The organism is Lysobacter oryzae DSM 21044 (genome assembly GCF_059568595.1).
In genome coordinates this window covers 114,056-170,621 of the sequence record NZ_JCANTQ010000008.1, presented here as the reverse complement: position 1 = coordinate 170,621, position 56,566 = coordinate 114,056, and the positions used below count along the sequence as shown (strand labels likewise).

General features: G+C 66.8%; 51 protein-coding genes and 3 tRNA genes (1 of these 54 only partly in view). 22 read left to right on the top strand and 32 right to left on the bottom strand.

Going from position 1 to position 56,566, the window contains the following annotated elements:
* Positions 1–117 precede the first annotated feature (117 nt).
* From BP05_RS00905 to rnfB, 6 genes are all read left to right on the top strand, one after another.
* Positions 118–3,108 carry a TonB-dependent receptor plug domain-containing protein gene (locus BP05_RS00905; RefSeq protein ID WP_496359518.1) on the top strand — a complete coding sequence of 997 codons (2,991 nt, stop codon included), beginning with the start codon at positions 118–120 and terminating at the stop codon, positions 3,106–3,108.
* A gap of 107 nt (positions 3,109–3,215) precedes the next feature.
* Positions 3,216–5,246, top strand: coding sequence for an alpha/beta hydrolase family protein (locus BP05_RS00900; RefSeq protein ID WP_496359516.1), 2,031 nt, complete (start codon positions 3,216–3,218; stop codon positions 5,244–5,246).
* A gap of 161 nt (positions 5,247–5,407) precedes the next feature.
* Complete coding sequence (locus BP05_RS00895; protein ID WP_496359514.1) at positions 5,408–5,851, top strand: DUF2147 domain-containing protein; 444 nt, start codon at positions 5,408–5,410, stop codon at positions 5,849–5,851.
* Positions 5,852–5,923: 72 nt separating this feature from the next.
* Positions 5,924–6,364, top strand: a complete 441-nt coding sequence (locus BP05_RS00890; RefSeq protein WP_496359512.1) for a DUF2147 domain-containing protein — start codon at positions 5,924–5,926, stop codon at positions 6,362–6,364.
* Positions 6,365–6,451: 87 nt separating this feature from the next.
* Positions 6,452–8,515 (top strand): methionine--tRNA ligase, encoded by a 2,064-nt coding sequence (gene metG / locus BP05_RS00885; protein ID WP_496359510.1) that lies wholly within the window; start codon positions 6,452–6,454, stop codon positions 8,513–8,515.
* A 41-nt stretch (positions 8,516–8,556) separates the two neighbouring features.
* Positions 8,557–8,967: an Rnf electron transport complex subunit RnfB gene (gene rnfB, locus BP05_RS00880; protein WP_496359508.1), complete on the top strand. Its 411-nt coding sequence runs from the start codon at positions 8,557–8,559 to the stop codon at positions 8,965–8,967.
* 52 nt (positions 8,968–9,019) lie between these two features.
* On the opposite strand, the gene BP05_RS00875 is transcribed toward rnfB, so the two are convergent.
* From BP05_RS00875 to BP05_RS00850, 6 genes are all read right to left on the bottom strand, one after another.
* Positions 9,020–9,982, bottom strand: a complete 963-nt coding sequence (locus tag BP05_RS00875) for a TraB/GumN family protein (protein ID WP_496359506.1) — start codon at positions 9,980–9,982, stop codon at positions 9,020–9,022.
* Positions 9,979–10,926, bottom strand: coding sequence for a DUF1684 domain-containing protein (locus BP05_RS00870; RefSeq protein ID WP_496359504.1), 948 nt, complete (start codon positions 10,924–10,926; stop codon positions 9,979–9,981). Before BP05_RS00870 ends, BP05_RS00875 begins: the two co-directional genes overlap by 4 nt.
* Positions 10,926–12,716, bottom strand: a complete 1,791-nt coding sequence (gene mutL / locus BP05_RS00865) for a DNA mismatch repair endonuclease MutL (RefSeq protein WP_496359502.1) — start codon at positions 12,714–12,716, stop codon at positions 10,926–10,928. The genes BP05_RS00870 and mutL overlap by 1 nt, the downstream gene beginning before the upstream one ends.
* 86 nt (positions 12,717–12,802) lie before the next feature.
* The gene (locus tag BP05_RS00860; protein WP_496360592.1) at positions 12,803–14,293 is read right to left on the bottom strand and encodes an N-acetylmuramoyl-L-alanine amidase; all 1,491 of its coding nucleotides are present in this window, start codon (positions 14,291–14,293) and stop codon (positions 12,803–12,805) included.
* A gap of 129 nt (positions 14,294–14,422) precedes the next feature.
* Positions 14,423–14,905 (bottom strand): tRNA (adenosine(37)-N6)-threonylcarbamoyltransferase complex ATPase subunit type 1 TsaE, encoded by a 483-nt coding sequence (tsaE, locus tag BP05_RS00855; RefSeq protein WP_496360590.1) that lies wholly within the window; start codon positions 14,903–14,905, stop codon positions 14,423–14,425.
* On the bottom strand, positions 14,902–16,386 hold the full coding sequence (locus BP05_RS00850; RefSeq protein ID WP_496359500.1) for an NAD(P)H-hydrate dehydratase: 1,485 nt from the start codon (positions 16,384–16,386) through the stop codon (positions 14,902–14,904). Before BP05_RS00850 ends, tsaE begins: the two co-directional genes overlap by 4 nt.
* 24 nt (positions 16,387–16,410) lie before the next feature.
* Here BP05_RS00850 and queG point away from each other — a divergent pair, with 24 nt between their 5' ends.
* A complete protein-coding gene (queG, locus tag BP05_RS00845; RefSeq protein WP_496359498.1) occupies positions 16,411–17,487 on the top strand; it encodes a tRNA epoxyqueuosine(34) reductase QueG in 1,077 nt (358 codons plus the stop codon).
* Positions 17,488–17,499: 12 nt separating this feature from the next.
* Here queG and pgi read toward each other — a convergent pair whose 3' ends face one another.
* From pgi to pcnB, 6 genes are all read right to left on the bottom strand, one after another.
* Positions 17,500–19,011 carry a glucose-6-phosphate isomerase gene (pgi, locus tag BP05_RS00840; protein ID WP_496359496.1) on the bottom strand — a complete coding sequence of 504 codons (1,512 nt, stop codon included), beginning with the start codon at positions 19,009–19,011 and terminating at the stop codon, positions 17,500–17,502.
* Positions 19,012–19,021: 10 nt separating this feature from the next.
* Entirely contained in the window at positions 19,022–19,405 is a 384-nt protein-coding gene (gene panD / locus BP05_RS00835) for an aspartate 1-decarboxylase (RefSeq protein WP_056130033.1), read from the bottom strand.
* A 120-nt stretch (positions 19,406–19,525) separates the two neighbouring features.
* Positions 19,526–20,371: a pantoate--beta-alanine ligase gene (gene panC, locus BP05_RS00830; protein ID WP_496359494.1), complete on the bottom strand. Its 846-nt coding sequence runs from the start codon at positions 20,369–20,371 to the stop codon at positions 19,526–19,528.
* 10 nt (positions 20,372–20,381) lie between these two features.
* Positions 20,382–21,200 (bottom strand): 3-methyl-2-oxobutanoate hydroxymethyltransferase, encoded by an 819-nt coding sequence (gene panB / locus BP05_RS00825; RefSeq protein WP_496359492.1) that lies wholly within the window; start codon positions 21,198–21,200, stop codon positions 20,382–20,384.
* 4 nt (positions 21,201–21,204) lie between these two features.
* Positions 21,205–21,699 carry a 2-amino-4-hydroxy-6-hydroxymethyldihydropteridine diphosphokinase gene (gene folK, locus BP05_RS00820; RefSeq protein ID WP_496359490.1) on the bottom strand — a complete coding sequence of 165 codons (495 nt, stop codon included), beginning with the start codon at positions 21,697–21,699 and terminating at the stop codon, positions 21,205–21,207.
* Entirely contained in the window at positions 21,696–23,027 is a 1,332-nt protein-coding gene (pcnB, locus tag BP05_RS00815) for a polynucleotide adenylyltransferase PcnB (RefSeq protein ID WP_496359488.1), read from the bottom strand. Before pcnB ends, folK begins: the two co-directional genes overlap by 4 nt.
* A 132-nt stretch (positions 23,028–23,159) precedes the next feature.
* Here pcnB and BP05_RS00810 point away from each other — a divergent pair.
* Both BP05_RS00810 and fdxA read left to right on the top strand, forming a co-directional pair.
* Positions 23,160–23,235: transfer RNA gene (locus BP05_RS00810), tRNA-Glu, on the top strand.
* Positions 23,236–23,382: 147 nt separating this feature from the next.
* The gene (gene fdxA, locus BP05_RS00805; RefSeq protein WP_386752132.1) at positions 23,383–23,706 is read left to right on the top strand and encodes a ferredoxin FdxA; all 324 of its coding nucleotides are present in this window, start codon (positions 23,383–23,385) and stop codon (positions 23,704–23,706) included.
* A 71-nt stretch (positions 23,707–23,777) separates the two neighbouring features.
* Here fdxA and BP05_RS00800 read toward each other — a convergent pair whose 3' ends face one another.
* Positions 23,778–24,275, bottom strand: a complete 498-nt coding sequence (locus BP05_RS00800; protein ID WP_496359485.1) for a hypothetical protein — start codon at positions 24,273–24,275, stop codon at positions 23,778–23,780.
* A gap of 29 nt (positions 24,276–24,304) precedes the next feature.
* Positions 24,305–25,204: a 4-hydroxy-tetrahydrodipicolinate synthase gene (gene dapA, locus BP05_RS00795; protein WP_496360588.1), complete on the bottom strand. Its 900-nt coding sequence runs from the start codon at positions 25,202–25,204 to the stop codon at positions 24,305–24,307.
* Between the two features lie 199 nt (positions 25,205–25,403).
* On the opposite strand from dapA, the gene BP05_RS00790 reads away from it, so the two are divergent.
* From BP05_RS00790 to BP05_RS00770, 5 genes are all read left to right on the top strand, one after another.
* The gene (locus BP05_RS00790; protein ID WP_496360586.1) at positions 25,404–25,991 is read left to right on the top strand and encodes a glycine cleavage system transcriptional repressor; all 588 of its coding nucleotides are present in this window, start codon (positions 25,404–25,406) and stop codon (positions 25,989–25,991) included.
* Positions 25,992–26,079: 88 nt separating this feature from the next.
* Positions 26,080–26,550 carry a peroxiredoxin gene (locus BP05_RS00785; protein WP_496359483.1) on the top strand — a complete coding sequence of 157 codons (471 nt, stop codon included), beginning with the start codon at positions 26,080–26,082 and terminating at the stop codon, positions 26,548–26,550.
* Between the two features lie 97 nt (positions 26,551–26,647).
* Positions 26,648–28,045, top strand: coding sequence for a PhoH family protein (locus BP05_RS00780; protein ID WP_496359481.1), 1,398 nt, complete (start codon positions 26,648–26,650; stop codon positions 28,043–28,045).
* Between the two features lie 101 nt (positions 28,046–28,146).
* Positions 28,147–28,944, top strand: coding sequence for a bifunctional hydroxymethylpyrimidine kinase/phosphomethylpyrimidine kinase (thiD, locus tag BP05_RS00775; protein ID WP_496359479.1), 798 nt, complete (start codon positions 28,147–28,149; stop codon positions 28,942–28,944).
* A complete protein-coding gene (locus BP05_RS00770) occupies positions 28,944–29,786 on the top strand; it encodes an alpha/beta hydrolase family protein (RefSeq protein WP_496359478.1) in 843 nt (280 codons plus the stop codon). The genes thiD and BP05_RS00770 overlap by 1 nt, the downstream gene beginning before the upstream one ends.
* Before the next feature lie 9 nt (positions 29,787–29,795).
* Here BP05_RS00770 and BP05_RS00765 read toward each other — a convergent pair whose 3' ends face one another.
* The 10 genes from BP05_RS00765 to BP05_RS00720 all read right to left on the bottom strand — a co-directional run bounded on the left by BP05_RS00765 (position 29,796) and on the right by BP05_RS00720 (position 39,964).
* A complete protein-coding gene (locus tag BP05_RS00765) occupies positions 29,796–30,737 on the bottom strand; it encodes a ribokinase (RefSeq protein ID WP_496359476.1) in 942 nt (313 codons plus the stop codon).
* 136 nt (positions 30,738–30,873) lie between these two features.
* Positions 30,874–30,950 (bottom strand) — tRNA-Arg (locus BP05_RS00760).
* Between the two features lie 65 nt (positions 30,951–31,015).
* Positions 31,016–31,108, bottom strand: a tRNA-Ser gene (locus tag BP05_RS00755).
* Between the two features lie 56 nt (positions 31,109–31,164).
* The gene (gene csrA / locus BP05_RS00750) at positions 31,165–31,368 is read right to left on the bottom strand and encodes a carbon storage regulator CsrA (RefSeq protein WP_496359474.1); all 204 of its coding nucleotides are present in this window, start codon (positions 31,366–31,368) and stop codon (positions 31,165–31,167) included.
* A gap of 149 nt (positions 31,369–31,517) precedes the next feature.
* Positions 31,518–34,166: an alanine--tRNA ligase gene (gene alaS / locus BP05_RS00745; RefSeq protein WP_496359472.1), complete on the bottom strand. Its 2,649-nt coding sequence runs from the start codon at positions 34,164–34,166 to the stop codon at positions 31,518–31,520.
* Positions 34,167–34,311: 145 nt separating this feature from the next.
* Positions 34,312–34,812: a recombination regulator RecX gene (recX, locus tag BP05_RS00740; RefSeq protein WP_496359470.1), complete on the bottom strand. Its 501-nt coding sequence runs from the start codon at positions 34,810–34,812 to the stop codon at positions 34,312–34,314.
* Between the two features lie 21 nt (positions 34,813–34,833).
* Complete coding sequence (recA, locus tag BP05_RS00735; protein ID WP_496359469.1) at positions 34,834–35,871, bottom strand: recombinase RecA; 1,038 nt, start codon at positions 35,869–35,871, stop codon at positions 34,834–34,836.
* A 174-nt stretch (positions 35,872–36,045) separates the two neighbouring features.
* On the bottom strand, positions 36,046–36,672 hold the full coding sequence (gene lexA, locus BP05_RS00730; protein WP_496359467.1) for a transcriptional repressor LexA: 627 nt from the start codon (positions 36,670–36,672) through the stop codon (positions 36,046–36,048).
* A gap of 55 nt (positions 36,673–36,727) precedes the next feature.
* Complete coding sequence (locus BP05_RS00725; protein ID WP_496359465.1) at positions 36,728–37,228, bottom strand: CinA family protein; 501 nt, start codon at positions 37,226–37,228, stop codon at positions 36,728–36,730.
* 93 nt (positions 37,229–37,321) lie between these two features.
* Positions 37,322–39,964 (bottom strand): TonB-dependent receptor, encoded by a 2,643-nt coding sequence (locus BP05_RS00720; protein ID WP_496359463.1) that lies wholly within the window; start codon positions 39,962–39,964, stop codon positions 37,322–37,324.
* A gap of 240 nt (positions 39,965–40,204) precedes the next feature.
* Between BP05_RS00720 and mutS the strand changes: the two genes are divergently transcribed.
* The 3 genes from mutS (at position 40,205) to BP05_RS00705 (ending at position 45,994) form a co-directional block, all read left to right on the top strand.
* On the top strand, positions 40,205–42,805 hold the full coding sequence (gene mutS / locus BP05_RS00715) for a DNA mismatch repair protein MutS (RefSeq protein ID WP_496359461.1): 2,601 nt from the start codon (positions 40,205–40,207) through the stop codon (positions 42,803–42,805).
* Positions 42,806–43,092: 287 nt separating this feature from the next.
* Positions 43,093–45,279, top strand: a complete 2,187-nt coding sequence (gene katG, locus BP05_RS00710) for a catalase/peroxidase HPI (RefSeq protein WP_496359459.1) — start codon at positions 43,093–43,095, stop codon at positions 45,277–45,279.
* A 118-nt stretch (positions 45,280–45,397) separates the two neighbouring features.
* Positions 45,398–45,994, top strand: a complete 597-nt coding sequence (locus BP05_RS00705) for a DUF937 domain-containing protein (protein WP_496359457.1) — start codon at positions 45,398–45,400, stop codon at positions 45,992–45,994.
* 36 nt (positions 45,995–46,030) lie between these two features.
* Here BP05_RS00705 and BP05_RS00700 read toward each other — a convergent pair whose 3' ends face one another.
* From BP05_RS00700 to ffh, 8 genes are all read right to left on the bottom strand, one after another.
* Positions 46,031–46,450: an RNA-binding S4 domain-containing protein gene (locus BP05_RS00700; protein ID WP_496359455.1), complete on the bottom strand. Its 420-nt coding sequence runs from the start codon at positions 46,448–46,450 to the stop codon at positions 46,031–46,033.
* A 30-nt stretch (positions 46,451–46,480) separates the two neighbouring features.
* On the bottom strand, positions 46,481–47,212 hold the full coding sequence (locus BP05_RS00695) for a Mut7-C RNAse domain-containing protein (protein ID WP_496359453.1): 732 nt from the start codon (positions 47,210–47,212) through the stop codon (positions 46,481–46,483).
* Between the two features lie 150 nt (positions 47,213–47,362).
* Positions 47,363–47,749, bottom strand: coding sequence for a 50S ribosomal protein L19 (gene rplS / locus BP05_RS00690; RefSeq protein ID WP_496359451.1), 387 nt, complete (start codon positions 47,747–47,749; stop codon positions 47,363–47,365).
* A gap of 220 nt (positions 47,750–47,969) precedes the next feature.
* Positions 47,970–48,731 (bottom strand): tRNA (guanosine(37)-N1)-methyltransferase TrmD, encoded by a 762-nt coding sequence (gene trmD, locus BP05_RS00685; RefSeq protein WP_496359449.1) that lies wholly within the window; start codon positions 48,729–48,731, stop codon positions 47,970–47,972.
* Positions 48,732–48,808: 77 nt separating this feature from the next.
* Positions 48,809–49,327: a ribosome maturation factor RimM gene (gene rimM, locus BP05_RS00680; protein ID WP_496359447.1), complete on the bottom strand. Its 519-nt coding sequence runs from the start codon at positions 49,325–49,327 to the stop codon at positions 48,809–48,811.
* A 43-nt stretch (positions 49,328–49,370) separates the two neighbouring features.
* Positions 49,371–49,622, bottom strand: coding sequence for a 30S ribosomal protein S16 (gene rpsP / locus BP05_RS00675; protein ID WP_496359445.1), 252 nt, complete (start codon positions 49,620–49,622; stop codon positions 49,371–49,373).
* A gap of 203 nt (positions 49,623–49,825) precedes the next feature.
* Complete coding sequence (locus BP05_RS00670) at positions 49,826–50,383, bottom strand: NAD(P)H-dependent oxidoreductase (RefSeq protein ID WP_496359443.1); 558 nt, start codon at positions 50,381–50,383, stop codon at positions 49,826–49,828.
* Positions 50,384–50,485: 102 nt separating this feature from the next.
* Entirely contained in the window at positions 50,486–51,853 is a 1,368-nt protein-coding gene (gene ffh / locus BP05_RS00665; protein WP_496359441.1) for a signal recognition particle protein, read from the bottom strand.
* A 122-nt stretch (positions 51,854–51,975) separates the two neighbouring features.
* Between ffh and BP05_RS00660 the strand changes: the two genes are divergently transcribed.
* The 5 genes from BP05_RS00660 to BP05_RS00640 all read left to right on the top strand — a co-directional run.
* On the top strand, positions 51,976–52,761 hold the full coding sequence (locus BP05_RS00660) for a cytochrome C assembly family protein (RefSeq protein WP_496359439.1): 786 nt from the start codon (positions 51,976–51,978) through the stop codon (positions 52,759–52,761).
* Positions 52,762–52,906: 145 nt separating this feature from the next.
* On the top strand, positions 52,907–53,323 hold the full coding sequence (locus BP05_RS00655) for a MarR family winged helix-turn-helix transcriptional regulator (RefSeq protein WP_496359437.1): 417 nt from the start codon (positions 52,907–52,909) through the stop codon (positions 53,321–53,323).
* A gap of 1 nt (position 53,324) precedes the next feature.
* Positions 53,325–54,809 carry an efflux transporter outer membrane subunit gene (locus BP05_RS00650; protein ID WP_496359435.1) on the top strand — a complete coding sequence of 495 codons (1,485 nt, stop codon included), beginning with the start codon at positions 53,325–53,327 and terminating at the stop codon, positions 54,807–54,809.
* Positions 54,806–55,987 (top strand): HlyD family secretion protein, encoded by a 1,182-nt coding sequence (locus tag BP05_RS00645; RefSeq protein ID WP_496359433.1) that lies wholly within the window; start codon positions 54,806–54,808, stop codon positions 55,985–55,987. Before BP05_RS00650 ends, BP05_RS00645 begins: the two co-directional genes overlap by 4 nt.
* Before the next feature lie 80 nt (positions 55,988–56,067).
* On the top strand, positions 56,068–56,566 hold the 5' portion of the coding sequence (locus BP05_RS00640) for a DHA2 family efflux MFS transporter permease subunit (protein ID WP_496359431.1). It continues 1,046 nt past the right edge of the window; 499 of the gene's 1,545 nt are visible here — the first part of the coding sequence; the start codon lies at positions 56,068–56,070; its stop codon lies beyond the right edge, outside the window.

Below are 56,566 nucleotides of genomic sequence, written 5' to 3'. Positions count from 1 at the left end.
TGCTAAGGCCCCATGACAGTCGTGTTAACAGCATGTTAAGTTCGACCTGTCGGTCAAGCACCGGCCGCGCCGGGGGATTGGCGCAACCAAGAAAACCATCATCAACAGGGGAAACAGATGTCTGCCAGCAATACCCACCGCCTGCAGCGCAATGCGCTGTCGGTGGCGCTGATGAGCGCCCTGCTCTTTAGCGCGAACATCGCCATGGCCCAGGAAACCCAGGCCACTTCGGACGACCAGGCCACCACCGAGGCCGAAAAGAAGGACGCGACCGAACTCGAAGCGATCACCGTGACCGGTTCGCGCATCGCGCGCGACACGTTCAACTCGGTCTCGCCCGTCCAGGTGATCACCCGCGAGGAAACCACGCTCGCCGGTTTCGCCTCGACCGCGAACATCCTGCAGGGCAACTCCGTAACCGGCGGCACCGCCCAGATCAACAACGCGTTCGGCGGCTTCGTCGTCGACGGCGGCCCGGGCGTCAACACCCTGTCGCTGCGCGGCCTGGGTGCTTCGCGCACCCTGATCCTGCTCAACGGCCGCCGCGTTTCGCCGGCCGGCTCGCGCGGCTCGGTCGGCTCGGCCGACCTCAACGTGCTGCCGAACGCAATGATCGACCACATCGAAGTCCTGAAGGACGGCGCGTCGTCGATCTACGGCTCCGACGCGGTCGCCGGCGTGGTCAACATCATCACCCGCAAGAAGGTCGATGGCCTCACGGCCGAAGCCCAGTACAACGTGACTGAAGACGGCGGCGGCGACCAGACCCGCTACTCGCTGGTCTGGGGCAAGGGCGGCGATCGTTACGACCTGTCGGCCTCGTTCGAAGCCTACGACCGCAACGAACTGACGCTCGGCGATCGCGACTGGACCCGTTGCAACACGGACCTGCGCCGAAACCTCGCCATCGGCGACTTCTGGGGCAGCGGCGACACCATCGATCCGCTGACCGGCAAGCCCAAGTGCTATCCGATCACCGGCACCGGCTCCAACGGCGTCACGATCAACACCATCGGCACCAACAGCCTCACCGGCGTCGGCGCGCGTGGCGCGACCGGCACCACGTTCAACCGCTGGCGCCCGAACTCGGCCGTGACCACCGGTCTGGTCGGCTTCGAAGGCGTGGGCGGTGGCCAGACCACCAACACCAACATCCGCGACACGTTCGATCCGCGCATGCTGAACCGCTCGCTGATCTCGCCCGCCAAGATCCGTACCGGCTTCCTCCAGGGCAGCTTCGATGTTGAAGCCCTCGGTAACGCCGAGGTGTATTTCGAACTGCTCGGCAACCAGCGCAAGTCGTCGCAGACCGGCTATCGCCAGCTGTCGCTGGACTACTGGAAGGGCAGCCCGCTGATCCCGGCCAACCTGCAGGCCAGCACGTTCCAGAATGCTCCCACCGCGATCACCAATGGTCCGGTCGGTGTCCGCGCCTTCATCGGCTACGGCAACGACCACAGCCGCCAGGAACTGAACTACTGGAAGGGACTGGGCGGCATCAAGGGTGACTTCATCTTCTCCGACTGGAGCTATGACCTCACCCTGAGCCATGCGCGCTCGGATGCCGACTACACCTTCGAATCCTGGCTGACCGATCGCGTCAAGCAGAGCCTCGACGTGGTCGCCGGGCCCGGTGGTACGTTCGTTTGCCGCAACCCGGCCAACGGTTGCGTCGCTGCTCCGGCCCTGACCACCGCAGTCATCGGCGGCGTGCTGCCGCAGGCCTGGAAGGACTGGACCTTCGTCCCGGTCACCGGCAACACCGAATACACCGAAAGCGCCGCGACCTTCGGCGTCAACGGGCCGCTGTTCGCCATGCCGTACGGCGAAGTGCGCGGCGCGTTCGGCGTCGAGTACCGCAAGGGCAAGATCGACGATACGCCGCCGGTCGATTCGCAGAACGGCAACCTGTACAACCTGACCTCGGCCGCCATCACCCGTGGCACCGACTCGGTGTGGGAAGCGTACGGCGAACTCGAATTCCCGCTGCTGTCCGGCCTGCCGTGGGCGGAAGAACTGACGATGAACGCGTCGGCTCGAATCACCGACTACAAGTCGTACGGTTCGGACACCACCTACAAGCTCGGTGGCCTGTGGACGCCGTTCAACTGGGTGTCGCTGCGTGGTTCGTACGGCACGTCGTACCGCGCTCCGGCGCTGTTCGAACAGTTCCTGGGCGCGACCAGCGGCTTCCTGAGCAACCAGAACGACCCGTGCAACAACTACGGTGCCGATCCGGGTTCGATCCGCGCCGCCAACTGCGCCAGCGAAGGCCTCGCCCCGAACTTCCAGGCGACCAGTTCGGTCCAGGTCCTCACCGCCGGCGGCGCCGAAGCCGGCCTGAAGGCCGAAACCTCCAAGGCGCTGACGGTTGGCCTGATCCTGCAGCCCGACTTCTCGGACAGCGTGGGCGACATCTCGTTCGCGGTTGACTACTTCGACATCCAGGTCGACAACGGCGTCTCGCGCGCGGGTGCAGGCAACATCCTGCAACTGTGCTACGACGACCCGCAGTTCCGTTCCGGCGGAGGCTTCTGCCGCCTGGTCGATCCGCGCACCGCTGGCAGCAATGCCCTCACGGTGCATGACAGCTACGTCAACCTGGCCACCGACCACGTCCGCGGCTACGACTTCACCCTGCGCTACGTGCGCGACCTCGGCCCGGGCACCCTGCGTGCGACGACCGAAGTCACGCATTACCTGGAGCAGTCGAGCAAGCTGTTCGCGGACGATCCGATCGACGATGTCAACGGCACGATCAACAACCCCGAGTACGCGGGCTCGTTCGACGTCGCCTACAGCATGAAGAACTGGAAGATCCGTTACGGCACCGAGTGGGTCGGCGCAATGCAGAGCTACGACTACTTCGGCCTCAACGGCGAAACCGACGCGCGCAAGCTGTACGTGAAGGATTACTTCACCCACAACCTGTCGGGCCAGTACACCTTCGACACCTGGTCGCTGACCGCAGGCGTGCGCAACTTCACCAACGCGATCCCGCCGAGCATCTCGTCGGGCGTCTATAACCGCGTCGGCAATGCCCCGCTGTACAGCGGCTACGACTACGTCGGTCGCACGTTCTTCGTGAACGTCTCCAAGTCGTTCTGATGTAGCACTTCGTGGCAACCCCGCCCGCCGCCGTAACAGGCGGCGGGCTTTTTTTTGGTGGGCGACGACCGGTCGCCCTACCTCGTGGATGGAGCTGCAAACCAATGATGATCCGTTCGTGCTTTCTTGCGCTTGCGGCGTTGATCGCAACGCCAGCCTCGGCCAAGCCCGTGGCGCCGACGATCGCCCAACTGGCGGCGTTCCCCAAGATCAGCAGCGTTTCCCTTTCCCCGGATGGCAAACACCTGGCCGCGCTCGAAGCGCGTGGCGAGGAGCGCGTCATCCTGGTGTGGAAGACCGACGCCCTGGGCGAAGCGCCCACGGTGATCGCGACCAAGAAGATGAAGTTCGCGTCGGTGTCGTTCGTCAAGAACGATGCGCTGGCCGTGACGTTATGGCAGCCGTACGACCTTCGCTTCGACCAGGTGACCAAGACTTTCGTCAGCAAGCTGTTCATTACCGACCTCGAAGGCAGCCAATGGCACGAACCGATGCCGCTGGAGCGCCCCCGCGGCCGCGCCGAGCAGTTCGCCCAGGCGCTGAGCAACCCAGGGGTGCTGGATACGCTGCCTAACGATCCCGACCACATCCTCCTCGTCAACAGCGTCGGCACCGACGCCGGCGACGTCTACAAGGTCAACCTCCGCACCTTCAAGGCCGATCGGATCCAGCGCAGCGAGGAAAGCGTCGCCAGCTACGTCACCGACCTGGAAGGCCGCCTGCGCGCAAGGACGCGCTACGGCCTCGACGCCAATGGTGCTTTCATCGCCGCCGAGTTCCGCGACCCGCAGACCGGCAAGTGGGATGAGCACTTCCGCTCGCACGTGAAGGAGCGCGATGCCGTGCGCATCATCGGCTTCGCGGAGGACCCCAATGTCGCCTTCGTCCTGAGCAACAAGGGCAAGGACAAGCAGGTCATCCACGAGTACGACATAGCCGCGCGCAAGCAGAAGGAAGTGCTATTCGAGCATCGCTACTTCAATGCGAGCGACGTCTTGCTCAACCGTTACAAGACCGCCGGCGGCGCGCGTCCGGGTGAAATCCTGGGCCTCGTCTATGCGGGACCGCGCGGCTCCGACGTCCAATGGGTGGCGCCGCAATTCCAGGCCCTCGACAAGGGCCTGCGCTCGGCCTTGGGCATCAATGCGGAGCCGACCCGGTTCGTGGATCCGGCGACCGGAGCCGATGCAACGGCCAAGTACGACGCCAAGGTCGGCTATACGCTGCTGGACTACACGCCGGACATGAAGACGTTCGTCGTCAAGGTCGATGGTGCCTCGCGTCCGCCGGAGTACTACCTGCTCAAGGACGGCCGCTTGTCGCTGCTCGCCAAGCAGTATCCCGAGATCGATTCCCAGGCGCTGGGGGATACCAGGCTGATCTACTACAAGGCGCGCGACGGTCTGGACATCCCGGCATTCCTGACCACACCCAACGCCGAACTGTGCGGCCCGGGCCCGTGGCCGGCAGTCGTCCATCCGCATGGCGGCCCTTGGGGGCGCGATCAGATGTCGTTCGACGATTCGATGTGGACACCGCTCCTGGCTTCACGCTGCTTCTCGGTGCTGCGGCCGCAGTACCGCGGCTCCGATGGCTGGGGCCGCAAGCTGTGGATGGCCGGCGACGCCGAGTGGGGCCAGAAGATGCAGGACGACAAGGATGATGGCGCGAAGTGGATGATCGAACAGAAGATCGCCCAGCCCGGCCGCATCGCCATGTTCGGCTTCTCGTACGGCGGGTATGCGGCGTTTGCCGCGGCGGTGCGTCCGAACGGCCTCTACAAGTGCTCCATCGCCGGCGCAGGCGTGTCGGACATCCACCGGATCTGGTCGAAGTTCTACACCAACCCGTTCTTCCGCCAGGCGCAGGCACCGACGGTCGACGGGCTCAATCCGCTGGACCAGGCGGACAAGATCCAGATCCCGATCATGATCTACCACGGCGACCGCGATCAGACGGTGCCGATCGAGCAGTCGGACTGGTTCGCCGCGAAGGCGAAGGCTTCCGGTCAGCGCGTCGACTACCACCGGCTCGAGGACTACGCGCATGGTCCCGCGTGGACCCGCCAGATCATGGGCGACCAGTTGCAGCTGATCGAGGATTACCTGCTCAAGGGATGCGGCGGCAACGGGCTATAAGCCGCGCCTCCACACCGAAGCCCGGCGAAAGCCGGGCTTCTTTTTTGGCGGCTGAATGAACGGCGGCCCACGCGTCCGTACGCCGCCGGATGCGGTATAAAGGCCGCACTCCCGCGCCGCCGGCGCGGATCGATCAACAAAGTCCGGAGGGGGACTGCTCGATGCGTACCAAACTGATTTGCGCGCTGCTTGCCCTGCCGCTGCTGGCGGCAACCACGATGGCCTTCGCCCAATCCGCGACCTCGCCGATCGGTCGCTGGAAGACCTGGGACGACCAGACCGGCAAGGCCATGACGATCACCGAAGTGTACGAGGCGAAGAACGGCAAGCTCGCCGCCAAGGTCGTCGAGACCCTCTACGCCCCCAACGCGCTGTGCAGCAAGTGCGACGGCGACAAGAAGAACAAGCCCATCATCGGCATGCCGGTGCTGTGGAACCTGGAGAAGACACCGGAAGGCTGGGGCAATGGCCAGGGCTTCAAGCCCTCCGCCGGCGAAAGCTTCAAGGTCAAGAGCGTCAAGCTGGTCGACGGCGGCAACAAGCTGGAGATCACCGGCTGCAAGTTCGTGTTCTGCCGCTCGGCGCACTGGACCCGCGAGCACTGACGGCCACTGGCAAGCCATACCCGCACGGCCCGGCAACGGGCCGTTGCGTTTTTCAGAGAAGGGGAATTCGCCATGCGCTTCCAGTTCGCGGCACTGCTGGCCGCTTTGCTCTGCATCCCCGGAATGGCCGCCCCCGCACAGGGCGTGCCCACGGGGCGTTGGCAAACCATCGATGACGACACCGGCAAGGCCAAGTCCGTGGTCGAGATCTATCGCGCGACGGATGGAAGCTATGCCGGCAAGGTCGTCGAAATCCTCGACACCCACAACGGCACCGATCCGGCGTGCGACAAATGTCGCGGCAGCAACCGCGACAAGCCGATCAAGGGCATGGTCATCCTGTGGGGCCTGAAGGCCGACGGCCCCGGCAAGTGGAAAGGCGGCACCGTGCTCGATCCGGAGAACGGCAAGACCTACAAGTCGAAGATCGAACTCCTCGCAGGAGGCGCGAAGCTCGGGATGTCCGGCTGCATCGCCTTCATCTGCCGGCAGCAGGTCTGGGTGCGGCAATAGGCCGCGTTCCTCCGACAAAGCCCCGGCATGCCCGGGGCTTTTTGCTGCGCATGCGATAATCGCCGCCCCCTCGAACCTGTCGTCCCCATGTCCCGCGACCTGCTCGTCACCTTCGCCCTCCCCTACGCCAACGGTGCGCTGCACCTCGGCCACCTGGTGGGCTACATCCAGGCCGATATCTGGGTGCGGGCACGGCGCATGTCCGGCGACACGGTGCGCTTCGTCAGCGCGGACGACACGCATGGCACGCCGATCATGCTGGCGGCCGAGAAGGCCGGGGTAACGCCGGAAGATTTCATCGCCGGCATGCAGGAATCGCACGAGCGCGACCTCAAGGCATTCGACGTCGTCGTCGACCACTACGACTCGACCAACTCGGCGCACAACCGCGCCCTCACCGAGAGCTTCTACCGCGAGCTCGAAGCCAACGGCCACATCCAGCGCCGCGCCGTGTCGCAACTGTACGATCCGGTCAAGGGCATGTTCCTGCCCGATCGCTACGTGAAGGGCATCTGCCCCAACTGCGGCACCGCCGACCAGTACGGCGACAACTGCGAGAACTGCGGCGCGACGTATTCGCCGACCGAACTCAAGGAACCTCGCTCGGTAATCAGCGGCGCAACGCCCGAGATCCGCGAGTCGGAACACTTCTTCTTCGAAGTCGGGCACTTCAGCGACTTTCTGCGCCAATGGCTGGCTGGCGACGTCGCCACGCCCGGCGTCAAGGCCAAGCTCCTGGAATGGCTGGACGCGGAAGGCGGCCTGCGTGCGTGGGACATCTCGCGCGATGCGCCCTACTTCGGTTTCGAGATCCCCGGGCATCCGGGCAAGTTCCTGTACGTCTGGCTGGACGCGCCGATCGGCTACCTCGCCAGCTTCAAGGCGCTCAGCGAGCGCGAGGGCATCGACTTCGACCGCTATCTCGCGCCGGGCACGCCGACCGAGATGCACCACTTCATCGGCAAGGACATCGTCAATTTCCACGGCCTGTTCTGGCCGGCGGTGCTGCACGGTTCCGGCCATCGCGCGCCCACGCGGCTGCACGTCAACGGCTACCTGATGGTGAACGGCGAGAAGATGTCGAAGTCGCGCGGCACGTTCGTCATGGCGCGCACGTTCCTGGAGCATGGCTTGGCGCCCGAGGCGCTGCGCTACTACTTCGCGACCAAGACCTCGGGCGGCGTCGACGACGTCGACCTCAACTTCGCCGACTTCACTGCGCGCGTGAACTCCGACCTGGTCGGCAAATTCGTCAACCTCGCTAGCCGCTGCGCCGGCTTCATCGAGAAGCGCTTCGACGGCATGCTGGCGTCGCAACTGCCGGATGCGGCGATGTATGCGCACTTCGCCGCGCAGCTCGCGCCGATCGCCGACGCCTATGGCCGCAACGAAGCGGCCACCGCGCTGCGCCTGGCCATGGCGCTGGCCGACGAAGCCAACAAGTACATCGACGAACACAAGCCATGGGTGCTGGCCAAGCAGGAAGGCAGCGATGCGCAGCTGCAGGCCGTATGCACCCAGGGCCTCAACCTGTTCCGCGTGCTCGCGGCCGCGCTCAAGCCGGTGCTGCCGCGCGTGGCCGCGCAGGCCGAAACCTTCCTGCAGGCGCCGGTGGCCCATTGGCGCGACCTCGAGACCCCGTTGCTGGCCCGACGCATCGCCGCCTACACGCCGCTGTTCACCCGCATTGATCCGAAACAGATCGAGACCATGATCGAAGCTTCCAAGGAAAACCTGCAGGCCGCCCCGGCGAACACCGCCAGGCCCGCCGCTGCCCCCACCCCGCCGGCTGCCGCGGCAGCACCTGCCACCACCAGCGCGACCATCGCCATCGACGACTTCGCCAAGCTCGACTTGCGCGTCGGCAAGGTGCTGGCGTGCGAGTTCGTGGAAGGTTCGGACAAGCTGCTGCGCTTCGAGCTCGACGCGGGCGACCTGGGCAAGCGCCAGATCTTCTCGGGTATCCGCGGCTCCTACGCCGAACCGGAGAAGCTGGTGGGCCGCAATGTCGTGTTCATCGCCAACCTTGCACCGCGCAAGATGCGCTTCGGCCTGAGCGAAGGCATGATCCTCTCCGCCGGCTTCGATGGCGGCGCGTTGCACCTGCTGGATGCCGACAGCGGCGCTGAGCCGGGCATGCCGGTGCGCTGAGCCGGCCAATCCCGGCCATGCCAACGCATGGCTTGTCCCGCATGACGACCGAACTGACCGAGCGTTTGGACCGCATCCTGCCGCAGACCCAATGCGGCCAATGCGGTTATGCCGGGTGTCGTCCGTACGCCGAAGCCATGGCGCGTGGCGAGGCGGACGTCGACCATTGCCCGCCCGGTGGCGACGCCGGCGCGCGGGCGCTGGCCAAGGTGCTGGGTGTCGCGCCCAAGCCCTACGACCGTTCGCGCGGCGAGCACAAACCGGCGCAGGTCGCGCTCATCGTCGAAGCCGACTGCATCGGCTGCACCAAGTGCATCCAGGCCTGCCCGGTGGACGCGATCATCGGCGGCTCCAAGCACATGCACACGGTGATCGAGCCGCTCTGCACCGGCTGCGAACTATGCGTGCCCGCATGCCCGGTGGACTGCATCGAGCTGGTCGCGATCGACTGATTCCCGGCGCGGCTGCCGCGCTTGACGGCGGCCGCCGCCCAAGTCGGCGGAATTACTCCGCCTTGCTGCAGGCCGTGCAGATGCGTTCGACCTTGTAACCCTTGGCGCGCAGCTTCTCGACCACGCCATCCTGGCCGAGCAGGTGCATCGCACCCACGACGACGAGGATGTCGCCCTTGGACGCGTCATCGAGCAGCTTGCGCAGTTGCGGTACCCAGGCATCGTTGCGCTCGGTGTTGAGCACGCGGTAGCTCGTCGGCGTTTCCTTGCGCATTTCGTCGATGACCAGGTTGCCCAGGCGCCGCGCATCACCATCGCGCCATGCCGCATGCGATTCGTTCAACAGCTTGGGCAATTCTTCCGGATTGGCGAAATAGTCCTGCAGACCCCGGACCTGCTCATCCATCGGCGTGGCGTCGAGGATGGCCAGCTGCTGTTCCGCGGTCTCCAGGCCAGCCACCGGCTTGCCAGCCGCGGCGGCGCGACGTGCCAGGTACATGTCGAGCCCTTGTTCGGGACTGAAGCCCATGCGCATCGATACCCCGATCATCAGGCTCAGGTTGATGTACCAAGGCTCGACCGGATCAAGCTCATCGACGTGCTGCTTGCCGAGAACCTGCGTCATCTTCTCGCGCACGGCGGGCGGCAGGACCTGGCTGAGGGTGCGGCCATCACCGTAACCGGCCAGTTGCTGCAGCTTCTGCGCCAGCGCCGGATCGGTCAATTGCGCCGGCGGCACTTCGAAAACGACCTTGCCTGCCTTGTCGAAGGCGCTGTCGACGTCGGACGACAGCGGGTAGTCGTCCGCCTTCAGCAGGTGGAATGAGCCCAGCAGGTAGATGGAGTTGTCCTTGTCCGACACCTTCCACAGCAGCGGCTTCGGCGGCACCTTGGCGGCGGCCGTTGCGGGCGCGGCATTCGCCGCCGGGGCTCCCGCGCAGGCGAGCGGCAGGGCCAGCGCGCACGCCAGCAGTGGCAGTACGAGGAAATTGCGGCGACGCGCGGCCAGGCTCATGACTGCTTGCTCTTCTCGAAGTGGTAGGTCTTTTCGCCGGCGACGATTTCCAGGTCGAGGCGGTTTTCCGGAGGCGGCAACGGGCACGTGGCGAATGCGGTGAACGCGCACGGCGGGTTGTAGCTCTTGTTGAAGTCGAGCAGCACGGTGCCGCCCGCATCGGGCTTGGCGGCATCGAGGAAGCGGCCGGCGGGATAGCTGCCGTGGCCGCTGGTGCGATCCGCGAAGATCAGCGACAGGACGCCATCGCCCTCGTCGAGCGTTTCGATGCGGTAGCTCTTGCCGTCGCGTTGGAATTCGACCGCGCCCGGGTTGGAGACGTTTTCGGTGGTGCCGACGATGTTCGCGATCGGCAGGGTCTTGCCCGGCGCATTGGGCACGAACTTCGCGCGAATGATCCAGTCGTTGCCGCCCGGCCAGTACTCGATGGACTTGAAGCCGGTGCGCGTCGGCGCATCGGCATGCTTGACCCGGAAGGCGTAGCGATCAGCGCGCTTGATGATCGTGATCACGCCCTTGCCGTCGTCGAAGCCGAGCTTGCTGGGGCCGTTGGCGTCCGCGTCGCTCAGCAGGGTGGTCGCGCCCTTCAGCGGCTCGCCGTCCAGCGTGAACGCCGCGCCCTTCTCGGGGACGAAGCGGATGCGGTCACCTTCGAGCGAGATCATCCCGGCGTGCGCCGGTCCCGCAGCCAGGCGGATGCCGTTGTCCGGATCGCTGCCGAAATAGTGCTCGCCCTTCTCGATCCAGTGCAGCCCGACCAGGCTGGTCCACCCGTCCGGTTGCAGGAGCTTCGCCCTGCGTTCGTCGCGCCATTCCTTCTGGGTGGCGGCGAACGCCTGGACCTTGGCCTCGGCGGCCTTTCGCGCGGCTTCCTTGTCCTCGCAGGCGGTAGCTGCCAATGCCAGCAGCAACAACGGCAGCAGTTTGTTCGTGAGTCGCGACATCAACGTCCTCGCAGGAACCAGCGGTCGATTTCGGCCAGGGAAAAGCGCGCCCAGGTCGGACGGCCATGATTGCATTGCCCGGAACGCTCGGTCACTTCCATTTCCCGCAGCAGCGCGTTCATTTCCGGCAAAGTGAGACGCCGGTTCGCCCGCACGGCGCCGTGGCAGGCCATGGTCGCCAGCAACTCGTCGCGCGCGGCATCCACCCGGCGGCTCTCGCCGTGCTCGCGCAGGTCGGCAAGCACGTCGCGCAACAGGGCCTCGACGTCGCCGTGGGCAAGCAGCGCCGGAACCGCACGCAACACCAGCGATTGCGGGCCGCTGCGGTTGAGTTCGAAACCCAGGGTTGCCAGCGTTTCGGCTTCGCGCTCGGCGACGTCGGCCTCGCGTTCCGACACGGCGACGGTCATCGGTACCAGCAGCGGCTGGGTGCGCAGGCCTTCACCGTCATGCGCGCACTTGAGCTTCTCGTAACCGATGCGCTCGTGTGCGGCATGCATGTCGACGACGATGAGGCCGTCGGCGTTCTCCGCCAGGATGTAGATGCCGTGCAACTGGGCGACGGCGTAGCCCAACGGCGGCATCGTCGCGTCCGGGCCGTCCTGCAACGGCATCGGTGAGGCCGGCTCGGGCATGGCCGCGGCCGCGCTGCCGTACAAGGTGGCGTAGCCGGCGCGGGCTTCGGCCACCTGCTGCAGCCCCAGCGGCGATTGCGGTGCGGCGGCGTTCCACCGGTACGCGAGTTGCGCCGCGCTGCCGGCGTCGTGCATCGCGGCCGGGGTCGGCGCGCTGCCGGCGCGCGTTTCCGCCAGTGCCTCGTTGAGCGTGCGGTAGACGAAGTCGTGGATCAGGCGTGCGTCGCGGAAGCGGACCTCGTGCTTGGCCGGATGCACGTTGACGTCGACGCGGCGCGGGTCCAGTTCCAGGAACAGGACATAGGCAGGTTGGCGTCCGTGGAACAACACGTCGGCGTAGGCCTGCTTGACCGCGTGCGCCACGCTGCGATCGCGGACCGCGCGACCATTGACGTAGAGGTACTGCTGGTCCGCGCTGGCCCGGTTGTATACCGGCTGTGCAATCCAGCCATGCAGGCGCAATCCGGCGGCACTGTGGTCGATGCGCAGCGCGTGGTTGGCGAATTCCTCGCCCAGCGCCTCGTGCAGGCGTACTTCGGACAGCAGGTCGCCCTCGCCTTTCCAGCGCCGCGACGGCTTCCCATTGTGGGAAACACGCAACTCCACATCGGGACGCGCCAGCGCGAGCTGCCGCAGCCATTCCTCGATGTGGCCGAGTTCGGTGCGCTCGGCCTTGAGGAACTTGCGCCGTGCAGGCACGTTGAAGAACAGGTCGCGCACCTCGACGGTGGTGCCTTGCGGGTGCGACTTGGGCACGACCTCGCCGAGACGGCCGCCGTCGATCTCAAGCGCGGCGCCGTGTGGCGAACCGTTATGGCGCGAGACCAGGGCGAAGCGGCTGACCGAGGCGATTGACGGCAGGGCCTCGCCCCGGAAGCCCAGGGTCGCCACGCCCTCGAGGTCGTCGAGCGAGGCAATCTTGCTGGTGGCATGGCGCGACACCGCCAGCGGCAGGTCGTGCGCGGGGATGCCGCCACCGTCGTCGCGGATCCGGATCAGGCGGACTCCGCCCTCCTCCAGGTCGATATCGATGCGACGCGCGCCGGCATCAAGTGCGTTCTCGACCAGTTCCTTGACCACGGACGCGGGGCGTTCGACGACTTCGCCGGCGGCAATCTGGTTGATGAGGGTGTCGGGAAGCTGTCGTATCGCCACGGCGGGAACGGCGCCGCGCGCCGTCGAGGATTGCTGAGCCGGGATGATATGCGGCGCGGGGGGTAATCCCAACGCCCGGGCGCGCGTTACTTGCTGCCGCCGCCCGCGCCCGCGACCGCGGGCACGTCGGCGGCCGCCTGCGCCGCGTACAAGGTTCCCGGCGGTGGCTGGCGCACGAAGTAGGTGTTGACCCCATCGAGCACCGCGCGGGCCAGCTGGCGCTGGTAGACGGGGTCGCCGAGGCGGCGCTCTTCATCGGGGTTCGAGATGAAGGCGGTTTCCACGAGCATCGCCGGCATGTCGGAGGTCCGCAGCACGGCGAAGTTGGCGCGCTCGATGTGCGGCTTGTGGTTGCGGCCCAAGCGGCTCAGGCCGCTGAGCACGTGCGTCGCCGCGTCTTCGGACGCTTTCATCTGCCCGCTCTGGGTCAGGTCGATCAGCACCGACGCCAGCGTGCCGCTGGTCTTCTCCAGCCGCACGCCGCCAATGAGGTCGGAGGCGTTTTCCTTGTCGGCCAGCCAGCGGGCGCGCTGCGACGAGGCCCCCTTGAGCGACAACACGTAAACCGATGAGCCGCTGGCGGCGCGGTTCTCCGCCGCATCCGCATGGATCGAGACGAACATGTCCGCGCCCGCCTTCCGGGCCAGCTGGGCGCGGTTGTTGAGCGGGATGAAGACGTCGTTGTCGCGGGTGAGATAGGCCTTGAGACCCGGCGTGGCATTGATCTGGCGCGCAAGCTCGCGCGCGATCGCCAGGGTCACGTCCTTCTCGCGCTTGCCGTTGAGGCCGGTCGCGCCCGGGTCCTGGCCGCCATGGCCGGCGTCGATCGCGATGACGAGCGGACGCATGCCGCGGCTGCGCATCACGTCTTTCATGGTCTTCACCGCATCCGCCGGAGGGGCGGAGACGGGCAACTCGGCCACGGACGACGCACTGCCTGCTGTCTGCGCTGGCGTGCCGGCGGCCTTGATGGCGGCGGAGGCACCTGAATTGGAGCCGGCGCTTGCAGGGTCAGCCCGCGTACCCGGATTGGCTGCAGCTTCGAACTTTTTGGCCTCGCCGCGAGCCGCCAGCTCGGAGATCAGGCGGGACGTCGCGGCGCTGGAAGCGCCAACCTCGTCGCCGGCGGTCTGTGCCCCGGCCGAAGGTGACTGCGAAGCCGTGGCCTTGGATTGCGCCGCAGGCTTGACGTCGGCGTTGCCAGCAGCCGGTTCGCCATCGCCCGGCCACTCCAGCACCAGTCGCGGACCGCCAGCCCCCTGCTCGATACGTGGCTTCAGAACGGCGACCGGCTGGGCAAGGTCGAAAACGATGCGGGCCGTGTCCGCCGCCGGTTGGCCGGCGCGCACGGACTTGATCACGCCCGAGCCGGCAGGTAGGGCGAGCCCCTTGCGGATGTGGGTCGCCGGCAGGTCTACGACCAGACGTTCCGGGTCAGCCAGACGGATCAGCTTGAAGTCCACCGCCCGATCGAGCGCGATTTCCGCACGCGTGCCGGTCGCGCCGTCGCTCAGCTGCAAGCCATTGATTTCACTCGCGTGTGCCAGGTTCCAGGCCAACGCTGACACCAGCGCCATGCCCAACAGAACCTTCTGAACGGTAGCCCCCGATACGCGCATGGGCACTAGTCAAGCACCGGCCGCCAGCGCCGTCAAGTATTTTTTCCTTACGAATCCGGCACCTGCCGGCCTTTCCTTCGGAATCGTTCAGGAGTCCGCCGCAACTCGTCGGGGATTTACGCCCCGCAAACGCTCCAGCCACTCCCCACCCGCTTCCGTGACCGGAATCACGTCCACCCGTCGGCCCGTCCCCGCGACCTCCATATCCAGTCGCAGGTCCGCCGCCGGAAGGAAGTGCCCACCACGCTCAGGCCATTCGACCAACCAGAGCGTCGCCTCGTCGCTGTCGAGCCCGAGGAATTCCAGTTCCGCACCATCACCAATGCGATACAGATCGAGGTGCCACGCCTCGCCGCCCGATGCGAGCGGGTAACGCTCGACCAGCGTGTAGGTGGGACTGCGGATCGCACCAGCCACGCCCAGTTCGCGCAGCAGCGCCCGCGCCAGCGTCGACTTGCCCGCGCCGAGGTCCCCGTGGAGATGGATCACGCCTCGCGGCGGGCGGGTGCGCGCGAGCGCCTCGCCCAGAGCATTGGTGGCATCGGCATCTTCTAGCAGCATAGAAATCACTTCGTCGTTCCGGGATTGGCGAAGCGCCGCAACCATGGCATCAGATCCGTCGGCAACAGGCCACGCTCGCCGCCATCTGTCGCCGCGTCGCCTGCAAGCGCGTGCAGTAGCGTGCCTGCACTCGCGGCGTCGAACCCGTTCAGCCCCTGCGCGCGCAATGCCGCGATGGTTCCGGTGAGCACATCCCCCATGCCTCCGGTTGCCATGCCGGGATTGCCCGCGGCGACCACCCGCGAAAGACGATCCGATGCGGCGACGATGCTTCCCGCGCCCTTCAGCACGACGACACAGCGGTAACGTGCGGCCAGTTCATGCGCAGCCGCATGGCGATCGCCCTGCACCTGCGCCGTAGAGGTGGCCAGCAAACGCGCCGCCTCGCCCGGATGCGGGGTGATGACGGTTTCATCCGGCAAGGGACCGCCCGCGGATCCGATGAGATTCAGGGCATCCGCGTCCAGAACCAGCGGCTTCCCGCTTGCGAGGCTGCGCCGTTGCAGAGAACCGCCCCAATCCCCGTGGCCGAGCCCGGGACCGACCGCCACGACATCGGCCTTGTCGAGCAACGCGTCGAATCCGCCATCCTCGTCCAGCGCGTGTCCGAGCGCCTCGGGTGTACGCGCAAGCAGCGCAGGCAAATGCTCGCGGCGCGTGGCGACATCAACGAGTCCGGCGCCGCAGCGCAACGCCGCCTCGGCGCAGAGGAGAATCGCGCCGCCGCCACCGAAGTCTCCTCCGACGCACAGCACCCTTCCATTCGTACCCTTGTGCGAATCGCGGCGACGGGGGCGCAGCCAGCGCGCGAGATCCACGGCCTCCAGCAGTTCCGCGACGGGCGTGGCGTCGGCGATGAGCTTTGGTGGCAGCTCGAGCGACGCCAGCGCGACGGTGCCGACATGGTCCAGCGCCGCTCCCGTGCGCAGTCCGGCCTTGCCCGCGATGAATTCCAAGGTCCGCGTCGCGAATACCGCCTTGCCGGGGACGCTGCCACGATCGCAGTCCACGCCACTGGGCGCATCCAGCGAAAGCACCGGCGCGCCATGGCCGTTGATCGCGTCGATCAGCACGGCACTCTCCGCATCCGGGGCGCGCGAAAGCCCGATGCCGAACAGAGCGTCGACGACCAGGTCGGCCGGGGGCAACTGCGCTTGGAAGGGCTGCACCCGGCCAAACGCAGCTTCGTAGTCGGCACAAGCGCGCGCCGCCAGGTCGCTGCGGGGCACCTGGGTGGCCAGCCGCACCACATCCACTTGGCGCCCGGACATCAGCGCGTGCCGGGCCAGCACGTAGCCGTCGCCGCCGTTGTTGCCGGGCCCGCAGACCACGACGATGCGCTGCGCCTGCGGCCATCGCTCCAGCAACTCGCGCCAGGCGGCCTGCCCGGCGCGGCGCATGAGCTCGAACGCGTCGCCCAGGGAGGCCGTCGCACGCGCCTCCATCCCGCGCAGGGCGGCACCATCGAACAGGTAGGAGGGGCTGTGCATCGCGCGATTTTATACTTGGCGCCGATGACACCTCCCATCACCCGCGCCCAACCCGACTACGTGGCACTGGCCGGCCGCATCCGCGAACTCTCGCGCGACTTCGGCTTCCAGCGCTGCGGCATCGCCGGCATCGAGCTGGGGGACGACGAGGCCCACCTGCGCGACTGGCTCGCGCAGGGCCTGTACGGCTCGATGGACTGGATGGCGCGCCATGGCGAAAAGCGATCGCGTCCCGACGACCTGGTGCCCGGAACGCTGCGGGTGATCTCGGTGGGCCTGGACTACGGTCGGCGCGACGACGAGGAAGCCTGGCAGACGCTCGCCGACGGCGAGCGCGCCTACGTCGCCCGCTATGCCCTCGGACGCGATTACCACAAGCTGATGCGCCAGCGCCTGCAGAAGCTCGCCGACCGCATCGCCGAGGAAGTCGGCCCGTTCGGCCATCGCGTATTCGTCGACTCCGCTCCCGTGCTCGAACGCGCGCTCGCCCGCAACGCGGGCTTGGGGTGGATCGGCAAGCACACGTGCCTGATCGACAAGGACGGCGGATCCTGGTTCTTCCTCGGCGAGATCTACGTCGACCTGCCGCTTCCCGTGGATGCGCCGGCCACTGCGCACTGCGGCACGTGCACGCGCTGCATCGACATCTGCCCTACCCGCGCCATCGTCGCGCCGAACCGGCTCGATGCGCGGCGCTGCATTGCCTACCTCACCATCGAGCACGAGGGCACGATCGACGAGGAACTGCGACCGTTGATCGGCAACCGCATCTTCGGCTGCGACGATTGCCAGCTGGTGTGTCCCTGGAACAAGTTCGCCAAGCGCACCGACGAGCCCGACTTCCGCGCGCGCAACAACCTGGACGAGGCCACGCTGGCAGAACTCTTCGCCTGGGAAGAAGCCGAATTCCTGCAGCGCACCGAAGGCACCGCCATCCGCCGCAGCGGCCACCAACGCTGGCTGCGCAACATCGCCATCGCCCTGGGCAACGCGCCGACCACTCCCGAGGTGATCGCCGCACTCCGCTCGCGGCGCCACAGCGACAACGCGGTCGTGCGCGAGCACGTGGAATGGGCGCTCGCGCGGCACGGCGCCGCGTAACGCCAAGTCGGCCTACTTCGCCAGTTCCGCCAACAGCGCGCGGGTCACCACGTCGTCGGCCACCGCCTCGCCGCGTACGGCGGGCAGCAATCGGTTGGCGACCTGCTTGCCGAGCTCGACCCCGAACTGGTCGAAGGGATTGATCCCCCACATCAGCGCCTGCAGGTAGACGCTGTGTTCGTACAAGGCGAGCAGCGCCCCCAGCGAACGCGGCGTCAGCGCGTCGAGCAGGATCATCGTGCTCGGGCGATTGCCGGCGTAGGCCCGATGCGGATCCTCGCTGCCCTGCCCGTTGGCCAGGGCTTCGGCCTGGCCCAGCAGGTTCGACAACAACGCCGCATGGTTGTCGAGGTACGGATCGTCGCCGCGCGCCACGCCGATGAAGTCCACCGGCACGACCTGCGTGCCCTGGTGCAGCGCCTGGAAGAAACTGTGCTGCGAATCGGTGCCGACGCCGCCCCACCACACCGGCACGGTGTGCGCGTCCACCGGGGAACCATCGAGCTTCACCGACTTGCCCAGGCTCTCCATCACCAGTTGCTGCAGGTAATTGGGCAACAGCTTCAGGCGTTCGTCGTAGGGCATTACCGCCTGCGTCGCCAGCCCTCGCGCGTTGACGTTCCAGATCGCGGTCAGCGCGTGCCAGGCGGCCATGTTTTGCCGCGGCGGGGCTTCGAGGACGTGCGCGTCCATCTCGGCGGCACCGGCCAGCAGTTCGTCGAACCGCTCCACGCCGATCGCCAGCGCGATCGGCAATCCGACCGCGGACCATAGCGAGTAACGCCCGCCGACCCAGTCCCACATCGGCAGGATCCGCTCGGCGGTGACGCCGAATGCCGACGCGGCGCGCTCCGCGTTTGCGGTGATAGCGTACAGGCGCGAATCGTCGCGAAGCCACTGGCGCAGGATCGCGCCGTTCAGCAGCGTTTCCTGCGTGCCGAAGCTCTTGGAGATCAGCAGGACCGCGCTGCGCGCCGGATCGAGCCCGGCCAGCGCGCGTTGCGCGGCCGCGCCGTCGACGTTGGACAGGAAGTGGACCCGGAAGCGGCCCGGGAGCGGACCCGACAGCGCATCCACCGCCAGTCGCGGCCCGAGGTCGGACCCGCCGATGCCCACGCTGACGATGTCGGTGACGTCGCTGGCCGTGAGTGCGGCGATCAGCTCGCGCATGCGCAGGCGCGCGGCCTTGGCGTGGGCGTGGGCGTCGCGGGCGACGGGTTCGTGCGCGAGGTCGCCGCGCAGTGCGGTATGGAGTGCCGGGCGGGCCTCGGTCGGATTGACCGATGCGCCGGCGAACAGCGCGCGCACGCGACCGGGAGCATCGACCGCAGCAAGCTCGGCGAACAACGCGTCCAGCGCCGCCCGGTCGTAGCCTTGGCGGGCGAAGCTGGCAAGAAGCGGTCCGGCCCGCACGGCGAAGTCACCTGCGCGGGCCGGGTCGGCCTGCAGCATCGATTTCAAGTCCACGTCCGCCAGGCGTTGGGCCTGGCCCCTGAGTTGCTCGAACCGATGCGCTGCTGGCATGGGACTCCGATCAGGCCGCGGCTTGTTGCGGCATGGAGTGGTTGGTGTGGGTCAGCTGGTTCTGCCGGTCGACGTAGACGCACGTCGGCTTGTACTTCGCCGCTTCGGCCTCGTCGCAGACGCCGTAGGCGCAGATGATGACCAGGTCGCCGGGCTGCGCGCAGTGCGCGGCCGCGCCGTTCACCGAGATCACGCCACTGCCTTCCTCGCCACGGATCGCATAGGTCACGAAGCGCGCGCCGTTGTTGACGTTGTAGATGTGGATCTGCTCGTACTCGCGGATACCCGAGATGTCGAGCAGGCGGCCATCGATCGCGCACGAGCCTTCGTAGTGCAGCTCGGCATGGGTCACGCTGGCGCGGTGGATCTTGGCCTTGAGCACGTTCAGTTGCATTTCCCGTCTCCGGCCGCCGGGCTTGGCGGCGAGAAAGCCCAAGTTTAGCAGCGCATGGCGCGCTGCAACATGGAACGCGGCGTCCCGTTACCGCGGATTTAACGCCGCCCGGCGCGGCCTTCAGGCCTCGAATTCGAGGTTGTCGATCAGGCGCGTCCGCCCCAACCGGGCCGCGATCAGGGCCACGCGCGGCCCATGCCGGCCCGAGGGCAAGTCGAGGTCGGTCGCTCGCACGGCGGCGTAATCGACGACGAAACCTGCCGCCTCGAGGCGAGCGACCGCTTCGGCTTCGGCCTGTTCGCGGCTCGCGCCGGCGCGGATGGCCTCGCGCATGGCATGCAGGCAACGGCTGATCTGGGCGGCGATGGGCCGCTCCTCCGCCGAGAGGTATTGGTTGCGCGAACTCATGGCCAGGCCGTCGGCCTCGCGGCAGGTCTCGGCGGCCACGATCTCGATGGGAAACGCGAGGTCGCGGACCATGTAGCGGATCACCGCCAGTTGCTGGAAGTCCTTGCGGCCGAAGATCGCCACGTCGGGCTGCACCTGGTTGAACAGGCGGGCAACGACGGTGGCAACGCCGTCGAAATGCCCTGGCCGGTGCGCGCCTTCCAGCGTTTCGGTCACGCCGGGCACGCTTACGTGAACGGTCGCGTCCGCGCCGAAGGGATACATCGTCTCCACCGAGGGCAGCCACAGCAGGTCGCAGCCGGCATCGGCGAGCCCCTCGGCGTCGGCTTGAGGCGTGCGCGGGTAACGATTGAAGTCTTCGTTGGGGCCGAACTGGGTCGGGTTGACGAAGACGCTGGCGACGACGCGATCGGCGTGCCGGCGCGCCAGTTCGATCAGCGAAAGATGCCCGGCATGCAGGTTGCCCATCGTGGGTACGAAGGCGACGCGCTGGCCCGCGCGCTTCCATTCGGCGATGCGGGCGCGCAATGCGGGCAGTTCGGTAACGACGTCGATCATCGTCGCAGGGTCAATCGTAGGAATGAGCGGCGTCGGGAAAACGACCTTCGCGCACCGCGGCGGCGTACGCCTCCACTGCCCCCGCGATGGTGCCGGATTCGGCGAGGAAGTCCTTCACGAATTTTGGCCGGCGATGCCCGCTGTTTACGCCCAGCAGGTCGTGCAACACCAGCACCTGGCCATCGCAATGCGGGCCGGCGCCGATGCCGATCGTGGGGATGCGCAGGTCGGAGGTGATGGCCTGCGCCAACGCGGTCGGAACGCATTCCAGCACCAGCATGGCCGCGCCCGCCTCGGCCACCGCGCGCGCATCCGCGCGCAGCTTGGCGGCCGTGGCATCGTCCCTACCCTGCACCTTGTAGCCGCCCAGGCGCAGCACCGACTGCGGGGTCAGGCCCAGGTGCGCGCACACCGGGATCTCGCGTTCGACCAGGAAGCGGATGACCTCGAGCTTGTGGCCCGCACCTTCCAGCTTGACCATCGCCGCGCCGGCCTGGAGCAGCATGGTCGCGGCGTCGAGCGCGCGCTCGGGCGTCGCGTCCGACTGGAACGGCAGGTCGGCGACAAGCAAGGCCCGCGAGAGCCCGCGTGCGACGCAGGCGACGTGATAGGCCGTGTCCGCGACGGTGACCGGCAGCGTGCTGTCGTGTCCCTGGATCACCATGCCCAGCGAATCGCCGACGAGGATCAAGTCGGTACCAGCCCCGTCGAGGGTGCGCGCGAAGCTCGCATCGTAGGCCGTGAGCATGACCAGCTTGCGGCCGTCGCGCTTGGCGTCGGCGAGCATCGGCACGTTCCAGGGCTTGTCTTGCGGGGTGGAGGTATACATCCGGCTAGCCTAACGCTTCGATGTCGGAAGGTTGCATCTTGGCCAGCACTTCGCGTGCGGAGCCAACGCCCGGGATCATCGCATCCGGCGCGATTTCCACCAGCGGCACGAGCGCAAAGCTCCGTTCATGCAGATGCGGGTGCGGGACGCGAAGCCCGGGTTCGTCGATCACCGCGTCGCCAAAGAGCAGCAGATCCAGGTCCAGCGTACGTGGCGCCCAACGCTCGTCGGCCTGGCGCTCGCGACCGGCGCGATGCTCGATGCCGAGCATCGCATCAAGCAGTTCGCGGGCATCCAGCGAGGTCTCGATCATCGCCACCGCATTGATGAAGTCCGGCTGGTCCGTACGTCCCCAGGCGCGGCTGCGATAGAGCCTGGAGGCTCGCAGCAAGCGGGTGTCCGGCAACGAGTCGAGTTCCTGGAAGGCAAGCCGCAGCGTCGCGGCCGCATCCCCGAGGTTGCCGCCCAACCCGATCAGGGCAATGGTCCCCGCGTTCACTCGCCGGAAGCCGCGGATCCGCCACGGCGCCGGCGGCGTCGCCGGCGTGGGGCGCCGGTGGCCTCTCCCGCGGCCGGCTGCGCATCGAGCTGCGCGGCGAGCACGTCGCCAGGCTGGCGCTGGGCCTCGCGCCAGAAAGCCACGTCATCGGCATGTTCGTTCGATGCGGCCAGACGCAGGTTGAGGAAGTCGAACGCGGCGCGGAAGCGCGGATGGGCCAGCAGGCGGAAAACGCGCTTGCGCTGGCGCAGCGAGAACCGCGACTGCAGCAACCAGATTTCCTGCATCGGCAGCGAGAACCGACGCGGCAGTGCGATGGTGTTGAGCTGATGCACGGTGACCCTGTCCGCGGCACGGCGCTCGGCCTCCGCCGTGTGCATGCCGCCGCTCTGCAGCTGCGCCAGCGCCCGGCAGTAACCGGGCCACAGCAGCAGCGCGAACAGGAACGCCGGCGAAACTGGCTCGTCGTTGGCTACGCGTGCGTCGGTGCCGCGGAGGCCGGCAACCAGCATGCGCCGCAGCGCGCCGCTGCGATTTGCGCGCAACGCCAGCGCCGATTCGGGGAACAGGGCGTCGAGCAGGCCATGCCGCTCTAGGCCTTCGAAGCTGGCGACGGCGTGGCCGGTGAGGAACAGCTTCAGGCATTCCTCGAACAACCGGGCGGGCGCGGCTTCCGCCAGCAGCGGCGCCAGGCGCGGAATCGGCTCGGCCGTGTGGGCTTCGATCTGGAAATCGAGCTTGGCCGCAAGGCGGACCGCGCGCAGCATCCGCACGGGATCCTCGCGATAGCGCGTCTCCGGATCGCCGATCAGGCGCAGCAGGCGGTTCTGCACGTCCTGGAAACCGCCGGTGTAATCGCGGACCGAGAAGTCCTCGATCGCGTAGTACAACGCGTTGGCGGTGAAATCGCGCCGGACCGCATCGTCCTCGATCGAGCCGAAGACGTTGTCGCGCAACACGCGCCCACCCTCGTGTGTCTCCCGGTCGCCACTGCCGTCGTCGGCATTGGCCCGGAAGGTCGCCACTTCAATGATCTCGCGGCCAAACACCACGTGGGCCAGGCGGAACCGGCGACCGATCAGGCGGCAGTTGCGGAACAACTGCTTGACCTGCTCCGGCGTTGCGTCGGTAGCAACGTCGAAGTCCTTGGGATGTCCGCCCACCAGGAGGTCGCGCACCGCGCCGCCCACCAGGAACGCACCGAATCCGCCTTCGCGCAGCCGGTAAAGGACACGCAGGGCGTTGGGGCTGACGTCCCGGCGCGAGACGTTGTGCTCTTCGCGCGGAATCAACCGCAGCGTGGGATGGATGGACTGGAGTTCGGACATCTAGGTTTCGTACCGCGGTCCTTGTCGGACGGAGTCAAAGTGCTCGCCACCAATTGCCCGACGGCAACGGCGCTGCGTATACTAGCAGTCTGCGTTCAGGTCCGATGCCGGACGCAGGCAAGCAAGCAGTTTGCTCCCTTCGTCTAGAGGCCTAGGACGTGGCCCTCTCAAGGCTAAAACACGGGTTCGAATCCCGTAGGGAGCGCCATATCCGCAAGGCCCGAGTTGAGATAGGGCCTTGAACACGAGCCCGGCCTTGCCGGGCTTTTTGTTGCCCGAAGTCTTGCGTGCGCCGGGCGACGAATCGCTACACTATCCAGCGCACCAGACACGCCTACCCGGAAGCTGCCCGCCCATGCCCTTCGTCGTCACCGAGAACTGCATCAAGTGCAAATACACCGACTGCGTCGAGGTGTGCCCGGTGGACTGCTTCCACGAAGGTCCCAATTTCCTGGTCATCGACCCCGACGAGTGCATTGACTGCACGCTGTGCGAGCCCGAGTGCCCGGTGAACGCGATCTACCCGGAGGACGACGTGCCCGCGGGCCAGGAAGCATTCGTCGCCCTGAACGCCGAACTGGCCAAGGCGTGGCCGGTGATCACCACCCGCAAGGATGCCCTGCCCGATGCCAAGGAGTGGGAAGGCAAACCGGGAAAGATCGACCTGCTGGAGCGCTGAGACGGCGCGCAGGTCTCATACGAAAAACGGGCGCCAGGCGCCCGTTTTTCATGTCCGGCCGCGATGACGGGTCAGTTGGGGGCCAGTGCAGCCTTCAACGCCGCGATGGCCTTCACCGCTGCCGGCGCCGTCGCCGGCTGACCGCGCGGATCCACCGCCGCCACGTACGCACCGGCCTCGACCGTGCTCACGCGGATCAGGAAATTGCTGCCCTCGTAGCCGACGTCGTAGACGCCGAGCAACTGGGCACGACTGGCGACGGTAAGGCCGTCGATCTTGGCAAGGGCTTCGCCGACCTTGGCGAACGCATCGTCGCGGGTACCTGCAACGGTGAAGCCGTTGGATACGCCGGCCACCGGCGCGGCTGACGTGCCAGCCGACGCCTGCGCGACGGGAGCCGCTACCGCGCCGTCGGTGCGCGGCAGGTCCAGGTCGGGGGGAACTTCCAGCGGACGGCTGCTCGGATCAGCGGCGTACAACTTGTTTTCCCTGTGGAACCAGGTGCAGCCCTGCGCTGCCAGCATGGCGGCCAGCACTAGGGGAATCGTGGCAAAGCGGGTCAGGCGCATGGTGCATCTCTCCTGGGGGAAACGTGGGGTCAGGCCGCGTTGGCGCAGGCGCTCTCGAGTTCGCGCACCCGGGCCGCCAAGGCGGATGCCGCATCGGCATGGCGGGCAGACAACGGCAGCAACGGGAGGCGAAGGCCATGGCCGATACCGTGCAGTGCCAGGATGGCCTTGACGGGTATGGGATTGGGCTCGACGCCCATGAAATCAAAGGCCGGCTGCAGGCACGCGTCCAGTTCGCGCGCCGCATCGGCACTGCCGGAGCGCGCGAGGTCGCACAACTGCCGCAGCGCGACGGGCAACACATTGGAGGCTACCGAAATCACGCCGTCGGCGCCGGCGAGCATCGCCCGGCACGCGGTGGGGTCGTCGCCGCTCAATACCGCGAAGCTGCTGGATTTCATCGACAGCAACGCATCCATCCGCTCGGCTTCCGCGCGCGCTTCCTTGATGCCGATGATGCGCGGATGCCCGCACAACTCGGCGACGGTTTCGGGCAGCAGGTCGCAACCGCTGCGGCCGGGCACGTTATAGAGCACTACCGGCAGCGCGTTGTCGTCGGCGATCGCGCGGTAATGCGCGACCAGGCCAGGCTGCGTCGGACGCACGTACGGCGGCGTGACCACGAGCGCAGCATCGGCGCCCAGGGTCGCGGCGCGTCGGGTCTGTTCGATGGTCTTGGCGGTATTGGACAAGCCGGTGCCCGCCAGCACCGGAATGCGGCCGGCGATGAACTCCACCGCACTGCGCAGCAGCACGTCGAATTCGCCGTCGTAGAGCGCCGCGGCCTCGCCGGTCGAGCCGGCAACGACGACCGCCTGCGTGCCGCCATCGAGCTGCTGCTGCAACAGGCGCTGCCACGCATCCAGATCGAGTTCGCCTGCGGCGGTGAAGGGTGTAGCCAGCGCGGTGATGCTGCCGGAAAGTCGCAAGTCGGTAAGCCCTGAGTGGCGTGGGAAATCTAAGGATCTGGCGGAGCCTTCGCGGCCGCTGGATGCGGCGCCGGAAGCGGCAAACAGGCCCGCAAAATTCACCTGAATGTTACTTGCGGCACGAAACCGCGGGCAAGTATGCTGATCCCGGCCCGCCACCAGGCGGCCGGCTCGAAGAGCCAGTTCCAACGATCCGGGCATCCCGCCCCCAACGCTAGGCGCCGCCTTGACCGATAACGCTCCCCGGCCGTCGCCGAACGAAAACCACCTCCTGATCAACGCCTACACGACGCATCCGGAATCACCGCTGCTGTCGGTGACGCGGCGGATAACCGACAGCGGCTGCAACCTCGTCGATGCCCGGTTGTCCACTGTGGGCCGTGACGTCTCCGTCACCGCACTGGCCGTGGGACCGTGGGATGCCGTGGCCAAGCTGGAAGCCATGCTGGCGCGGCTGGAGCGCGAGGAGGGCCTCAAGCTCAACTGGTACCGCACCGGACCCAAGCAGATCCAGTCGAACCTGCTGCCCTACGTTGTCGAAGTCGTCGCGGCCGACAAGCCCGGCATCCTGTTCCAGCTCGCCGACTTCTTCGACCGCCAGGGCATCACCATCGAGAGCCTGCACTGCTCGCGCTACCGCGCCATGCAGACCGGCGCGGACATGTTCTCGGCCCAGGTGACGATCGGCGTGCCGGCGAGCATGCACATTGCTGCGCTGCGCGATGACTTCCTCGAGTTCTGCGATCACCTTAACCTCGACGCGATCATGGATCCGATGAAGTTCTGAAGGGCTTGCAGTGCCGTACCGAGTCCGGCACGCTGGCGGCGAAAGCAACACCGCGCCGGGCTCGCCCGGCGCATAAGCAGGGAACCCGATGCTGGACACTGGCGACAAGATCCCCGACCTTCCCATCGCGCTTTCCAGCGGCTCGAAAGGCCGCCTCTCCGACTACCAGGGCCAGTGGCTGGTCCTGTACTTCTATCCCAAGGACAGCACCCCGGGCTGCACCACCGAAGGCCTGGACTTCAACGCGCTATTGCCCAAGTTCGAGAAACTGGGCGCGACAGTCCTCGGCGTATCACGCGACTCGCTCAAGTCCCACCAGAACTTCTGCACCAAGCAGGGGTTCAAGTTCGACCTTGTGAGCGATGCGGACGAAGCCCTCTGCAACGCATTCGGCGTGATCAAACCAAAGAAGCTCTACGGCCGCGAATACGTCGGCATCGAGCGCAGCACCTTCCTGATCGATCCCAAAGGCGTCATCGTCCAGTCATGGCGCCCGGTGAAAGTCCCCGGCCACGCCCAGGCCGTGCATGACGCACTCAAGGCGGCCGCAACGAAGTGATCACTCCGCGTATCAACGACTCCACCACCCCGCCTCGCGGGTTCGTGGTGGCCTGCCCCTGCCCGGCTTTTGAACAGCTCGCCTCCAGGAAAGCATGATGACCCGAAGCAAGCGCATCTACGTCCTCGACACCAATGTGCTGATGCACGACCCGACCGCGCTGTTCAAGTTCGAGGAGCACGATGTCTACCTGCCGATGCAGGTGATCGAGGAACTGGACAACGGCAAGAAAGGCACCAGCGAAGCCAGCCGCAACGCGCGCCAGGTAAGCCGCTTCCTCAATGAACTGGTCGAGAGCCACGGCACCCGCTCCATTTCGGAAGGCATCCCGCTGACCCGCCCCCAAGGGCTGCAGCTGCGGGGCGCCCAGAGCATCGGCAGGCTGCGCTTCCAGACGCGGGACTTCGATTCCGGCAAGCGTTTCGGCGCGGTCATCCCCGACAACCACATCCTTGGCGCCATCCTTGCGCTGAAGGAGGCCGAACCTGGCGTCCCGGTGGTTTTTGTCTCCAAGGACATCAACCTGCGCATCAAGGCGTCGATCGCGGGCATCGAATCGGAGGACTACGAGAACGACCGCGCGCTCGACGACTTCAGCCTGCTCTACACGGGAGCGACGGCGCTTCCCGAGGACTTCTGGCAGCGCTACGGCAAGGACTTGCGCTCGTGGACCGAAAAGGGCCGCACCTTCTACGAGATCCGGCGGAGCGAGGAGGACGAGTGGTATCCCAACCAGTTCCTCTACCTGCCGGGCGACGAGGAGGCCGAACTGAAGGTCGCGCACATCGAAGGCGAGCGCGTGATCCTGCAGATCGTCGACGACTATCGCCACAACCAGCACGCCGTTTGGGGCGTCACCGCGCGCAACCGCGAGCAGAACTTCGCGCTCAACGCCTTGATGGATCCCGAAATCGACTTCGTGACCCTGCTCGGCACCGCGGGTTCGGGCAAGACGCTGCTGGCGCTGGCCGCCGGCCTGGCACAGACGATGGACCAGCAGCGATACCGCGAGATCATCATGACCCGTGCCACGGTGAGCGTCGGCGAGGACATCGGCTTCCTGCCCGGCACCGAAGAAGAAAAGATGACGCCGTGGATGGGCGCGCTGACCGACAACCTGGAAGTGCTCACGCACAACCCGGAAGGCGGCAGCTGGGGACGCGCGGCCACCAACGACCTGCTCGCCTCGCGCATCAAGATCCGCTCGCTCAACTTCATGCGCGGCCGCACGTTCCTGAGCCGTTGGCTCATCTTGGACGAAGCGCAGAACCTCACGCCCAAGCAGATGAAAACCCTGATCACACGCGCCGGCCCGGGCACGAAGATCGTGTGCCTGGGCAACGTCGAGCAGATCGATACGCCCTACCTGACGGAAACCACGTCCGGCCTGACCTACGCCGTGGACCGTTTCAAGGGCTGGTCGCACAGTGCCCACGTGACATTGCGTCGTGGCGAACGTTCGCGGCTCGCGGACTACGCTTCGGAAGTGCTGTAAGCCCGTCACGGGGCCGGCCCCGCGGCCGGCCCTGCCGTGTAGCCATGTCGCCGCGCCGGCAGCGGCGCACATTCCTCCCCCCTGGGACTTTCGTTACGCGTATGCCCGTCGTTTCAGCACTGACTATCGCCGGCTCCGATTCCGGCGGCGGCGCCGGTATCCAGGCTGACCTGAAGACGTTTGCCGCGCACGGCATTCACGGGTTGAGCGCGCTTGCGGCGCTGACTGCCCAGAACACGCGCGCGGTCACCGCGATCGAAGTGCCCAGCCTGCCCTTCATCCACGCGCAGCTCGATGCCTGCTTCGACGATTTCGACATCGGCGCGGTCAAGCTCGGCATGCTGGCTACTGATGATGTGATTCACGCCGTGGCCGACGCGCTCGCGCGGCATGGCCCCCGGCAAGTGGTACTCGATCCTGTGATGGTCGCGACATCAGGCGCCCGCCTGCTGGAGCCGGCCGCACTGGAGGCGTTGCGCAATCGCTTGCTGCCGTTGGCCACGGTGGTCACTCCGAACATCCCGGAAGCCGAACTCCTGCTCGGTCGTCAAATCCAAAGCCGGGCCGCGATGCGTGAGGCCTGCGCGGAACTGCTCGGCGGCGGCGTGCGCGCGGTGATGCTCAAGGGCGGCCATCTGGCAGATGAGGGCGATGTGGTCGACCTGTTCGCGGATGCCGGCGGCACCCTCGAGTATCGCCATGCCCGCTTTCGCCTCGAAGCGCACGGCACCGGCTGCACCCTGGCTTCGGCCATCGCCGCGAATCTGTGCCGGGGCTTGACACTGCCCGAAGCGTGCCGCGCCGCAGGGGACTATGTGCATGCGGCGCTGAAGCTGGGCTACCGGCCGGGCCGAAGCGACACGGTGGTGCTCGATCATTTCGGGGCGGCTCCCAGGTGATGGAGCTGCCGCTGCAGACATTCGACCTGGAGGCCGGCGATGGACACCGCTGGCAGTTGCTCGCGGTGGTCCCGGAACGACCGTCGGCCCGGCTGCTCTGGCTGCCGGCGATGGGCGTCGCGGCGAAGCATTACCTCTCCTTCGCGCAAGGGCTCGGGCAACGAGGCGTCGCCACGTTCATCCACGACTGGAGGGGCAACGGGACCAGCAACCAGCGCCCGGCGCGCGACCGCGATTGGGGTTATCGCGAACTGCTGGAACTGGACCTGCCTGCCAGCGAGGCCGTAGTGTCCGGCCACTTCGGCCACCTTCCGCTAATACTCGGAGGACACAGCTTGGGAGGGCAGCTGGCATGCTGCCATCTGGGCATGGCGCCGAGCTCTGCGAAACGCCTGTGGCTGGTGGCCAGCGGCTCGCCCTATTGGCGCGCCTTCCCGGCCCGCACACGCTGGTGGCTGCCCATGACCTATCGCTTCCTGCCTTGGCTGGCGGAGCGACGCGGCTTCCTGCCAGGCCACAGCATCGGGTTCGGTGGCAACGAATCGCGCAGCCTGATCCAGGATTGGGCGCGCACCGCCCTGAGCGGCCGCTACGCGGCGCGAGGTCTGGCCTTCGATCTGGAAGCCGGCATGTCATTGCTGGATGTGGACGCGCACGCCGTCGTGTTGGCACAGGACTGGCTCGCGCCAGTCGGCTCGACGCGCTTTCTAGCATCGAAACTGCAAGCTTCCCGGTGGCAAATCGAAAGCCTGGATTCACGCACGCTGATGACCCGTGCTGGGCACTTCGAGTGGATGAAGCAACCCGCAGCCGTCATCGATGCCCTGACGCGGTCGCTGTAGGGACGTCCTTCATTTGACCCCGCAACGGCGCGCGAGCTCGTCGGTGGAGACGGCATGGCGGCCGTTGGCGAGGAGTTCCTCGACTTCCTTTGCGCTGGGCACACTTGTCTGTGCTCCCAGGCGCGTGCACGCGAGGGCGGATGCGGCGGAGGCGCGACGGAGCGCGTCCGCGAAGCGATGACCCTGCGAAATCGAGGCGACGAAAACACCGCTGAAGGTATCGCCGGCCCCAGTGGTATCGACGGCGTCGACTTCGAAGGCCGGCTGCAGCAACCACGCTCCCCGCGTGCGCGCACAGCTGCCCCACACCCCCAGGGTGACGATGACATCGGTGGTGCCCAACGCCGCAACGGCGTCGGATATCCCACGCGTGCGACCGGTTATGGCGGCCAACTCGCCCTCGTTGACGATCAGCACGTCGACGGCAGCCAGCAGGTCCTGCGGCAACGACTGCGCTGGCGCCGCATTGAGCACGACGCGCACTCCGGACTTACGGGCCGACCCCGCCCACGCCGTCAGGGCATCCAGCGGGGTTTCCAATTGCAGCAGCAGGTGCGAGACGTCGGACAGCTCGGGCAGGTCTGTCGCCTGCAAGCGTGAATTCGCCCCTGGCGCCACCGTGATTGCATTCTCGGCGTCGTCGGAAAGGCAAATGAACGCAACGCCGGTGGCCTCATCTTGGATGCGCACGATTCGCGCATCCACTCCGGCCGCGCGCAGCGATTCTTCCAGCGGTACCGAGTATGCATCCGCTCCCAATGCCAGCAGCATGCGGGTCGGGGCACCACCAGCGCGCGCGCAGGCCACGGCCTGGTTCGCTCCCTTTCCCCCGGGAAACGTCTCGAAAGAGCGGCCCAGCACGGTCTCCCCGGGAACGGGAATGTGCGGTGCGCGCACGACGAAATCGAGGTTCGCGGAACCCGCGACAAGAATAGTGTTGCGAGCAGTCATGCATGTCCCCAATAGGCGTTCGTGGACGGCGGTCGGGAACATAACGCATGCAAATTCCCGTCGGCTCAACCGGGTGGGAGCCCACGGCGCCAAAACAAGAAGGCCGACGGGGAAACCGTCGGCCTTCTTGTTTGTATGGCGCGCCCGGAGAGATTCGAACTCCCGACCACCAAGTTCGTAGCCTGGTGCTCTATCCAGCTGAGCTACGGGCGCAAAAGCTAGAAGCGGAATTATGCGTCAGTTGTTATCGCCTCGTCAAACACTTTGGCGATTGAAACTGGCGGAGACTGAGGGATTCGAACCCTCGATGGAGCTTTTGACCCCATACTCCCTTAGCAGGGGAGCCCCTTCGGCCTCTCGGGCAAGTCTCCGCGGCAACTTCGCGGGGCGCAGAGCATAACGGCTCTGCGCATGCGCGGCAAATCTTTTAGCCGCCCTCTCCCTTACGGTCGTGCTCGGAGATGCCCTCGCCGCGCTGTATGCGCTGGTAGATCTCCTCGCGATGGACCGCGACGTCCTTGGGGGCCGTGATGCCGATACGCACCTGGTTGCCCTTTACACCGAGCACGGTGACCGTAACGGAATCACCGATCATCAAAGTCTCGCCGACGCGACGCGTCAGGATAAGCATGCAAATCTCCTCGATACCGGCCAAGATCGCCGGTCAGGGCGCCCGTTCCCTCAAGGGCGCCTTACTCCTGAAAACAAACGCCGGCCTTTCGTTGACCGCGGCAGCGGCCGAGAAGTTCAGCGTCCCCCTGTCACATACCACACCCGGCATCATGCCAGTTTTTGTGCCACCCAGTCCGTGACGCTGGACAGCGCCTTTTCGAGGGCCGGACCGTCCTCGCCACCGCCCTGAGCCATGTCTGGACGACCACCGCCCTTACCATTGATCTGAGCTGCCACGTGGGACAGCAGCTCCCCAGCCTTCACCCTGGCGGTAAGCGAACTGCTGACCCCCGCGATGAGCGCCGCCTTGCCATCGCTGACCCCGGCAAGCAAAACCACCGCGTCGCCGAGCTGCTGCTTAAGGCGATCCACGGCGTCACGCAATGCCTTGGCATCAAAACCCTCCAGTCGCGTCGCCACTACCTTGACTCCACGGACGTCGACCGCCGAACCGGCCAGATCCGCGGTGGCACCCGAAGCCGCCTTGGCCTTCAGCGATTCCAACTCGCGCTCCAGTTTTCTCTGCCGGTCCAGCAACGCGCGCACCTTGTCGGACACGTCGGCAGCGTTGCCACCAAGCAACTTCGCGGCCTCGTCGAGACGACGCTCCTCTTCGGCCACATAGTCCAAGGCTCCCTGCCCGGTCAGGGCCTCGATCCGTCGCACGCCGGCCGAGACGCCGCTTTCCGAAACGATCTTGAACAAACCGATGTCGCCGGTCCGCGCAACGTGAGTGCCGCCGCAGAGCTCGGTCGACGCGTCGCCCATCCGCATCACGCGCACGCGCTCGCCGTACTTTTCGCCAAACAACGCCATCGCGCCAAAATCGAGTGCTTCCTGCATGCCCATGTGGCGCACTTCGGCGGCGTGGTTGGCCCGGATCTGCGCGTTGACCTGGCGTTCTATCTGAGCCAGTTCGCCCGCCGTCACGGGCTGAAAGTGCGCGAAGTCGAAGCGCAGGCGCTCTGGAGCGACCAGCGAGCCCTTCTGGGTGACATGCGCGCCGAGCACGTCGCGCAGTGCGGCATGAAGCAGGTGCGTGGCACTGTGGTTCAAGACTGTGGCTGCGCGGCGATCGTGGTTGACCGCGCCGACAAGGTGGTCGCCCCGCTTGAGCGTGCCGATGGTCAAAGTACCGATGTGCCCATGGAACTGGCCGGCGAGCTTCTGGGTATCGCTTACCACCAGCATCACCCCCTGCTCAGCGAGTTGCCCGACGTCGCCGACCTGGCCACCGCTCTCGGCGTAGAAAGGCGTGCGATCAAGGAATACCACTGCCTCGTCCCCGGCCTGGATGGCATCGACCGGCTTGCCATCCTTCAGCAGGGCCACGACCTCCAGGCCACCGGCTTCCAGGTGCTCGTAGCCGATGAATTCCGTGGGCTTGAGTTGCGCGATGAGCTCGGCAGGCAATGCAGTACCGCCGCCGAACTTGCCCGCAGCGCGAGCTCGTTCGCGCTGCTGTTCCATCAGGCGCTCGTAGTCGGCCATGGCCGTTGGCGGCAGCTCCGCGCCCTTCTCGCGCAGGATGTCAGCGATCAGGTCGGGGGGGCAGCCGTATGTATCGTGCAGCTGGAACAGCTGTTCACCATCGATCACGCCCCCGCTCTGGGCAAGGTAACCCTCCAGGCGCTGCATGCCGGCGTCGAGCGTTTGCGAGAACGCGGCCTCTTCCGCCTTGAGCGCGCGCTCGACCAGCTCGCGTTTCTGCACGAGTTCCGGGTACGCCTGGCCCATGACGTCGATGAGCGGGGCGACCATGCGCCAGAAGCTGCCCTCGGCGCTGAGCGAGCCCAGCTTCCAGAAATGGCGCACGGCACGGCGAATGATTCGGCGCAACACATAGCCACGGCCTTCGTTGCTCGGCAGCACGCCATCGACGATGAGGAAGCTGCAGGCGCGGATGTGGTCGGCAATGACCCGGAGCGACTTGTGCTCGAGGTCGCTGCCGCCGGTGATGGCGGCCGCAGCCTTGATCAGGTGCTGGAAAAGGTCGATCTCGTAGTTGCTATGCACGTGCTGGAGCACGGCCGAGAGGCGCTCCAGGCCCATGCCGGTATCGACGCACGGCGCCGGCAGCGGCACCAGGCTGCCATCGGGCTGGCGGTCGAACTGCATGAAGACGTTGTTCCAGATTTCGATGAAGCGATCGCCGTCTTCGTCCGGCGAACCGGGAGGACCGCCGGCGATGTGCTCGCCGTGGTCGTAGAAGATCTCGGTACACGGACCGCAAGGGCCGGTATCGGCCATCTGCCAGAAATTGTCCGACGCGTAGGGAGCGCCCTTGTTGTCGCCGATGCGGATAATCCGCTGGGGCTGAAGCCCGACCACCTTGTGCCAGATATCAAAGGCTTCGTCGTCGGTGTGGTAGACCGTCACCAACAGTCGTTCCTTCGGGAGCCCCCAAACGTTGGTCAGCAGCTCCCATGCCCAGACGATGGCGTCCTTCTTGAAGTAATCCCCGAAGCTGAAATTGCCCAGCATTTCGAAAAATGTGTGATGACGCGCGGTGTAGCCGACCTGGTCCAGGTCGTTGTGCTTGCCACCGGCGCGCACGCAACGCTGCGAACTGGTCGCGCGGCTATAACTGCGCTTTTCGGCCCCGAGGAACACGTCCTTGAACTGGACCATGCCCGCATTCGTGAACAGCAGGGTGGGGTCGTTGCCGGGCACCAGCGAACTGGAGGGGACCACGGCATGGCCCTTGGAACGGAAGAATTCGAGGAAATCGCTGCGGATTTCAGTAGTGGTTTTCATGCCAGGCGCGGATTGAGGGCTGGGCAGGTCGCCGCGACCCGCCCGGACCCGCCAAGATGGCGGCGGAGGGCCGAGCAGGCAACCCAATCGGAAAGCCTTCTAGCCTAGCAGGCGCAGAGCCCCCTCGCAGTCGCCTGATCCGTGCCTAGTCTGGCTCGAAGTCTTCACGCACCGCGGTGCGCGCGCTGGCGGCGTCGAATCCCCGCCGCAACAGGAAATCCGCGGCTTTGCGCCGCTGGGTCAGATCAAGGGCGGCGACCGGGCCGTAGCGCCGACGGACGAGGTCGGAGGCGATTTCGGCCCAGTCGCCATTGAAGGTATCCAAGGCGTCAGCGATGGCCTCGCGATCGAGGCCATGGGTTGCGAGCTCCGCGCGTATGCGCGCCGGTCCATACCCGCCCGAGGCTCGCGCACGGACGAGGCTTTCGGCGAAGCGACTGTCGTTCTGCCAGCCGTCCTCGGCCAGCTTAGCCACGGCCGCTTCCACCTCGACGACGTCCACGCCGCGCGAGGTCAGTTTGCGGGTCAGCTCCTTCCTGGAGTGTTCGCGCCTGGTCAGCAGGCCCAACGCACGTTGCGTCGCGCTCAACTCCCGTGCCTTGCGGCGCGGGGGGGCGCATTCGGCTTCGGCACTGCGATCATCCATGCGTGATCATCCCAGGCAGATTCAGTCCTCGGCCTCTTCGCCCGCGCCTTCGTCACGGCGCGCCTCGGCCGGTTGGAACTTCTCACGCAGCGCAGCTTCCAGCTGCGCCGCGAGCGCCGGGTTGTCCTTGAGGAACTGGCGGGCGTTCTCTTTGCCCTGGCCGATGCGCTCGCCGTTGTAGCCGTACCAAGCTCCGGATTTCTCGACCAGCTTGGCCTCCACACCCATGTCGATCAGCTCACCCTCGCGAGAAATGCCTTCGCCGTAGAGGATTTCGGTAACGACCTGCTTGAACGGCGGGGCCAGCTTGTTCTTCACCACCTTGATGCGGGTCTGGTTGCCGACGATCTCGTCGCCCTTCTTCACCGAGCCGATACGGCGGATATCCAGTCGCACCGACGCGTAGAACTTCAGCGCATTGCCGCCGGTGGTGGTTTCCGGGCTCTGGCCGGGCATCATGATTCCGATCTTCATGCGCAGCTGGTTGATGAAGATCACCATGCAGTTGCTGCGCTTGATGTTGCCGGTGAGCTTGCGCAGGGCCTGGCTCATCAGGCGCGCCTGCAGGCCGGGGAGCTGGTCGCCCATCTCGCCTTCGATTTCGGCCTTGGGGGTGAGCGCGGCCACGGAGTCGACCACCACCATGTCCACAGCGTTGGAACGCACGAGCATGTCGGCGATTTCCAGCGCCTGTTCGCCGGTATCGGGCTGACTGACCAGCAGGTCGTCGACATTGACGCCGAGCTTGGCCGCGTAGGTCGGATCGAGCGCGTGCTCGGCGTCCACGAAGGCGCAGGTGCCGCCGGCCTTCTGACACTGGGCAATGGTCTGCAGCGTCAGCGTGGTCTTGCCCGAGGACTCGGGACCATAGATCTCGACTACGCGTCCCTTGGGCAGACCGCCGATGCCAAGGGCGATGTCCAGCATCAGCGAGCCGGTGCCGATGACCTCGGCCGGTTCGGCCACCTGGTCGCCCATGCGCATGACCGCGCCCTTGCCGTACTGCTTTTCAATCTGGCTCAGGGCAGCCGAGAGGGCGCGCTTCTTGTTCTCATCCATCGTGGCGATTCCTTGGTTCGGTGTATGTGTGCGTTGGGATCAGGCTAACGGACGCGTATCGCAGGGGCTGAGACGCAACCGGACCGGGTGAAAAAAGTTTCTGCTGCCTTGGCGAATGGGGGAAGCAGAGGAAGCCGGGGCCAGCGGTAGGGAAAACCCGCGCGCGTAGGCCTCTCATCGGTTTGGCCGCACCAGGCCGCAGTACAGGCCTTCGATGGCGAAATCCTGGTCCGGCAACACTTCGATTGGGGCGTAATCCGGGTTGCGAGGCAGCAAGCGAATCCGATCCTTGCCGACCTTGAGGAGCTTGACGGTGATTTCGTCGTCGATGCGCGCGACCACGATCTGCCCGCTGCGTGCTTCGGTCGTCCGATGCACGCCGATCAGGTCGCCGTCGAAGATGCCCTCGTCGCGCATCGAGTCGCCCTTCACCTTGAGCAGGTAGTCCGGCGCCGGCGCGAAGAAATTCTTGTCGAGGAGGACATAGTCGTCCGCTTCCAGGTCCACCCCTGCGCCGATCGGCAAGCCGGCCGCGACCCGACCCAAAACCGGCAGTCGCAACATGTCGTCGTTGGCTGCGGGCCGCGGCTGCGCCTGGACCAGCCGGATGCCACGGGCCTGACCCGGGACCCGCTGGATGGCGCCCGCCCGTTCCAGGGCTTCCAGATGGTACTGGGCAGCGCGGACGCTACTGAATCCGAAGGCCGATGCGATCTCGGTCTGCGACGGCGGCACGCCTTCGCTCTCGATCCGCTCGGCGATGAGGGCCAGGATGGCGCGCTGGGTGTCGGTCAGGTTCATTAGTAGCAATACTACTAATGCCTTTTCCGGAAAATCAACCCCCTGCTCGACGCAGCTATCCCGCCAGCCGCATCAGCCCCAGCAGGGCGGCTTCGACCGTCTGCCGGCGTACCGCCTCGCGGTCGCCGGCGAAATGGAAGACTTCGGCGGTGGGGTAACCGCCGCGGCGCTTCCAGGCGACCCACACAGTGCCCACCGGCTTGTCGTCCGTTCCGCCGGACGGCCCTGCGATACCGGTCACGGCGACGGCCAAGGTGGCCCCCGAATGGACCAGCGCACCCGAGACCATCTCCAGCACCGTTTCCCGGCTGACCGCGCCGTGGTGTTCGAGGGTCTCCGGCCGCACCCCGAGCAGCGCCTGCTTGGATTCGTAGCTGTAGGCAGCGATACCGCATTCGAACCACGCCGACGAACCCGCGATGTCGGTCAGCACCTTGGCGATCCACCCGCCCGTGCAGCTTTCCGCGGTGACCAGCGTGTGGTGTCCGACCTGCGCCGCGGCGCCGAGCTGCCGGGCCAGGTCTTGCAGCGTCGTGTCGGAGGCGATGTCGCTCATGGGGGCGAACTATAGCGGCGATCCCCGGCGGCAATCGCAGAAAAGCCGACGGCCCGTCCTCAGACGGGCCGTCGGACACGCTTCCAGCCGCGATCAGTAGGTGATGCGGAAAGTCAGTCCGTACGTGCGCGGCGCACCGAGGAAGGCGTTGTAGGAGTTCAGCGGATCCCCCGGCAAGGACGTGCCCGGCGCCTGCAGCGGGGCATCGAACGCCACCTGCATGTACTCCGCATCGGTCAGGTTCTGCGCCCACAACTCCAGCCCCCAGCGCTTGTCCTTGCGGCCGATGCCCACCCGCGCATTGACCAGGGTGTAGGCGTCCTGTTCCTTCTCCACGTCCAGGTCGGAGCCGGTGTTGTTTTCGGAGGTGTACTTCGCGCCCAGGTTGAACCGCGCCACCAGGTCGTTGCCGAAGCCCCACTCGTAGGTCACCGATCCCGACCCCGACCATTTCGGGGCGAAGCTCGCCTGGCTGCCCGGCAGCTTGTACAGCGAGCCCGGTGCGGTCGCCGGCGTGTCGGCGAACTCCGCGGTCGGACGCTCGTCGCCGTACTTGGTGTCGGCGTAGGTCAGGCCACCCTGGAAGCTGAGGCCTTCGACGCCGGTCTGCCACAGCAACTCGGTGTCGATGCCCTGGGACACGACTTCCGGAATCGAGCGCACCACGAAGCTGGTGCCAAGGAAGCTGTTGAGCTGGAAGTCGCTGTAGGTCTGGTGGAACAGCGTGGCGTTGAACAGCAGGTTGCCGTCCGCCCAGGTCGTCTTGGCGCCGAGCTCGTAGCTGTCGACGAATTCGCCGGGGAATGAAGTGTCATCGACCGGCGTCAGGCCCGCACCGCTGCTGGACTGCCCATCGGCCGACTGGACGCGGTCCAGGTTGAAGCCGCCTGCCTTGTAACCGCGGGCCGCGGAGAAGTAGGTCATCAGCGTGTCGTTCCAGCGATACGCCGCCTTGAACGTGCCGGACCACTCCTTCTCGGTGCGTTCCTGATGGGTAACACGACCGTCATGCAAGGCGTTGGCCCACGGCAGGCACATGAAGCCGGCGATGGTCGGAGCCACCGCACCGACGATCGCGGCGCGCTGGGCGGCGCTTAGCGAACCCCAGTTCGTCACACGCTGCGCCAGCGCCGTACCCACGCGCAGGCCCGGGTTGGATAGCACGGCCCCGCAGCCGATGCTCCCGTTCGGATTGCTGAAGACCGAATCCAGCTCCTTGTCTTCCTGCGTGTAGCGCAGGCCCAGGGTCAGGTCGAGCGCATCGCTCGCGTGCCAGGTGTTGTTGGTGAAGAGCGCCTTGCTCGTGGAGTTCTGGCGATGCCGGTCGAGCGCGCCGAACCCGGTGAAGTTGGTGCCGAACGCCTGGCCGCTCACCTGCGACAGGAAGGTCGCCGGATTTGCCGCGTTAACCGGCAGGCCCATCGCCGCCAGCGCGCTGAAGACGCGCGATCCCACCAGCGTCGACAGGTAGGGTTCGTACGCCGCACCAATCCGGTAGGAGTCGTTGCGGTCCAGATCCTCATCGGAATAGAACGCGCCAACCATCCAGTCCAGGCGGTCGGTGGAACCGGTCAGGCGGAATTCCTGGGTGAAAGTCTCGAAGGCCGTTAGCGACTCATCCTCGTCAGGATTGCGATAGAGGATGTCCGCGCTGGTGAAATCGAAGTCGAGTCCGTTGATGGTCTGCCAGTCGCGTGATGCACTGATCGAGGTCAACGTCGCATTGCCGAGCCAGGGCGTGATCCAGTTGACCTCCGCCTGCACGCCCTTGTCCTTGATGTCCTGCTCGGTACTGCGGTTGCTCCAGACCTGGCGATCGAAGGGGTCGGTACCGGCCGGCGCTACTCCTTCGTCCGCAGCCAGGGCGTCGATGATCGCCGCGGTCGCGCCGCGGACGATGGTGACCGCGCCACAGCAGTTCTCCTCGCGACTGGTGAAGTCCGCCATCAGCACGATGTCGAGGTTCTCGGTGGGTTCCAGCAACAACTGGCCGCGCAGCGAGTGGAAATTCTGGTCGCCGTCTTCCTTCTCGACGCGCGGGCCCGCGCCGGTGTGCACGTCCATGAACCCGTCGCGCTTGCGCTTCACCGCGTAGATGCGCATCGCCGAATTCTCGCCAAGCGCCGTATTGAAGGCGCCCGATACGCCCAGGGCGTTGTAGTCGCCGACCGTGAGTTCGCCCTCGACCGACGTTTCGTAGCTGGGGCGCCGGGTGATGACATTGATGACGCCCGCGGAAGTGTTCTTCCCGAACACCGTGCCCTGCGGCCCCTTCAACACCTCGATGCGTTCCAGCTCGCCCAGGTCGCCGAAGCCGACGCTGTTGCGCGGACGGTAGACACCGTCGATCACCACGCCCACCGACGACTCCAGGCCGGCGTTGTCGCCGACGGTGCCGATGCCGCGGATTCGGGCGGTGGTGATGGCTTCGTTCTGGGTGCTGGTGACGATCAGGCCGGGCACCAGGATCTGCATGTCCTTGATGTCGCGCACGCCGGTGTCGCGCATCAGCTGCTCGGGAAGCGCGGTCAGGGAGATCGGCACGTCCTGCATCGTTTCTTCGCGCTTCTGCGCCGTGACGACCAGTTCGGACAACGTGGTCGCCTTTTCTTCCTGCTTCGCCTCGGCAGGCGATGCAGCCTCCTGCGCAAAGGCAGGCGCGGCGGCCAGCATCGAGGCCATGGCGGTTGCCACGGCCCGCGACAGCAGCTTCTTCTGGATACTGCTCGGAATCATCGCGAATCCCCTCCGTCGTGTGCGCGCGGCTGCGGCTGCGGCCGTCGCTGTTGCCACGCCCCCGCGCGGCCCCCATGCCCCACCCGACCGCACCGTTGGGTAGCCCGTCGAGCACGGCCGAACCTATCACAGCTTTGAGACGGCGGTCATGGAATGCGCGGCATCGCCTGCGGCAAGGCAATCGTCCCGCGCTGCTGTCATCATGTCGCCCGTCGCATGCGCCCCAGCGCCCGAACATCGATGGACAGCACGCCTTCTATGCACGGCAATACCCCCGGCCCTACTCCCGAACACACGCCCCTGATGAAGCAGTTCTTCGCCGCGAAGGCGGAGCATCCGGACGTATTGCTGTTCTTCCGTATGGGTGACTTCTACGAGCTCTTCTACGACGACGCCCGCAAGGCTGCGCGCCTGCTCGACATCACCCTGACCCAGCGCGGCAATTCCGCCGGCCAGCCGATCCCGATGGCCGGGGTTCCGCACCACGCCTACGAGAGCTATCTCGCGCGGCTCGTGGCGCTTGGCGAATCGGTGGCGATCTGCGAACAGATCGGCGATCCCGCACAGGCGAAAGGGCTGGTCGAACGCAAGGTCGTGCGCATCGTCACGCCCGGGACCGTCACCGACGAAGCCCTGCTCAACGAACGCCGGGACACGCTGCTGCTTGCCGTCGCACGTGGCAAGACCGGTTACGGCGTCGCCTGGGCCGACCTGTCGGCGGGCCGCCTGCTGGTGAACGAAGTAAGCAGCGAGGATGCGCTCGAAGCCGAACTCGCCCGCCTGGAACCGGCCGAAACCCTGGTCGCGGACGAGGAAGGTTGGCCCGACTTCGTCGCCACCCGCATCGGCATGCGTCGTCGCGCGCCATGGCTGTTCGACGCGGACAGCGGCCGGCGCCAGCTCCTGCGCTTCTTCGGCCTGCACGACCTGTCCGGCTTCGGCATCGAGGACAAGCCGCTGGCGGTTGCCGCGGCCGCCGCGTTGCTGGGCTATGTCGAGGAGACGCAGAAGCAACGCCTGCCGCATCTCACCTCGATGGCGGTCGAATCCGGCGACGGCGCGATTGCGATGAATGCGGCCACGCGCCGCCACCTCGAACTCGATACCCGCGTCGACGGCGATACGCGCACCACGCTGCTGGGCGTGCTCGACTCCACGATCACGCCGATGGGCGGACGCCTGCTGCGGCGCTGGCTGCATCGGCCATTGCGGGACCGCGCCACGCTGCGCCTCAGGCACCAGGCGGTTGCGACGCTGATCGATTCCGGCGCGGCCGAGCGGCTGCGCGAATCGTTCCGCGCGCTGGGCGACCTGGAGCGCATCCTCTCGCGCATCGCCCTGCGCTCCGCGCGGCCGCGCGACCTTTCCACGCTGCGCGACGGCCTTGGGCTGCTGCCCGCCGCGCGCGTGCATCTGCAGCCGCTGGATTCCCCACACCTGCGCGCCCTGGCAGCCGAACTGGGCGAACACGACGCCCATGCGCACCTGCTTGCGTCGGCCATCGTGGCGCAGCCGCCGGTACTGGCGCGCGACGGCGGCATCTTCGCCGAAGGCTACGACGCCGAACTGGACGAACTGCGCACGCTGTCGACCCATGCCGACCAGTTCCTGATCGACCTGGAAGCACGAGAGCGCGCCGCCACCGGCATCGCCACGCTCAAGGTCGGCTACAACCGCGTGCACGGTTACTTCATCGAGATCAGCAAGGGCCAGAGCGACAAGGCGCCGACGCACTACTCGCGCCGCCAGACGCTGACCGGCGCCGAACGCTACATCACCGAGGAGCTCAAGCAGTTCGAGGACAAGGTGCTGTCCGCGCGCGAACGCGCCCTCGCCCGCGAGCGGCTGCTGTACGAGCAGTTGCTCGACGCCTTGAACGAGCGCCTGGAGCCGCTGAAGCGCTGCGCGGCGGCATTGTCGGAGCTCGACGTGCTCGCCTGCTTCGCCGAGCGCGCACAGAGCCTGGACTGGTCGCAGCCCGAACTGGTGGAGGAACCCGCCATCCGCATCGAACGCGGGCGCCATCCCGTCGTCGAAGCCGTGCGCAGCGAACCGTTCGAACCCAACGACCTGCTGCTGGACGACGCGCGCCGCATGCTGGTCATCACCGGCCCGAACATGGGCGGCAAGTCGACCTACATGCGGCAGAACGCGCTGATCGTGCTGCTCGCGCACATCGGCGCCTTCGTCCCCGCGGCGCGCGCGGTGCTTGGCCCGATCGACCGCATCCTGACCCGCATCGGCGCAGGCGACGACCTGGCGCGCGGACAGTCGACCTTCATGGTCGAGATGAGCGAGACCTCGTACATCCTGCACCACGCCACCGCGCAGTCGCTGGTGCTGATGGATGAGATCGGCCGCGGCACTTCGACTTACGACGGACTGGCGCTGGCCGAAGCCTGCGCGCGGCACCTGGCCCACAGCAATCGTGCCTACACGTTGTTCGCGACGCATTACTTCGAACTCACCGCGCTGGCCGAGCCCGGGAGCGGCATCGCCAACGTGCACCTGGACGCCGTCGAACACGGCGACGCACTGGTGTTCATGCATGCGGTAAAGGACGGCCCGGCGGATCGCAGCTTCGGCCTGCAGGTCGCCGCACTCGCAGGCCTTCCCAAGTCGGTGGTGAAGCAGGCGCGCGGGCGGCTCAACGAGCTGGAGCAGCAAAGCCGCGACGCGCCCAGGCCGGAGCTCACGCCGGCCGCGCTTGATCAGCCCCAGCAGTTCGGACTGTTCGCGCCGAACTCCGCGGCATTGGATGCGCTCGCCACGATCGATCCGGACGAGCTGACGCCCAAGCAGGCGCTCGAGGCGCTGTACCGGCTCAAAGCCCTTTCCTGAGGGCGGCGCCGAGCCCGGCCCGAGCGAGGCAAAGGCTCTTGAAAATGGAATACCGATAGCCTCGTTCTATCGTTCCGTTTCCTATATTCAATTTCACTTCGTCTGGGTCGCGGCGTTAGCTTGTCATCGCTGTTTGCACGCATTCCGCCTTTTGCTGCAGAAGCGCAGGCGCTTCGAATGGGGACGATCGGAAGCAACGAACGGCCTCCGCGAAGCACGATCCCCATCGTCACCCGCACGCAGGACGCGTCGCAGGCGCCGGGTGCACCCGACCAGAGGTAAGTCGCATGAACGTTGAATCCAAGTGCCCCGTTGCCCATGGGTCCCACCGCACGCGTACCAACGCGAACTGGTGGCCCGATCAGCTCAACCTGGGGCTGCTCAACCAACAGTCCGAACTCTCCGACCCGATGGTCGAGGACTTCGACTATGCCGCCGAATTCAAGACGCTCGACCTCGATGCCGTCATTCGGGACCTGCACGCGCTGATGACGGATTCGCAGGACTGGTGGCCCGCCGACTATGGCCACTACGGACCGTTCTTCATCCGCATGGCCTGGCATGCCGCGGGCACCTACCGGATCTTCGACGGACGGGGCGGCGCCCGTTCCGGCGAACAGCGTTTCGCCCCGCTCAACAGCTGGCCCGACAACGGCAACCTCGATAAGGCGCGCCGCCTCCTGTGGCCGGTCAAGCAGAAGTACGGGCGCAAGCTGTCGTGGGCGGACCTGATGATCCTGGCCGGCAACGTCGCGCTCGAATCGATGGGCTTCAAGACCTTCGGCTTCGGCGGCGGCCGCGAGGACGTGTGGGAACCGCAGCCGATCGACTGGGGCCCCGAGTCCACCTGGCTCGGCGACGAGCGCTACAGCGGCGAGCGCGAACTCGCCAATCCCTTCGGCGCGGTGCAGATGGGCCTGATCTACGTGAACCCGGAAGGCCCGAACGGCAATCCCGATCCGCTCAAGTCGGCGCGCGACATTCGCGAGACCTTCGCCCGCATGGCCATGAACGACGCGGAGACGGTCGCGCTCACCGCGGGCGGGCACACCTTCGGCAAGGCGCATGGGGCCGGCCCGACCAGCCACGTCGGCGTGGAGCCCGAGGGCGCCAACATCGAGGAGCTCGGCCTTGGCTGGCGCAACAGCTTCGACAGCGGCATGGGCGCGCACACCATCACCAGCGGGATCGAAGGCGCCTGGACTCCGACCCCGACCAAGTGGGACATGAGCTACTTCCAGACGCTGTTCGGCTTCGACTGGGAGCTGACCAAGAGCCCGGCCGGCGCGCACCAGTGGAAGCCCAGGGGCGACGCCGGCAGGAACGTTCCCGATGCGCACATCCCGGGCAAGCTGCACCAGCCGATGATGACCACCGCCGACATGGCGATGCGCATGGATCCGGCGTACGAAAAGATCTCGCGCGACTACCTGGCCAACCCGGACAAGTTCGCCGACGCGTTCGCGCGCGCCTGGTTCAAGCTGACCCACCGCGACATGGGTCCGAAGGTGCGCTACCTCGGCAAGCTCGTGCCGAAGGAAGACCTGATCTGGCAGGACCCGGTACCCGCGGTGGATCATCCGCTGGTCGATGCAAAGGACATCGACGCGCTGAAGGCGAAACTGCTCGCGTCGGGCCTGTCGGTCGCGCAACTGGTCAAGACCGCTTGGGCCTCGGCGTCGACATTCCGCGGCAGCGACATGCGTGGCGGCGCCAACGGCGCGCGCATCCGTCTGGCGCCGCAGAAGGACTGGCCGGCGAATGAACCTGCGGAACTGGCCAAGGCACTGGCCACGCTCGAACTCATCCGCGAGGAATTCAACGCCGCGCAGTCCGGTGGCAAGAAGATCTCGCTGGCTGACCTGATCGTGCTGGGCGGATGCGCTGCGATCGAAGCGGCGGCGAAGAATGGCGGCCACGACATCGCCGTGCCGTTTTCGCCCGGACGCACCGACGCCACGCAGGCGCAGACCGATGCGAATTCGTTCGAAGTGCTCGAACCGGCCGCGGACGCATTCCGCAACTACATCCGCCCGGGCTACGAAGCAGCCACGGCCGCGACGTTGGTGGACAAGGCCAGCCTGCTCACGCTGACGGCACCGGAGATGACGGTGCTGATCGGCGGGATGCGCGCGCTCGGCGCGACTACCGGCGGCACGCAGCATGGCGTCTTCACCCGGAGTCCGGGCACGTTGAGCAACGACTTTTTCGTCAACCTGCTGGACATGCGCACCGCGTGGAAGCCATCGGATCAGCAGGCCTGCGTCTTCGAGGGCCGCGACCGCAAGACGGGCGCGCTGAAGTGGACCGCCACCATCGCCGACCTGGTTTTCGGATCGAACTCGCAGCTGCGCGCGCTGGCGGAAGTGTATGCAGCGAGCGATGGAGAGACGGACTTCGTGCGCGGCTTCGTGGCCGCGTGGGACAAGGTCATGAACCTCGACCGGTTCGATCTCCGCAGCCACTCGCGCTAGGCAGTCGGAGTGCCGGCAGAAGGCGGGCCAGATCGGCGGCGAGACTCCTGCCACGTGAAGGCGCTGCAACGGCACAGGTCTAGCATGGGCCCTCAACCCCCCTGCACGGAGCACCGCCATGAATGCCTCGCTGACCGATGACCTGTTGTCCCAGCTGCAGGGCGCTCCGTTGCAGCAGATCGGCCAGCAGCTGGGCTTGGCACCGGACCAGGCCCAGGGCGCGGTGAGCGCAGCCCTGCCGCTGTTGCTGGGTGCGCTCGGCCGCAATGCCAGCCAGCCGCAAGGCGCCGAAGCCCTGTTCGGCGCGCTACAGCGCGATCACGCCGGCCTCGACGTGGGCAGCGTGTTGGGCTCGCTGCTGGGAGGCGGCGGCCAGGGCGCACAGATCCTCGGCCACGTATTCGGCGATCGACAGAACAACGCTGCCCAGGGATTGGGCGCCGCCACCGGGCTGGGCGGCTCGCAAGCGAACACATTGCTGAAGCTGCTCGCGCCGATCGTGCTCGCCTATCTCGCACGGCGCTTGTTTTCTCAGGGCAATGCGACATCGCAGGGACTAGGACAGGTGCTGGGCCAGGAACACCAGCAGATCCGGCAGCAAGGCGGGCTGGGCGGTGGCCTGCTCGGCGCAGTAATGGATCGCGATGGCGACGGCGACACGGACTTTTCGGATCTGATCGGCCTGGCCGGGTCGGTTCTGGGCGGCCGTCGCTAGTCGCTCCGGCTTGTCCGCAGCCGCCGGCCGGCGCGGTCAGGTCGCGTCGATGTCGCCCAGCGCCCGGATCAGGCGCCGCGCACGCTTGTCGGGGCGCGTTTCGGGCGCACGGTAGCCGGCGCGCTCGGCGGCGCGCCCGGCGCGCTCGTTCTCGCGGCGCAGTCGCGATGCCTCGCTTTCGAAGTAGAGGCCTTGCGCCACAGTCGCAGGGCCGCGGGTATCGCTGAGCGCGCGGACTTCGATTTCGAAGACTTCCTCCCCCCGCGTGATCGTGAGGGCATCGCCGACGCGCACGCCACGCGCGGGTTTGGCGCGCTGCCCGCCGATTTCTATCTTGCCGGTCTCGATCGCCTGCTTGGCGAGCGCGCGCGTCCTGAAGAAGCGCGCGGCCCAGAGCCATAGGTCGAGGCGCACGCTGGCGGTTGTCTCGGTCGAGGCATTTTCGGGTGGCTTCATCGCAGTGGAATTATCGCGCGGCATCGCCTGCTAGATCGACACACCGACTTCACCAAGGCGCTGCCGCAGGCGGGTGAGGTGGCTGCCAGGCCAATAGAACTGTCCGCAATCCCTGCAATGACTTAACTGGGGGCGACCGCTGCCCGTCGCCACCGCCGACTCCGCCGCGAGCGCTTCGACCATGCCGTTGCAATGCGCGCAGCGCGTGAACGGCGCAATGCGCGCATCCAGCTGGAAGCGGTCGCACACTTCCCGCAATTGCCGGCGCGGATCAGTTGCGTGGACGAATGCGCCATGCGTGAGCGCAGCGCGCTTGAGCAGGCCGGTATCGCGGCTGAGCAGGATGCGGTGCTGCGCCTGCGAGATTGCCAGCAATTCCTCGTCGTCGTAGTTGTTGCGATAGAGCGTGTCGAAGCCGAGCAGGCGCAGGTAGGAGGCCAGTCGCCCCAGGTGCACATCGAGGACGAAGCGGGGTTCGCGTAGCGGCGTCGGCCGCAAGCGCGTCGCCGAACCAAGCTCGAAGCATTCGAACATCGGGTACACCGCAACCCGCTCCGCACCCTGTAGGCGGTGGCGGAAGTCCACGGGTTGGCCATCGACCAGGATGAGGTCGACTTCGGTATGTGGCACGCCCAACGCCTCGATCCGATCCTTGACCGCGGGGGTGCCGTCGAATGCATGCAGGAAGCTGCGCTTGCGGCGGTCCGGCGGAAGAAAGTCGCCCAGCTCCTCGTAGAAGCGGAATTCGCACTGGCGTTTCATGAGGGGACTCCGCCGCAGCCGGCGATTGCGTCCAAGGCTACTCCGCGCTGCGCAAGCGGATGTGCCGGCGCGCAAAAACAAACGGCCGCCTCGAGGGCGGCCGTCGTGGCGCGGCGCACGTTGCGTGCGGCGCCAGGTATTGCTCGGGAATTACTCGGCCTTGGCCTTGGCGTAGGCGGCGAGGTCTTCCTTGATGCGGGCCTTCTTGCCTTCCAGGCCACGCAGGTAGTACAGCTTGCCGGCGCGGACCTTGCCGCGGCGCTTCACTTCGACCGAGTCGATGATCGCGCTGTGCGTCTGGAAGACGCGCTCCACGCCGTAGCCGTGCGAGATCTTGCGGACGGTGAAGGACGAATTCAGGCCGGCGTTCTTCTTGCCGATCACCACGCCTTCGTAGGCCTGGACGCGTTCGCGGTTGCCTTCCTTGACCTTCACGTTGACGACGATGGTGTCGCCCGGACCGAACTCCGGCAGCTGGCGCTGCACCTGTTCGGCTTCGAAATTCTGCAGGAGCGTATGGAGCGAGGGCTTGTTCATGGGTGTGGCCTGTTGGATTAGTTGTAGCGCGAGTGCACGTGGACCCGCGTCTGGCATCGGTGTTGCGGTAAAACCAAGCCGCGCATTCTAGCGGAGTTTTCCCTTGTGCGGCAATTGGTTAGGGCCCGGAATGTGGCCGCCGTGCGAAGCAGGCACGCTGCCCGGTGCGGTAGCCCCAGGCCATGGCATCCGTCTGCTTGACCGACGGGCCCGGAGCCCTTCACCCGTCCGAATCGTCCCCAACTTCCGCGAATCTGGCTCGATATTCGTCCAACAGTCGGTGATCCGCCTTGGAAAGCGTCGCCTCGTCCAACAGATCCGGCCGCCGCTGCCACGTCCGGCCCAAGGCCTCCTTGCGGCGCCACCGGGCGATGTCGGCGTGGTTTCCGGAGAGGAGCACGTCGGGGACGCGCCCCAGCGCATGCTCGACCGGGCGGGTGTAATGCGGGCAGTCCAGCAGCCCGCCTTCGAAACTGTCCTGCTCCGCCGACTCGGCATCGCTCAGCGCACCTTCCTGCAGGCGGGCGATCGTGTCGACCACCACCGCAGCCGCCAGCTCGCCGCCGGAAAGCACGTAGTCGCCGATCGACAGTTCCTCGTCCACCTCGGCTTCGATCAGGCGCTCATCCACGCCCTCGTAGCGACCGCACAGCAGGATCACGCGCTCGCGCGCCGCCAGCTCGCGCGCCTTCGCCTGGGTTAGCGGCGTGCCTTGCGGGCTCATGTAGACGACCTTCACCGGCGCCGGATCGGCCGCGCGCGCCGCTTCGATCGCGGCACGCAGCGGATCGATCAGCATGACCATGCCGGGTCCGCCGCCGAACGGCCGGTCGTCCACGCGCCGGTAATTGCCTTCCGCGTAGTCCCGCGGATTCCAGGCATGCAGGGCAACCAAGCCACGCTCCCCCGCCCGTCCGGTAACTCCGAAGGCGGCGCACTGGGCGATGAAATCCGGGAACAACGTGATGACGTCGATGCGCATGACGGCCTTGTAACGAAGATCCTGGTTGGGGTCGCGAGGCGGCACGGCACCGCGGCCGTCACGATTGAGGCAGGATTCTAGAACTCGGGATCCCAGTCCACCGTAACGACGCCCGCCTCGAAATCGACGCCGGCGACGTATTGCGGCAGCACAAACGGAATCATGCGCTCACGCTCGCCATCGCGCGCGACCAGCACGTCGTTGGCGCCCGTGGAAAACAGGTGCGAGACCGTGCCGAAGTCGACGCCTTCGACAGTCACGACGCGCAGCCCTTCCAGGTCCACCCAGTAGAACTCCCCGGGCTTCGGGGGCGGCAGCGCGGAACGGGGAACGTAGATCTCGGTACCCCGCATCGCCTCGACGGCATCACGATCGGCTACATCGGGGAAGTGGGCGACGAGGTTCTTGCCCACTTCCTTGCCGCGCACGCCGCGCAGTTCGCGCTCATTGCCCTGCGGGTCGCGCAGGATCCACGGCTGATACCGGAAGATGGCCGAGCGCGGCTCGGTCCAGGACTCGAGTTTCGCCTCGCCCCGAACGCCAAAGGCGCCGTTCACCCTGCCCAGCAGGATGCGGCGCCCTTGATCGTCTTTCATGCGGATTGCGGAATCAGCCGCGCGGCTGGCGCGCGGCCGGCAATCAGGCAGCGGCCTTGGCCGCTTCCTTGTAGAGGACGGCGACCTTGTCGGTCAGCTGCGCACCCTTCGAGACCCAGTGCTTGACGCGCTCGAGATCGAGTTCGACGCGCTTTTCGGCGCCCTGCGCAACCGGGTTGTAGTAACCGACGCGCTCGATGTTGCGGCCGTCGCGGGCGCTGCGGCTGTCGGTGACGATGATGTGGTAGAAGGGGCGCTTCTTCGCGCCGCCACGGGTGAGGCGGATCTTGACCATTGCTTTCTCGTGTTGCCCAGCTGCCGGAATGGCAGGGTAAGCCCGCAATTGTAAGCCATTGATTCGGGCGAGGAAACCGCGTCGCCCCAAAAAAGCGGCTTTAGAGGCTCATTCCGGCCCGGGAGCCCCGAATGCCGGTGCCCCGACTTCTACCCCCTGGCCTGCCGGAACAGGACTGCATCGCCAGCTGCGGAACGCCCCAGTCAGGTGGTCAGCAGGAAGTGGTCAGCGCGGGCCACAGCCTCGGCATCCTGCGCTACATCCCCGGGCCGGTTCCCGTAGCCGGTCAGCATTCCCCGCCACTCCATTCCCATGTAGCCCGCGGTGAGTTCCAGCATGCGCGAGAAAGGCTCGGCCGCGCTGAAGTCCTCGTCGCTGACCACGCAGACGGCGTGCAGGCGCTTGCCGGCCATCTGCCGCTTGAAATCCAGGCCGGGCACTCGAAGCCACGCGCTCCAGTAATCGAAGTACAGCTTCACGGTGGCCGGCACGCTGTACCAGTACAGCGGCGCGGCGATCACGATGTCGGACGCGTCCAGCGTCGCCTCGACGAGCAGCCGTTCGTTCCCTTGGGGCGGGGGATAGATCCCGGCCGAATGCCGGATGTCGCGGAACGCCGGCAACGGACAGTCATCCAGGTGCAGGGTGCGGTGGCTGGCGGTGGCCGGCAGGGCCGCAGCCATGCGCCGGGCGAGGAATTGGGCGTTGCCGCCCGCGCGGGCACTGCCCAGCAGGAACAATACGTTGTGGTCGGCAGACATGTCCGGAACGGCAGCGGCGACGGAGGCATCCAACTCTAGGTCACGCCCCACCGCCCGCCGTCCGCGACGACGGCACACATCATTCCACCGCGGAGTGCGCGCTCAGCGGAACGGCATTCCGCCGCGGCCGCCCATCATCCCCTTCATGCCGCGCATCAAGCCCTTCATGCCGCCGCCCGAGAGCTTGCTCATCATCTTTTCCATCTGCTGATACTGCTTCATCAGCTTGTTCACGTCAGCGGGGGTGGTGCCGGATCCACGGGCGATGCGAGCGCGACGCGAACCATTGAGCAGGTCGGGATTGCGGCGCTCCTTCGGCGTCATCGAATTGATGATCGCAACCATGCGCGGCACTTCCTTGCCGGTGACCTGGCTCTTCACGTTGTCGGGGATCTGGCCCATGCCCGGCAGCTTGTCCATCAGCCCGTGGATGCCGCCCATGTTCTGCATCTGCTCAAGCTGGTCGCGCAGGTCATTGAGGTTGAAGCGCTTTCCCTTGGCGACCTTCTCCGCGAGCTTCTGCGCCTTGTCCTTGTCGACCTGCTGCTCGACCTGCTCGACCAGCGACAGCACGTCGCCCATATCGAGGATGCGGCTGGCGATGCGGTCCGGATGGAACACATCCAGGCCGTCGGGCTTTTCGCCCACGCCGATGAACTTGATCGGGCGGTGGGTGATGTAGCGCACCGACAGTGCGGCTCCACCGCGCGCGTCGCCATCGGTCTTGGTCAGCACCACGCCGGTGAGCGGCAGCGCCTCTGCGAAATGCTTGGCGGTGACCGCGGCGTCCTGGCCGGTCATCGAGTCGACCACGAACAGGGTCTCGACCGGATTCACCGCGGCATGCAGCGCCTTGATCTCGGCCATCATCGCTTCGTCGATGCTGGTGCGGCCCGCGGTATCGACGATCAGCACGTCGACGTAGGACTTGCGGGCATCCTCGATCGCGGCTTTCACGATGGCCTCGGGCTTCTGCGAGGCGTCGGACGGGAAGAACTGCACGTCGACCTGCTGGGCCAACGTCTTCAACTGCTCGATCGCGGCGGGACGGTAGACGTCGGCCGACACCACCATCACCTTCTTCTTGCGCTTCTCCTTCAGGTGCTTGGCGAGCTTGGCGACCGTGGTCGTCTTGCCCGCACCCTGCAGGCCGGCCATCAGGATGACCGCTGGCGCCGGCACGTTGAGGTTGAGGTCGGCGGCGGTCGAGCCCATCACCGCGGTCAGCTCGTCGCGCACGACCTTGATCAGCGCCTGGCCCGGGGTCAGCGACTTGAGGACTTCCTGACCGACCGCGCGCACCTTGATGCGCTCGATCAGTGCCTGCACCACCGGCAGGGCGACGTCGGCTTCGAGCAGGGCGATGCGGACTTCGCGCGTGGCCTCGCGGATGTTCTCCTCGGTCAGGCGTCCACGGCCGCGCAGGCGGTCGATGGTGCCGGAGAGACGCTGGGTGAGGGACTCGAACATGCGGGAAGCCTGCGTGCGATGAGCGAAAACGGGCGCGAATTATACGTGCTGCTGGCGCAACCCCCGGCACGTGCGTTCAAAACGGGCGGTCGCGGACGGCAAGCATATGCGACACTTCGGCGATGACAATCGTTCTCATCGCCGTCGTTCTGTACCTGATCGCTGCCGGATTGCTGGTCGCACAACTGCGGCAGGAACACCGACGCGGGCTTCGCTGGCTCCTGCCGGCCCTGGCCGCCGCCGGTCTGCACCTTGCCGCACATGGCCTGGCTTGGCGCAATGCCGGAGGCGCGGATCTGCACTTCTTCGCGGCCCTGTCGCTGGTCGGATTGGGCATGGCCGCAATGACCACGCTCTACGGAGCGAGCGGCCGCATGTCGGCGCTGGGCGTGGTGGTCTTCCCTATTTCCGCCGCGTCGCTCGCCGCCTACGCAGCTTACGGACACGTGGCCGCGGAGCCCCTGGACTGGCGGCTGCAATTGCACGCCTGGTGCGCCCTGCTCGCATACGCCACGCTGGCGATCGCCGCGCTCCTGGCCATTACCTCATGGCTGCAGGAACGCGCACTGCGCCGCCGCGAGTTCCATGGCTGGCTCCGCGCCTTGCCGCCGCTGGTCGAACTGGAAAGCCTGCTGTTCCGCACGATCGCCGTCGGGTTCATCCTCCTCACGGCCACCTTGCTGACCGGCGTGCTTTTCGTCGAGAACCTGTTCGCCCAGCATTTGGTGCACAAGACCGTGCTCAGCGTGTTGTCGTGGCTGCTGTTCGGCGGCCTGCTGCTTGGGCGTTGGCGCCGCGGATGGCGTGGGGTCACGGCGGTGCGCTGGACCTTGGCGGCAATGGCGCTGCTGGTGCTGGCGTTCTTTGGCAGCAAGTTCGTGCTGGAGCTGCTACTCGGGCGTGGCTGACCTGGGGCCTTTCATGCAGCCAACCCGGCCGAACGGAATTCCACTGCCCAAACAATATTTGCATTGACAAATATTGCAGTGGTCGGCATATTTGCCGGCCATGAACGCCCCTGCACCTATTTCGCCCCCCTGTGGCGGCTCCACGTTGGCCCTCCTGCTGCGCGAGATCCGCGCAGCGTTCTGGACCCAGATGGAAACCGAGCTGCGCGCGGCCGGCCACGATCTCAACTTCAGCCAGTACATCACTCTCAAGCATCTGGCCGAGGGCACCGCGAGCGTCACTGACCTGGCCAACGTCGCCCAGCTGAATCCGGGCGCCATGACCCGCCTGCTCGACAAGCTGGAGCAGCGTGGCATCGTCGCCCGCGTCGCCGACCCGACCGACCGCCGCGCGCTGCGCATCCACCTGACCCCGGCTGGCGCCGAGATCTGGAACGAAATCAACCACTGCGGCCTGCGCGTGCGCGAGCGCGCCACGCGCGGCATGAGCGACACCGACCGCGACACCCTCACGCGCCTGCTGACCCAGGTGCGCGACAACCTTTCTCATCCGGAAAGCTGACATGTCCTTCTCCACCCCCCGTCGGCTGCGCGCACCGCTTGCCGTGGCCCTGACCCTGCTGGTCGCCGCTTGCGCCAGCACGCATGGGCTCGAACCCCAGGGCCAGCTGTTGAATGCCGATTCGCTGGCCGCTTCCCGCAGCCTCGCCGGCCGGTCCGATGCGGGCTTTCCGCAGCAGGACTGGTGGAAGTCCTTCGGTGACGCCCAGCTAGACGCGCTGATCCAGGAAGCCCTGGCGGGCACGCCCTCGCTGGATGCGGCCGACGCGCGCGTGCGCCAGGCAATCGCGCAGGCCGGCCTCGCAGAAGCCGCGGGCAAGCCGACCCTGGGCGCAACCGCGCAGTACTCCGGCGTGCAGATCCCGGAAACCGTTGCGCCGCCGCCGATCGGCGGCGACTACATCGGCGTGACCCTGCTCGGCCTGCAGTTCAAGTACAGCCCCGACATCTGGGGCGGCCATCGCGCCCGCACGCAGGCCGCGCTGGGACAGGCGCGCGCCGCCGAAGTGGAGGGCCAGGCCGCGCGCCTGACGCTGTCCTCGAACATCGCCCGCACCTACGTCGCGCTGGCGCAGGCGCATGAAGCCGCGGAGATCGCCAAAGCCGATGGGCAGCGTGCGTCGCAGCTGCTCGACCTTGGCCGTCAGCGCGTCAAGGCCGGGCTCGACAACCAGCTGCAGATCCGAAACGCGGAAGCCGCGGTCGCCACCGCGCAACAGCAGGAACAGGCCGCGCAGCAACAGGTCGACGCAGCGCGCAATGCCATCGCCGCACTGCTGGGCAAGGGCCCGGACCGCGGCCTCGACATCGCCAGGCCGTCGTTGCTGGCCGCCGCCACGCCCGCAGTTCCCGGCGTGGTGCCCAGCGAACTGCTCGGCCATCGTCCCGACGTCGTCGCCGCGCGCTGGCGCGTGGAAGCCGCGCGCCATGGCATCAAGGCGAGCAAGACCGAGTTCTATCCGACCGTGAACCTCAGCGCGCTCGTTGGGCTCGCAGCGGGCAACCTCTCGGACCTGTTCTCAAGCAATGCCCTGCTGGCCCAAGGTGGTCCGGCGATCAGCCTGCCGATCTTCGATGGCGGCCGCCTGCGCAACAACCTCGCCAAGAGCGACGCGGAGTACGACCTCGCCGTCGCCACCTACAACCAGAGCCTGGTGGGCGCCCTGCGCGAAGTCGCCGATGCGCTCCAGGCCGCACGCTCGCTGGATGCGCAGGTCGCATCGGCGCAACGCGCGCGCGAAGCCGCGCAGTCTGCGTGGCAGCTTGCCACTGCGCGCTACAAGGCCGGGCTCGGCACCCAGCTCGACGTGCTCAACGCGCAACGGCCGCTGTTGCAGCTCGACCAGCAACTCGCCGCCCTGCGCGCGCAACGCATAGGCGCTTCGATCGACCTCGACCGCGCGCTCGGCGGCGGCCTCGAATTTATCGCGCCTTCCCTCGACACCTCCCAAGACACCACCGACATCACCAAGGCCTCCACGCCATGACTACCGAAATCAACCCCAATGCCGCCGTGGCGCAGCCGCCGAAGAGCAAGCGCAAGCGCGCGCTGACGATCCTGGCCGTCGTGGTCGTGGTCGCGGGCATCGCCTGGGCGCTGTGGTACCTGCTGGTCGCCCGCTGGCACGAGAGCACCGACGACGCCTACGTACAGGGCAACGTCGTCGCGATCACGCCGCAAGCAGCCGGCACGGTAGTGAGCATCGGCGCCGACGACGGCATGAAGGTCGACGCCGGCCAGGTGCTGGTGCAGCTCGACCCCAGCGACGCGCGCGTCGCCTACGAGCAGGCCGTGGCCAACCTCGCCAGCACCGTGCGCCAGGTCCGTGGCCTGTACAGCGCGGTCGACGCCGGCCAGGCCGACATCGCGGCCCGCCGCGTCGCGGTCGCGAAGGCGAGCGCGGACGTCAAGCGTCGCGAAGGCCTGGTCGCCACCGGCGCGGTGTCCGCGGAAGAGCTGGCGCACGCACGCGACGAACTCGCCGCCGCGCAAGCCGCGCTGTCGGCATCGAACGAGAACCTCGCCCGCAACCGCGCCCTGGTCGATGCCACCACCGTGATCGACCAGCCGCAGGTCAAGGCCGCCGCCGCGCAGCTGCGCCAGGCCTACCTCAACAACCAGCGCATGGGCATCGTCGCGCCGGTGTCGGGCTACGTCGCCAAGCGCAGCGTGCAGCTGGGCCAGCGCGTGCAGCCGGGCACCACGCTGATGACCGTGGTCCCCCTGGAGCAGGCCTGGGTTGAAGCCAACTTCAAGGAAACGCAGCTGACGAAGATGCGCATCGGCCAGCCGGTGCAGCTGCACGCCGACCTCTATGGCGACGACGTCGAGTTCGACGGCAAGCTCGCCAGCCTTGGCCTGGGCACCGGCAGCGCCTTCGCCCTGCTGCCGGCGCAGAACGCCAGCGGCAACTGGATCAAGATCGTGCAGCGCGTCCCGGTGCGGATCGAACTCGATCGCAAGCAACTGGCAGAGCATCCGCTGCGCATCGGCCTGAGCATGCACGCCGATGTGTCGCTGCGCGACCAGAGCGGCGCGGTGCTCGCCAGCGTGCCACAGGACAAGGCGCTGCTCACCACCGATGCCTACGCGAAGCAGCTGGCCGACGCGGACGCACTGATCCAGAAGGTCGTCCGCGAAAACCTGCCGCGCAGCCACGGTTGATCCTGCAGGCACGCCACCCAGCACACGTGCTCCCGCGACGCTTGCGGAAGCGATGAGACCGCTTCGAGACAACACATCCCATGTCGTCCCCCGCTCCCGCCAACGGCTTCCGGCCGCCGAACATCGCCCTGACCACGCTCGGCCTGGCGTTGGCGTCGTTCATGCAGGTGCTGGACCTCACCATCGCCAACGTGTCGCTGCCGACCATCTCCGGCAACCTCGGCGGCAGCGCCAACCAGGCGACGTGGGTCATCACCTCCTTCGCCGTCAGCAACGCGATCGCCCTGCCCCTCACCGGCTGGCTCACCCGCCACTTCGGCGAACGCAAGCTGTTCGTCTGGGCGACGTTCCTGTTCGTCATCGCCTCCCTGCTGTGCGGCCTGGCCAACAGCATGGGCCTGCTCGTCGCGGCGCGTGCGCTGCAGGGCTTCGTCGCTGGTCCGATGTATCCAATCACCCAGGCGCTGCTGATCTCGATCTATCCACCGCACAAACGCGGCCAGGCCATTGCGCTGCTGGCGATGGTGACCGTGGTCGCGCCGATCGCCGGCCCGATCCTGGGCGGCTGGATCACCGACA

Bases quoted from the DNA above. Each gene is read 5' to 3' on its own strand.
- BP05_RS00705 (WP_496359457.1), top strand. From the start codon at position 45,398: ATGAATGCCTCGCTGACCGATGACCTGTTGTCCCAGCTGCAGGGCGCT.
- BP05_RS00645 (WP_496359433.1), top strand. From the start codon at position 54,806: ATGACTACCGAAATCAACCCCAATGCCGCCGTGGCGCAGCCGCCGAAG.
- rnfB (WP_496359508.1), top strand. From the start codon at position 8,557: ATGACGACCGAACTGACCGAGCGTTTGGACCGCATCCTGCCGCAGACC.
- BP05_RS00905 (WP_496359518.1), top strand. From the start codon at position 118: ATGTCTGCCAGCAATACCCACCGCCTGCAGCGCAATGCGCTGTCGGTG.
- BP05_RS00900 (WP_496359516.1), top strand. From the start codon at position 3,216: ATGATCCGTTCGTGCTTTCTTGCGCTTGCGGCGTTGATCGCAACGCCA.
- csrA (WP_496359474.1), bottom strand. From the start codon at position 31,368: ATGCTTATCCTGACGCGTCGCGTCGGCGAGACTTTGATGATCGGTGAT.
- mutS (WP_496359461.1), top strand. From the start codon at position 40,205: ATGGACAGCACGCCTTCTATGCACGGCAATACCCCCGGCCCTACTCCC.
- trmD (WP_496359449.1), bottom strand. From the start codon at position 48,731: ATGCGCATCGACGTCATCACGTTGTTCCCGGATTTCATCGCCCAGTGC.
- panB (WP_496359492.1), bottom strand. From the start codon at position 21,200: ATGTATACCTCCACCCCGCAAGACAAGCCCTGGAACGTGCCGATGCTC.
- recX (WP_496359470.1), bottom strand. From the start codon at position 34,812: ATGGATGATCGCAGTGCCGAAGCCGAATGCGCCCCCCCGCGCCGCAAG.
- lexA (WP_496359467.1), bottom strand. From the start codon at position 36,672: ATGAACCTGACCGACACCCAGCGCGCCATCCTGGCCCTCATCGCCGAG.
- alaS (WP_496359472.1), bottom strand. From the start codon at position 34,166: ATGAAAACCACTACTGAAATCCGCAGCGATTTCCTCGAATTCTTCCGT.
- pcnB (WP_496359488.1), bottom strand. From the start codon at position 23,027: ATGTCCGAACTCCAGTCCATCCATCCCACGCTGCGGTTGATTCCGCGC.
- BP05_RS00765 (WP_496359476.1), bottom strand. From the start codon at position 30,737: ATGACTGCTCGCAACACTATTCTTGTCGCGGGTTCCGCGAACCTCGAT.
- thiD (WP_496359479.1), top strand. From the start codon at position 28,147: ATGCCCGTCGTTTCAGCACTGACTATCGCCGGCTCCGATTCCGGCGGC.
- recA (WP_496359469.1), bottom strand. From the start codon at position 35,871: ATGGATGAGAACAAGAAGCGCGCCCTCTCGGCTGCCCTGAGCCAGATT.
- BP05_RS00720 (WP_496359463.1), bottom strand. From the start codon at position 39,964: ATGATTCCGAGCAGTATCCAGAAGAAGCTGCTGTCGCGGGCCGTGGCA.
- rplS (WP_496359451.1), bottom strand. From the start codon at position 47,749: ATGAACAAGCCCTCGCTCCATACGCTCCTGCAGAATTTCGAAGCCGAA.
- panC (WP_496359494.1), bottom strand. From the start codon at position 20,371: ATGATCGACGTCGTTACCGAACTGCCCGCATTGCGCGCCCGCATCGCC.
- BP05_RS00870 (WP_496359504.1), bottom strand. From the start codon at position 10,926: ATGTCGCGACTCACGAACAAACTGCTGCCGTTGTTGCTGCTGGCATTG.
- rpsP (WP_496359445.1), bottom strand. From the start codon at position 49,622: ATGGTCAAGATCCGCCTCACCCGTGGCGGCGCGAAGAAGCGCCCCTTC.
- BP05_RS00650 (WP_496359435.1), top strand. From the start codon at position 53,325: ATGTCCTTCTCCACCCCCCGTCGGCTGCGCGCACCGCTTGCCGTGGCC.
- ffh (WP_496359441.1), bottom strand. From the start codon at position 51,853: ATGTTCGAGTCCCTCACCCAGCGTCTCTCCGGCACCATCGACCGCCTG.
- BP05_RS00780 (WP_496359481.1), top strand. From the start codon at position 26,648: ATGACCCGAAGCAAGCGCATCTACGTCCTCGACACCAATGTGCTGATG.
- katG (WP_496359459.1), top strand. From the start codon at position 43,093: ATGAACGTTGAATCCAAGTGCCCCGTTGCCCATGGGTCCCACCGCACG.
- BP05_RS00700 (WP_496359455.1), bottom strand. From the start codon at position 46,450: ATGAAGCCACCCGAAAATGCCTCGACCGAGACAACCGCCAGCGTGCGC.
- BP05_RS00695 (WP_496359453.1), bottom strand. From the start codon at position 47,212: ATGAAACGCCAGTGCGAATTCCGCTTCTACGAGGAGCTGGGCGACTTT.
- pgi (WP_496359496.1), bottom strand. From the start codon at position 19,011: ATGCCAGCAGCGCATCGGTTCGAGCAACTCAGGGGCCAGGCCCAACGC.
- BP05_RS00875 (WP_496359506.1), bottom strand. From the start codon at position 9,982: ATGAGCCTGGCCGCGCGTCGCCGCAATTTCCTCGTACTGCCACTGCTG.
- BP05_RS00660 (WP_496359439.1), top strand. From the start codon at position 51,976: ATGACAATCGTTCTCATCGCCGTCGTTCTGTACCTGATCGCTGCCGGA.
- queG (WP_496359498.1), top strand. From the start codon at position 16,411: ATGACACCTCCCATCACCCGCGCCCAACCCGACTACGTGGCACTGGCC.
- BP05_RS00895 (WP_496359514.1), top strand. From the start codon at position 5,408: ATGCGTACCAAACTGATTTGCGCGCTGCTTGCCCTGCCGCTGCTGGCG.
- BP05_RS00785 (WP_496359483.1), top strand. From the start codon at position 26,080: ATGCTGGACACTGGCGACAAGATCCCCGACCTTCCCATCGCGCTTTCC.
- BP05_RS00860 (WP_496360592.1), bottom strand. From the start codon at position 14,293: ATGGCGCTGGTGTCAGCGTTGGCCTGGAACCTGGCACACGCGAGTGAA.
- BP05_RS00670 (WP_496359443.1), bottom strand. From the start codon at position 50,383: ATGTCTGCCGACCACAACGTATTGTTCCTGCTGGGCAGTGCCCGCGCG.
- BP05_RS00770 (WP_496359478.1), top strand. From the start codon at position 28,944: ATGGAGCTGCCGCTGCAGACATTCGACCTGGAGGCCGGCGATGGACAC.
- panD (WP_056130033.1), bottom strand. From the start codon at position 19,405: ATGCAACTGAACGTGCTCAAGGCCAAGATCCACCGCGCCAGCGTGACC.
- BP05_RS00890 (WP_496359512.1), top strand. From the start codon at position 5,924: ATGCGCTTCCAGTTCGCGGCACTGCTGGCCGCTTTGCTCTGCATCCCC.
- BP05_RS00850 (WP_496359500.1), bottom strand. From the start codon at position 16,386: ATGCACAGCCCCTCCTACCTGTTCGATGGTGCCGCCCTGCGCGGGATG.
- metG (WP_496359510.1), top strand. From the start codon at position 6,452: ATGTCCCGCGACCTGCTCGTCACCTTCGCCCTCCCCTACGCCAACGGT.
- BP05_RS00725 (WP_496359465.1), bottom strand. From the start codon at position 37,228: ATGAGCGACATCGCCTCCGACACGACGCTGCAAGACCTGGCCCGGCAG.
- rimM (WP_496359447.1), bottom strand. From the start codon at position 49,327: ATGAAAGACGATCAAGGGCGCCGCATCCTGCTGGGCAGGGTGAACGGC.
- fdxA (WP_386752132.1), top strand. From the start codon at position 23,383: ATGCCCTTCGTCGTCACCGAGAACTGCATCAAGTGCAAATACACCGAC.
- BP05_RS00800 (WP_496359485.1), bottom strand. From the start codon at position 24,275: ATGCGCCTGACCCGCTTTGCCACGATTCCCCTAGTGCTGGCCGCCATG.